General features: G+C 65.9%; 55 protein-coding genes and 1 tRNA gene (1 of these 56 cut by a window edge). 45 read left to right on the top strand and 11 right to left on the bottom strand.

Features of this window, described 5'->3' with window-relative positions:
- Window positions 1-104 precede the first annotated feature (104 nt).
- Window positions 105-845, bottom strand: coding sequence for a GntR family transcriptional regulator (locus AB0N66_RS30830; RefSeq protein WP_365441134.1), 741 nt, complete (start codon window positions 843-845; stop codon window positions 105-107).
- A gap of 182 nt (window positions 846-1,027) precedes the next feature.
- On the opposite strand from AB0N66_RS30830, the gene AB0N66_RS30825 reads away from it, so the two are divergent.
- The 8 genes from AB0N66_RS30825 (at window position 1,028) to AB0N66_RS30790 (ending at window position 7,016) form a co-directional block, all read left to right on the top strand.
- Complete coding sequence (locus tag AB0N66_RS30825; RefSeq protein ID WP_365441132.1) at window positions 1,028-1,375, top strand: hypothetical protein; 348 nt, start codon at window positions 1,028-1,030, stop codon at window positions 1,373-1,375.
- Window positions 1,375-2,691, top strand: coding sequence for an FtsK/SpoIIIE domain-containing protein (locus AB0N66_RS30820; RefSeq protein ID WP_365441130.1), 1,317 nt, complete (start codon window positions 1,375-1,377; stop codon window positions 2,689-2,691). Before AB0N66_RS30825 ends, AB0N66_RS30820 begins: the two co-directional genes overlap by 1 nt.
- Before the next feature lie 12 nt (window positions 2,692-2,703).
- Window positions 2,704-2,898, top strand: coding sequence for a hypothetical protein (locus tag AB0N66_RS30815; RefSeq protein WP_365441128.1), 195 nt, complete (start codon window positions 2,704-2,706; stop codon window positions 2,896-2,898).
- 131 nt (window positions 2,899-3,029) lie between these two features.
- Window positions 3,030-3,281, top strand: a complete 252-nt coding sequence (locus AB0N66_RS30810; protein WP_365441126.1) for a hypothetical protein — start codon at window positions 3,030-3,032, stop codon at window positions 3,279-3,281.
- Window positions 3,278-4,648 carry a replication initiator gene (locus AB0N66_RS30805; RefSeq protein ID WP_365441124.1) on the top strand — a complete coding sequence of 457 codons (1,371 nt, stop codon included), beginning with the start codon at window positions 3,278-3,280 and terminating at the stop codon, window positions 4,646-4,648. Before AB0N66_RS30810 ends, AB0N66_RS30805 begins: the two co-directional genes overlap by 4 nt.
- On the top strand, window positions 4,638-4,841 hold the full coding sequence (locus tag AB0N66_RS30800; protein WP_365441122.1) for a helix-turn-helix domain-containing protein: 204 nt from the start codon (window positions 4,638-4,640) through the stop codon (window positions 4,839-4,841). Before AB0N66_RS30805 ends, AB0N66_RS30800 begins: the two co-directional genes overlap by 11 nt.
- Entirely contained in the window at window positions 4,838-6,223 is a 1,386-nt protein-coding gene (locus tag AB0N66_RS30795; protein ID WP_365441120.1) for a site-specific integrase, read from the top strand. The genes AB0N66_RS30800 and AB0N66_RS30795 overlap by 4 nt, the downstream gene beginning before the upstream one ends.
- A gap of 97 nt (window positions 6,224-6,320) precedes the next feature.
- Entirely contained in the window at window positions 6,321-7,016 is a 696-nt protein-coding gene (locus tag AB0N66_RS30790; RefSeq protein WP_365441118.1) for a Shedu anti-phage system protein SduA domain-containing protein, read from the top strand.
- Between the two features lie 821 nt (window positions 7,017-7,837).
- Here the strand turns inward: AB0N66_RS30790 and AB0N66_RS30785 are convergent.
- Window positions 7,838-9,013 carry a hypothetical protein gene (locus AB0N66_RS30785; RefSeq protein ID WP_365441116.1) on the bottom strand — a complete coding sequence of 392 codons (1,176 nt, stop codon included), beginning with the start codon at window positions 9,011-9,013 and terminating at the stop codon, window positions 7,838-7,840.
- Window positions 9,014-9,345: 332 nt separating this feature from the next.
- Here AB0N66_RS30785 and AB0N66_RS30780 point away from each other — a divergent pair, with 332 nt between their 5' ends.
- Entirely contained in the window at window positions 9,346-9,798 is a 453-nt protein-coding gene (locus AB0N66_RS30780) for a GntR family transcriptional regulator (protein WP_365441114.1), read from the top strand.
- A complete protein-coding gene (locus AB0N66_RS30775; protein WP_365441112.1) occupies window positions 9,795-10,697 on the top strand; it encodes an aminoglycoside phosphotransferase family protein in 903 nt (300 codons plus the stop codon). Before AB0N66_RS30780 ends, AB0N66_RS30775 begins: the two co-directional genes overlap by 4 nt.
- On the opposite strand, the gene AB0N66_RS30770 is transcribed toward AB0N66_RS30775, so the two are convergent.
- Window positions 10,694-12,073 (bottom strand): hypothetical protein, encoded by a 1,380-nt coding sequence (locus AB0N66_RS30770; protein WP_365441110.1) that lies wholly within the window; start codon window positions 12,071-12,073, stop codon window positions 10,694-10,696. The genes AB0N66_RS30775 and AB0N66_RS30770 overlap by 4 nt on opposite strands.
- Window positions 12,074-12,417: 344 nt before the next feature.
- Here AB0N66_RS30770 and AB0N66_RS30765 point away from each other — a divergent pair, with 344 nt between their 5' ends.
- From AB0N66_RS30765 to AB0N66_RS30700, 14 genes are all read left to right on the top strand, one after another.
- Window positions 12,418-12,708 carry a hypothetical protein gene (locus tag AB0N66_RS30765; protein WP_365441108.1) on the top strand — a complete coding sequence of 97 codons (291 nt, stop codon included), beginning with the start codon at window positions 12,418-12,420 and terminating at the stop codon, window positions 12,706-12,708.
- A 5-nt stretch (window positions 12,709-12,713) separates the two neighbouring features.
- Entirely contained in the window at window positions 12,714-13,304 is a 591-nt protein-coding gene (locus tag AB0N66_RS30760; protein ID WP_365441162.1) for a hypothetical protein, read from the top strand.
- Window positions 13,301-14,269 carry a DUF2637 domain-containing protein gene (locus AB0N66_RS30755; RefSeq protein WP_365441106.1) on the top strand — a complete coding sequence of 323 codons (969 nt, stop codon included), beginning with the start codon at window positions 13,301-13,303 and terminating at the stop codon, window positions 14,267-14,269. Before AB0N66_RS30760 ends, AB0N66_RS30755 begins: the two co-directional genes overlap by 4 nt.
- Window positions 14,266-14,916: a GGDEF domain-containing protein gene (locus AB0N66_RS30750; RefSeq protein WP_365441104.1), complete on the top strand. Its 651-nt coding sequence runs from the start codon at window positions 14,266-14,268 to the stop codon at window positions 14,914-14,916. Before AB0N66_RS30755 ends, AB0N66_RS30750 begins: the two co-directional genes overlap by 4 nt.
- Entirely contained in the window at window positions 14,916-15,302 is a 387-nt protein-coding gene (locus tag AB0N66_RS30745) for an RRQRL motif-containing zinc-binding protein (RefSeq protein ID WP_365441102.1), read from the top strand. Before AB0N66_RS30750 ends, AB0N66_RS30745 begins: the two co-directional genes overlap by 1 nt.
- An 81-nt stretch (window positions 15,303-15,383) precedes the next feature.
- Window positions 15,384-17,600: a cell division protein FtsK gene (locus tag AB0N66_RS30740; RefSeq protein WP_365441100.1), complete on the top strand. Its 2,217-nt coding sequence runs from the start codon at window positions 15,384-15,386 to the stop codon at window positions 17,598-17,600.
- Window positions 17,601-17,740: 140 nt separating this feature from the next.
- Window positions 17,741-17,992: a hypothetical protein gene (locus AB0N66_RS30735; protein WP_365441098.1), complete on the top strand. Its 252-nt coding sequence runs from the start codon at window positions 17,741-17,743 to the stop codon at window positions 17,990-17,992.
- A gap of 34 nt (window positions 17,993-18,026) precedes the next feature.
- The gene (locus tag AB0N66_RS30730) at window positions 18,027-18,215 is read left to right on the top strand and encodes a hypothetical protein (protein ID WP_365441097.1); all 189 of its coding nucleotides are present in this window, start codon (window positions 18,027-18,029) and stop codon (window positions 18,213-18,215) included.
- A 13-nt stretch (window positions 18,216-18,228) separates the two neighbouring features.
- Window positions 18,229-18,837 carry a hypothetical protein gene (locus tag AB0N66_RS30725; RefSeq protein WP_365441095.1) on the top strand — a complete coding sequence of 203 codons (609 nt, stop codon included), beginning with the start codon at window positions 18,229-18,231 and terminating at the stop codon, window positions 18,835-18,837.
- Window positions 18,838-18,841: 4 nt separating this feature from the next.
- The gene (locus AB0N66_RS30720) at window positions 18,842-19,297 is read left to right on the top strand and encodes a hypothetical protein (protein ID WP_365441093.1); all 456 of its coding nucleotides are present in this window, start codon (window positions 18,842-18,844) and stop codon (window positions 19,295-19,297) included.
- Window positions 19,298-19,387: 90 nt separating this feature from the next.
- Entirely contained in the window at window positions 19,388-20,287 is a 900-nt protein-coding gene (locus AB0N66_RS30715) for a bifunctional DNA primase/polymerase (RefSeq protein WP_365441091.1), read from the top strand.
- Entirely contained in the window at window positions 20,284-21,441 is a 1,158-nt protein-coding gene (locus AB0N66_RS30710) for an AAA family ATPase (RefSeq protein WP_365441089.1), read from the top strand. Before AB0N66_RS30715 ends, AB0N66_RS30710 begins: the two co-directional genes overlap by 4 nt.
- A complete protein-coding gene (locus AB0N66_RS30705; protein ID WP_067029612.1) occupies window positions 21,438-21,632 on the top strand; it encodes a helix-turn-helix domain-containing protein in 195 nt (64 codons plus the stop codon). The genes AB0N66_RS30710 and AB0N66_RS30705 overlap by 4 nt, the downstream gene beginning before the upstream one ends.
- Window positions 21,629-23,092, top strand: a complete 1,464-nt coding sequence (locus AB0N66_RS30700) for a tyrosine-type recombinase/integrase (RefSeq protein WP_365441087.1) — start codon at window positions 21,629-21,631, stop codon at window positions 23,090-23,092. Before AB0N66_RS30705 ends, AB0N66_RS30700 begins: the two co-directional genes overlap by 4 nt.
- 69 nt (window positions 23,093-23,161) lie before the next feature.
- Here AB0N66_RS30700 and AB0N66_RS30695 read toward each other — a convergent pair whose 3' ends face one another.
- The 3 genes from AB0N66_RS30695 to AB0N66_RS30685 all read right to left on the bottom strand — a co-directional run bounded on the left by AB0N66_RS30695 (window position 23,162) and on the right by AB0N66_RS30685 (window position 25,410).
- The gene (locus AB0N66_RS30695) at window positions 23,162-23,497 is read right to left on the bottom strand and encodes a type II toxin-antitoxin system PemK/MazF family toxin (protein ID WP_365441085.1); all 336 of its coding nucleotides are present in this window, start codon (window positions 23,495-23,497) and stop codon (window positions 23,162-23,164) included.
- Window positions 23,491-23,946 (bottom strand): hypothetical protein, encoded by a 456-nt coding sequence (locus AB0N66_RS30690; protein WP_365441083.1) that lies wholly within the window; start codon window positions 23,944-23,946, stop codon window positions 23,491-23,493. The genes AB0N66_RS30695 and AB0N66_RS30690 overlap by 7 nt, the downstream gene beginning before the upstream one ends.
- 783 nt (window positions 23,947-24,729) lie before the next feature.
- The gene (locus AB0N66_RS30685; RefSeq protein WP_365441081.1) at window positions 24,730-25,410 is read right to left on the bottom strand and encodes a DUF6338 family protein; all 681 of its coding nucleotides are present in this window, start codon (window positions 25,408-25,410) and stop codon (window positions 24,730-24,732) included.
- Window positions 25,411-25,693: 283 nt separating this feature from the next.
- Between AB0N66_RS30685 and AB0N66_RS30680 the strand changes: the two genes are divergently transcribed.
- From AB0N66_RS30680 to AB0N66_RS30660, 5 genes are all read left to right on the top strand, one after another.
- Complete coding sequence (locus AB0N66_RS30680) at window positions 25,694-26,065, top strand: TIR domain-containing protein (RefSeq protein ID WP_365441079.1); 372 nt, start codon at window positions 25,694-25,696, stop codon at window positions 26,063-26,065.
- Window positions 26,066-26,071: 6 nt separating this feature from the next.
- A complete protein-coding gene (locus AB0N66_RS30675) occupies window positions 26,072-27,064 on the top strand; it encodes a caspase family protein (RefSeq protein WP_365441077.1) in 993 nt (330 codons plus the stop codon).
- A gap of 1 nt (window position 27,065) precedes the next feature.
- The gene (locus tag AB0N66_RS30670; RefSeq protein WP_365441075.1) at window positions 27,066-27,362 is read left to right on the top strand and encodes a hypothetical protein; all 297 of its coding nucleotides are present in this window, start codon (window positions 27,066-27,068) and stop codon (window positions 27,360-27,362) included.
- A gap of 113 nt (window positions 27,363-27,475) precedes the next feature.
- Window positions 27,476-27,922 carry a winged helix-turn-helix domain-containing protein gene (locus AB0N66_RS30665; RefSeq protein ID WP_365441073.1) on the top strand — a complete coding sequence of 149 codons (447 nt, stop codon included), beginning with the start codon at window positions 27,476-27,478 and terminating at the stop codon, window positions 27,920-27,922.
- 11 nt (window positions 27,923-27,933) lie between these two features.
- Window positions 27,934-28,494 (top strand): HD domain-containing protein, encoded by a 561-nt coding sequence (locus AB0N66_RS30660; RefSeq protein WP_365441071.1) that lies wholly within the window; start codon window positions 27,934-27,936, stop codon window positions 28,492-28,494.
- Here AB0N66_RS30660 and AB0N66_RS30655 read toward each other — a convergent pair.
- Together AB0N66_RS30655 and AB0N66_RS30650 are read right to left on the bottom strand one after the other, a co-directional pair.
- Window positions 28,491-28,964, bottom strand: coding sequence for an NUDIX domain-containing protein (locus AB0N66_RS30655; RefSeq protein WP_365441070.1), 474 nt, complete (start codon window positions 28,962-28,964; stop codon window positions 28,491-28,493). The genes AB0N66_RS30660 and AB0N66_RS30655 overlap by 4 nt on opposite strands.
- Window positions 28,964-29,731: a helix-turn-helix transcriptional regulator gene (locus AB0N66_RS30650; protein ID WP_365441068.1), complete on the bottom strand. Its 768-nt coding sequence runs from the start codon at window positions 29,729-29,731 to the stop codon at window positions 28,964-28,966. The genes AB0N66_RS30655 and AB0N66_RS30650 overlap by 1 nt, the downstream gene beginning before the upstream one ends.
- Before the next feature lie 626 nt (window positions 29,732-30,357).
- Here AB0N66_RS30650 and AB0N66_RS30645 point away from each other — a divergent pair.
- The 14 genes from AB0N66_RS30645 to AB0N66_RS30580 all read left to right on the top strand — a co-directional run bounded on the left by AB0N66_RS30645 (window position 30,358) and on the right by AB0N66_RS30580 (window position 41,025).
- A complete protein-coding gene (locus AB0N66_RS30645; RefSeq protein ID WP_365441066.1) occupies window positions 30,358-30,624 on the top strand; it encodes a DUF6284 family protein in 267 nt (88 codons plus the stop codon).
- Complete coding sequence (locus AB0N66_RS30640) at window positions 30,621-31,064, top strand: Pycsar system effector family protein (RefSeq protein ID WP_365441064.1); 444 nt, start codon at window positions 30,621-30,623, stop codon at window positions 31,062-31,064. The genes AB0N66_RS30645 and AB0N66_RS30640 overlap by 4 nt, the downstream gene beginning before the upstream one ends.
- Window positions 31,061-31,924: a protein spdB gene (locus AB0N66_RS30635; protein ID WP_365441062.1), complete on the top strand. Its 864-nt coding sequence runs from the start codon at window positions 31,061-31,063 to the stop codon at window positions 31,922-31,924. The genes AB0N66_RS30640 and AB0N66_RS30635 overlap by 4 nt, the downstream gene beginning before the upstream one ends.
- The gene (locus AB0N66_RS30630; RefSeq protein ID WP_365441060.1) at window positions 31,924-32,307 is read left to right on the top strand and encodes an RRQRL motif-containing zinc-binding protein; all 384 of its coding nucleotides are present in this window, start codon (window positions 31,924-31,926) and stop codon (window positions 32,305-32,307) included. The genes AB0N66_RS30635 and AB0N66_RS30630 overlap by 1 nt, the downstream gene beginning before the upstream one ends.
- 148 nt (window positions 32,308-32,455) lie before the next feature.
- The gene (locus AB0N66_RS30625; RefSeq protein ID WP_365441058.1) at window positions 32,456-34,687 is read left to right on the top strand and encodes a cell division protein FtsK; all 2,232 of its coding nucleotides are present in this window, start codon (window positions 32,456-32,458) and stop codon (window positions 34,685-34,687) included.
- Between the two features lie 140 nt (window positions 34,688-34,827).
- Window positions 34,828-35,079, top strand: a complete 252-nt coding sequence (locus tag AB0N66_RS30620; protein ID WP_365441056.1) for a hypothetical protein — start codon at window positions 34,828-34,830, stop codon at window positions 35,077-35,079.
- Between the two features lie 26 nt (window positions 35,080-35,105).
- The gene (locus AB0N66_RS30615; RefSeq protein ID WP_365441055.1) at window positions 35,106-35,357 is read left to right on the top strand and encodes a hypothetical protein; all 252 of its coding nucleotides are present in this window, start codon (window positions 35,106-35,108) and stop codon (window positions 35,355-35,357) included.
- 14 nt (window positions 35,358-35,371) lie between these two features.
- Window positions 35,372-35,566, top strand: a complete 195-nt coding sequence (locus AB0N66_RS30610; protein ID WP_365441053.1) for a hypothetical protein — start codon at window positions 35,372-35,374, stop codon at window positions 35,564-35,566.
- 17 nt (window positions 35,567-35,583) lie between these two features.
- Window positions 35,584-36,063 carry a hypothetical protein gene (locus AB0N66_RS30605; RefSeq protein ID WP_365441051.1) on the top strand — a complete coding sequence of 160 codons (480 nt, stop codon included), beginning with the start codon at window positions 35,584-35,586 and terminating at the stop codon, window positions 36,061-36,063.
- Window positions 36,064-36,082: 19 nt separating this feature from the next.
- Window positions 36,083-36,409 (top strand): hypothetical protein, encoded by a 327-nt coding sequence (locus AB0N66_RS30600; RefSeq protein WP_365441049.1) that lies wholly within the window; start codon window positions 36,083-36,085, stop codon window positions 36,407-36,409.
- Window positions 36,410-36,579: 170 nt separating this feature from the next.
- Entirely contained in the window at window positions 36,580-37,428 is an 849-nt protein-coding gene (locus tag AB0N66_RS30595) for a DNA primase (RefSeq protein WP_365441047.1), read from the top strand.
- A 2-nt stretch (window positions 37,429-37,430) separates the two neighbouring features.
- On the top strand, window positions 37,431-38,903 hold the full coding sequence (locus tag AB0N66_RS30590; protein ID WP_365441045.1) for an ATP-binding protein: 1,473 nt from the start codon (window positions 37,431-37,433) through the stop codon (window positions 38,901-38,903).
- A gap of 470 nt (window positions 38,904-39,373) precedes the next feature.
- Complete coding sequence (locus AB0N66_RS30585) at window positions 39,374-39,565, top strand: helix-turn-helix domain-containing protein (protein WP_019889482.1); 192 nt, start codon at window positions 39,374-39,376, stop codon at window positions 39,563-39,565.
- A complete protein-coding gene (locus AB0N66_RS30580) occupies window positions 39,562-41,025 on the top strand; it encodes a site-specific integrase (protein WP_365441043.1) in 1,464 nt (487 codons plus the stop codon). Before AB0N66_RS30585 ends, AB0N66_RS30580 begins: the two co-directional genes overlap by 4 nt.
- A gap of 119 nt (window positions 41,026-41,144) precedes the next feature.
- Here AB0N66_RS30580 and AB0N66_RS30575 read toward each other — a convergent pair whose 3' ends face one another.
- From AB0N66_RS30575 to AB0N66_RS30565, 3 genes are all read right to left on the bottom strand, one after another.
- Entirely contained in the window at window positions 41,145-41,756 is a 612-nt protein-coding gene (locus tag AB0N66_RS30575; protein ID WP_365441041.1) for a HEPN domain-containing protein, read from the bottom strand.
- Between the two features lie 9 nt (window positions 41,757-41,765).
- Window positions 41,766-42,956: a DUF262 domain-containing protein gene (locus AB0N66_RS30570; RefSeq protein WP_365441039.1), complete on the bottom strand. Its 1,191-nt coding sequence runs from the start codon at window positions 42,954-42,956 to the stop codon at window positions 41,766-41,768.
- Window positions 42,957-43,311: 355 nt separating this feature from the next.
- Window positions 43,312-43,383: transfer RNA gene (locus AB0N66_RS30565), tRNA-Arg, on the bottom strand.
- A 179-nt stretch (window positions 43,384-43,562) separates the two neighbouring features.
- Between AB0N66_RS30565 and AB0N66_RS30560 the strand changes: the two genes are divergently transcribed.
- Together AB0N66_RS30560 and nrtL are read left to right on the top strand one after the other, a co-directional pair.
- A complete protein-coding gene (locus AB0N66_RS30560) occupies window positions 43,563-44,093 on the top strand; it encodes a response regulator (RefSeq protein WP_365441160.1) in 531 nt (176 codons plus the stop codon).
- Between the two features lie 223 nt (window positions 44,094-44,316).
- A protein-coding gene (gene nrtL, locus AB0N66_RS30555) for an ArgS-related anticodon-binding protein NrtL (RefSeq protein ID WP_365441037.1) crosses the window boundary here: on the top strand, window positions 44,317-44,754 show its 5' end (the start). 582 nt of this gene lie beyond the right edge of the window; 438 of the gene's 1,020 nt are visible here — the first part of the coding sequence; its start codon is at window positions 44,317-44,319; its stop codon lies beyond the right edge, outside the window.

Raw genomic sequence — 44,754 nt, 5'->3', positions numbered from 1 at the left:
GGCGAACAAACCCTACGAAGTGTCCGATGTTGTCTAGGCCCACCGTCAAGCATCACCTGGGACCAGAACGTCAGCCATCACCTGGGACTAGACAGGGCTCTCTGTTACAACCTGAAGGACAGTTCCAGGTCGTCGCCGGGGAGGTGGAACTCCTCCAGAGCGAGCGGCTTCTCTTGCGTAGTCAACGTCACGCGGATGATGTGGAGCAGCGGGACGCCTTCGGGGAGTCGGAGAGCCTGGGCTTGATCCGGGAGCGGCATGCGCGTGCGGATGTACTCCGTGAAGTGGAGTTCGTGGCCCAGGTCGGCTAGTGCCGTGTAGAGCTCCGGGGCCGGCGGGGGCGCTTCCTCTTCGTACTTCGTGTCGACCAGTACGGAGAACGGCACGTAGGTGCGGTGGAGTTGGCGGAGGCGGCCGTTGTCGGCGGTCTGCAACGCGTCGTAGGTGAACATCGGCTCGCCCGGCGGGATGCGCAACAGGTCGGCGAGCGCGAGCGGGGCGTCCGTGCGCGTGGCTACAGGGGGTTCCGCGTTGGCCCATCGGATGGCGTCGGCGTCGGCGTAGCCACCGTCCGGAGTGCGGCGGACGCCGCGTGGGCGCGTGAGGCTGGGGCGACTGTGGGGTGAGCGGGCGAAGGTGCCTCGGCCCATGATGACCTCGACGAGGCCGGATGCCCGTAGCTCCGTGAGGCCCTGACGGACCGTGGGGCGCGTCACACCGAACTGTTTGGCCAACGACTCCTCGGAGGGGAGTGGCTGGCCGGCCGGATAGGTGCCATCCAGGATGCCTTGCCGCAGGTAGTCGGCAATCTGCCGATACTTCGGCTGCGTGTTCTGTGGCGGCATGCAGGCCCTCCGTGGCCGTGGTTCTGGGCAGCTTGCCCAACTTCTTGGACAGCGTCCCCCATCGCAAGGCGGTTGACAACCCGTACTACGGGTCGCACTCTGGACCCAATCACCCGTACTACGGGTGGTAAAGCAGTTCGGGGGATCGGCCTTCGGACGCAATGGATGAGGAGTCCAACCAAGTGGCAAGCCTTCCGATCGACACCGCGAAGTACACGGGGATCATCTGTGCCGTTCCTCCTGCTCCGCGGGTCGCCAACCGTGAGACCGGTCAGCTCCGCGTGGACCGTGACACGGGCAAGACCGTGTACCAGGTCGGCCTGTGCCTGATGGCGGGCACATCGGCCGACGTCGTGACCGTGAACGTGCCCGGCGAGCCGAGCGGCGTGCTGCTCGGCATGCCGGTGGCCGTAAGGGACTTGATCGCCACCCCGTGGGAGAACGAGGGGCGGCATGGAATCGCCTTCCGTGCGACGGAGATTCGGCCCCTGAACGCTCCGGCTTCGGCCGGGAAGGGGGCCACGCAGTGATGATCCTGGCCTCCGCCACCTCGACCGGGACGACTTGGCCGAGCTGGTTCCTGGTGGTGGCCGCAGTGCTGGTGTCGGGCCTGCTTCTCGCAGGCCCGGCGCTGCGCCGCCGCTACCCCGTCGCCTGGTGGCTCTTACTCGGGTTCCCGGTCGCATGCTGCCGCGTCATACGCACGTGGCGGCCGTTGATGGCAGGGTGCGGCCTGGCCGTGAGCCGTCGTCCGGCCCTGACGGTGGTGTCCGGGCTCGTTGGCAAGGGCGCTCCACCCCCTGAGCCGCGGGTGCCCCGGTTCGGGCTCATACGGCCGACTGCCGGCGGCTTCTGGCTGCTGGTGCGTCTTCTTCCGGGCCAGGTGCCGGAGGACTTCGTCAAGGCGGCGCCTGGCATGGCGGAAGCCTGGGAAGTGCACGCGGTCCGGGTCGCCTCCCTAAAGCCGGGAACCGTCCGCATCACGGCCTCGGTCACTGACCCACTGGCCTTCCCCCGCGTACCGAAGCAGCTTGGGCCTGGTCGCCTTCTCCGCGTTGCTGTCGGTGCGTTGGAGACAGGTGCCGCGTGGGTGATCGACCTGCGGCGTGTACCGCACTGGCTGATCGTCGGCGCCACCCGGTCCGGTAAGTCCACGCTGATCAATGCGCTCGTGGCAGGCCTGGCCCCGCAGCGCGTCGCGCTGGTCGGCGTCGACTGCAAAGGCGGCATGGAACTGTCGCTCTACGAGCCGAGGTTGTCGGCGCTCGCGACCAACCGTGAGCAGGCGGTCAGACTCCTGGCCGCGCTGGTTGATCTCACCCTCGACCGCATGACCGTCTGCCGGGCGGCGCGCGTACGGAACATCTGGGGTCTGCCGGAGCAGGCTCGGCCGGTCCCGGTGGTCGTCATCGTCGACGAGATCGCTGAGTTGTTCCTCGTCGCGAGTCGGAACGAGAAGGACGAAGCGCACGCGGCCGGTACGGCACTGATCCGGCTGGCCCAACTCGGCGCGGCACTCGGTGTGTTCCTCGTCGTCGCCGGCCAACGCGTCGGCTCCGACCTGGGGCCGGGCGTCACGGCGCTACGTGCCCAACTCGGCGGCCGGGTCTGCCACCGCGTCGCCGATCCCGGCACGGCAGAGATGGCTCTCGGCGACCTCAACCCGGACGCGCTCAAGGCAGCGCAAGCCATCACACCGGAACAGGCCGGTACCGCGGTGCTGGCCTCCGGTGACGGCTGGGAACGGGCGCGCTCCCACCTGGTCACCGAAGCGGAGGCGGAAGCCATCGCGGCCGAGTTCGCGCACCTGACCCCGCACCTTCCCGAACTCCTGGACGCGAAGTGAAAGGGGACTGCCGTGCTTGTGTCCATGTCGGCGGTACTGCTGCTCGGCCTGCTGATCTGGTTCTTGCTGCGCATCCGCTACCTGCGCCTGGCCGACCTGCTGCTCTGCGGAGCCTTCGGCTTCCTGCTCGCCCGGACGACTGCCGCGCCCGTCGTGGCGACGGTCCTCGAAGGGGTGGGCGCCTTCCTCGGACAACTCAGCTTCTGACCCATCCCGTACGGCCTGCGCTCGACAAGGCCATTACGACGGGCTCCCGACGGGGCGCGAAGTCGCCAAACCCGACCCCGTCAGGAACCCACTCCATCCGCCACGTGAGCAGTGAAAGGAGCACCCTCACTTTGTCCACCGCGCATCATTCGCGCAAATCCCCTCCGCCCGAATGTGAGTTGAGGACCAGCGAAGAGCCGACCTGCGTCGGGCGGGAACAAGTCGTTCTCGTCGGACTCGACGGCTTCGAACGCTGGCTCTGCCCGGCGCACGCCGCCGCCCTCTGGCTCACCGATCCGACACTTCGCTTCAGCGCGAAGACTCGGCCGCAAGGAATCTCCGCGGTCATGTCGCAGGCGTTCGGCGGCGGTGGTCGTCAATGACCTCGCCTCTTGCCACTCTGCCGAAGGCCGTCTCTGCGCTGATCGACCGGGCCACAGAGCCGGAGTTCGCGGCCTGGCGGCGCCAGATCGTCCGCCTCGGCGGCTGCACGAACCCGATTCACCTCGTCGGCACCGCGACGGTCGTCGACTCGTCGACCGGGGAGGCCCTGTTCTCGTACGGCTCGGACGTCTACGGCGGTCGCCTGCTCACCGCATGCGGCAACCGCAGGGCAACGGTCTGCCCGACCTGTGCCCGCGTGTACCAGGCGGACACGTACCAACTGATCCGTGCCGGACTCATCGGGGGCAAGAACGTGGGGGAGGAGGTCGGCGAGCACCCGCGGGTGTTCGCCACCCTCACTGCTCCCGGTTTCGGGCCTGTTCACACGCGCCGCGAGCGCGACGGTCGCGTACGTGCCTGCCGACCCCGTAAGTCGGGGAACGTCTGCCCGCACGGCTCGTCGGTCGGGTGCCACGCACGGCACTTGGACGACGACCTGCGGCTCGGTGAACCGCTCTGCCCTCGCTGCTACGACTACGCCGGCGCCGTGCTCTGGCAAGCACACTCAGGCCGACTCTGGCACCGCTTCGCTCTGGAGTTGCGCCGCGAGATCGGCCGCAGAGTCGGGCTCTCGCGAAGCGAGTTCACCGAGACCGTTCGGCTGTCGTACGCCAAAGTCGCTGAGTATCAGCGGCGCGGGCTGGTCCACTTCCACGCCGTCATCCGCCTCGACGGACCGGAAGGGCCGCACTCGACTCCGCCGGGTTGGGCGACGACTGCCCTGCTCTCGGATGCTGTACTCCGTGTAGTCGAGAGGGTTCGGCTCTCCGCTCCCGGCCGGGAGGTCATCGGGGCGCGTGCCCTGCGGTTCGGCGAGCAGGTCGACGTACGTCCAATCTCCGCCTTCGGAGCTGGGGAACGGCTGACCTCGGCGGCCGTGGCCGGTTACATCGCTAAGTACGCGACGAAGGGAGCCGAGTCCGCCGGCGCGGTGGACGGCCGGATTCACGGCGCGCGGGACCTGGTCATGTTGCCCGTGCGTGCCCACGTGCTCCGCATGATCGGTACGTGCTGGTGGCTGGGCGGCTTGCCCGACTTCGAACCGCTCGGCCTGCGGCGTTGGGCGCACATGCTCGGCTACGGCGGCCACTTCTCCACCAAGTCACGCCGCTACTCCACCACCCTGACCGCACTTCGGCAGGCCCGTGCGGAACACCGCGCGGAGGAGCAGCGGTCGGCTCTTGGCATCGGCGCGCGGTCAACTGTCGCTGTCGGCCAGTGGCGCTACGCCGGGCGCGGCTACTCGCCGGAGGCGGCGCTCCTGGCTGCCTCCGTGCGGGAGGGCGGTGGTCGTCATGGCACGTGAGAAGGCGGCCGAACTGCTCACCGTGCGGCAGGTGCTCGAAGAACTGGGCGGGATCTCGCGACGCACCTTCTACCGCTGGCGGGAACTGCGTATCGCCCCTGCCTGCATCCGCTTGCCCAACGGGGAGTTACGAGTCCGGCGTGACGTGCTCAACGATTGGTTGTCGGAGCGGGCGGAGGGGACCGCGTCGTGAAGTCCTACAAGGTCGTCATCTGGAAGCTCAGTATCAACCGCTCCGCGAAGAAACCGACGTATCTCGTCCGCTGGTCGGTGGACGGCCAACCCTTCCACGAGTCGCACAAGACGAAGGCGTTGGCCGACCGCTTCCGCGCGAAACTGCTGCGGGCAGCGGACAAGGGTGAGCCGTTCGACACTGTTACCGGTCTGCCGGACTCGCTGCGAGGCGGCAAGGCGGCTCTGTCGTTCCTGGAGCTGGCGCTCAAGTACATCGATGCCCGTTGGGCTGAGGCGTCGGCGAAGCAGCGCGACAGCATGACCGACTCGTTGGCGACGGTTCTGCCGGCGCTGGTCAAGCCGGGACGCGGGCGACCCACCGTCGCGGTGCTGCGGCGGGCGTTGCGCTCGTACGTGTTGTCTCCACCTCGGAGGGAACGCGAGCGACCCGAGGAGATCGCGTCGGCGGTGCGCTGGATTGAGAAGGCGTCACTGCCGGTGGCGGAGTTGCAGGAGATCGCTCGGGTTCATGAGCTGATCGACGCACTCAGTCGGAAGCTGGACGGCAAGCCTGCGGCGACGCAGACCTATCGACGGAGGCGTGCAGTCGTCTTCAACTCCCTTGAGTTTGCTGTGGAGTTGGAGCTACTTTCTTCCAATCCGCTCGGCCGGGTGCGGCGCAAGCGGGGGAAGCGGGCCGTCCAGGAGGTCGACCGGCGGGTCGCGGTCAACCCTCGGCAGGCGCGGGAGCTGCTGGCGGCGGTGACGTACGTGGGCGGCTATGAGAGGGCCACTGGCCGACGACTGCGGGCGTTTTTCGGGTGCCTGTACTACGCGGCCATGCGACCCGGTGAGGCGCTGGGTCTGCGACGCTCGGACTGCACGCTCCCTGCGAACGGCTGGGGCCGTATCGAACTGGCGGAGACCCGGCCGACGGCGGGCAAGGCGTGGACCGATTCCGGTGAGGCGCACGACAGGCGGGGCTTGAAGCAGCGGGCTGCGGGCGAGGTGCGCATCGTGCCCATCCCGCCGCCGTTGGTGCAGCTCCTCCGCGAACACCTTCGGGAGTTCGGCACGGCGAAGGACGGTCGGCTGTTTGCGAGCGAGCGGGGCAACGTCGTGGCGGCTTCGTCGTACTCGCGCGTGTGGAAGCAGACGCGGGCACTGGCTCTCCTGCCGGAACAGGTCTCGTCGGTCCTGGCCTTCCGGCCGTACGACCTTCGGCACGCGGGCGTCTCACAGCGGCTGAACTCTGGTGTACCCGCGCCGGAGGTGGCTGCTCGTGCCGGCCACTCCGTCGATGTCCTTCTGAAGATCTACGCGAAGTGCATCGACGGCCAAGAGCAGGAGATGAACGACCGGATCCTGAAGGGCCTGGGGGAGGACGACGCCGACGAGTGAACCGGCCCACGTGGCCGACGCAGGAAGCCCCGGAACGCCTGGAGCGATCTGGGGCTTCTGCCTGCCTCTCTGCCTTCGCTCGGTCAGACTCGCTGACGTGAACGACTATGTGGAGTACGCCAGATACGTCACCACCGAAATGACGCGCAACGGATACCCAAAGCTGTGCGTGGCACGTGGAGATGTGGACGAGGCGACCATCGCTGCCTTTGAGTCGGCGTTGGAGACTGCAACGGACGAGCGACCGCTTCAGCGCTTCTTTGAAGATCACCCCAGTGTCCTCGCAGGGGAACTAAGAGCGAATTGTCGATGGGTGCTGCCCCAAGCGGACCTTGGCGGACGCTACGTGCCGGATTTCCTGACTGCTCGCCTCGACAGCGGGGGAATGCAGTGGACGCTGGTTGAACTGGAGAGCCCGACTGCTCAGCTCTTCACGCGAGACGGTCTGCCGAGGAAGGAACTACGCAAAGGGTTGAGCCAGATCCAAGACTGGCGGAACTGGCTGACGGCGAACCGCGACCTTGCTCGGCGGGCGCGATCTGATCACGGGTTGGGGCTCATCGGTATGGATCACCTGGCCAGCGGGATTGTGATCATTGGCCGTCGTCAGCATCGATCGCCGACTGATCAAGAGCGATTGAAATCGCTGATCGTCCGTGAACGTGTCCTAATCCGCTCGTACGACTGGCTCTTGGAAGAGGCTCGATGGCGAGTCGCTCTGCGCGGAGAGCTGGCCCAGGACAATGCGGTCATGTGCGAGGAGTGTGTGATATCCGGGCGAACTTTTCAGTGAGGGCTCTCCCTCATCGGTTGCTGCTCTCGCTGTCTGAAAGGCCTCCGGGCCTGCACCGGAACGTCCGAAGATCATTACGTCACCATTACGTGATCACTGGCAAACGGCTGCTTTCGGCGGCATCCGACTGCACAAACGCCAAGACCCCGTCCTCAGCTAAAGCGCTGATGGCGGGGTCTTTGGGCACCTCATACAGGGTGCCCCCGGCAGGATTCGAACCTGCGCACACGGCTCCGGAGCACAATCAGAGTTCGGCTTGCGAATTGGCCCTGACCAGCAGGTTCCTTGATCATCGGAAGCGGGTGGTGCCCTCATGTATCGCAGATAGTGCGAAGCGGGAAGTCGCCTCCGGCTCCTGCGCCCATTGAGCGGTCGGCTTTGCCGACGGGCTGCAACACCCCGGGTGTTGCAGCCCGTCGGCAACCGGACAGCCCGGACACCGGCACTTTGAGCTGTCCGGGCCGTTTGTGCAGGTGAAGGACTCAACCGGACAGCCGGACAGCCCGGACGCCTCCCACTAAACCGTCACGTTGGCCCCCGACGTATCGTCGCTGCCGGCGCGATGGCTCCGGGCGGCGCTCTGGCTGACAGCTAAGGCGCTTAGAAGAGGCTCGCACGGTTCGCGATCACTTCTGTCCTGACCTGCACGAATGTGTCCACCTTGGTGCCTCAAGCTCGGACTTCGACACGTATTCGACAGGGACCCCAACTCCGGCAGAGCACCAGACGGGTCGCCCTGCCCCGACTCCTGCGCTCAATGAGAGGTCGGTTTCGCCGAGGGACCGCCCCCGCTGGTGCAGCCCAGACAAGCGGACGGGGATCTAGGTAGCCGCCGGTTCAGCTCCCCGCGTCGGAAACTTCTTCCCCCCGACCGAGATTCCTCTAAGTTCCGCCCTTTCTAGACGGTCCTCAATGGACTTAACATACCATTCATTCCCTGGATTATTTGCCCACGGGTGGCGACGCAGAAATTCCCTGCCGGATCCGACCATGAGCACATCTTCGAAACGGGTCAATTGCCCTTGACGTGATCCATGCAAAGTGCGACTGATCTGGTCATCGTTAAACCCGGCGAGGAATTCACTCAGCTCATTAAGATCTATAAATCCGAAGCTTTTGAGCAGCCTGACAGCATATGCGTACGACCAGTCAGACATTCGACCGTCCACACCGTACTCTTTGTCGAGATAGGCTTTCAAGGCTTCTGGGGTAATCTCTACGCCGGACAATCGGTCTTCGGCTACTGACTGAAGAGCTGCCGCGCGCAGTTTCTTGTCAGTTTTAGCAATTGCCTGAAACTCCCTATCGGCGATTTCCAAGGCACCTGCCAGCGCCATGAAGCGGCGCTTGGTTTCCGACGGGAGAGTATATACCGCCTTGTACTGGATATCATGCTCAATCTCCGCCCAGGCGTGCTGGAGGATTGTCCTGACTTGAATTTCAGCTGTTAGCCCCGAAAACTTTGCATACTCAGGAAGGTCGCACCTGTTCTGCCTGAGTCGAACCAATAGATGGAGACTCTGATACCCGAGGCGCTGATCCTTCTCGAATGCTTCGGATTTATCTATCCTCTCGATTACGTCGAATTCTCGGTGAATCACGGCATCTACGTCATCAATGGTATTAAGGAAGTACGTGATCACTCGCACGCCGGCGAGGTCGGTGATCTGGACGAATGGGCTAGAATATCGCGGCATATTAGGGTTATCGGGGGACTCTTTTTCCGCTTTTCGATAGAATCCCTCGATCGTTTTCGCTCGACCTTCGATCGAATGAGTTAGGATCCTTGAATTCTTGAGGCAAGTGCTCACAATCGATTGGACGACAGTTGCAAATTCCTCGTACGTAGGAAAGACCTGCTCATACTCATCTTTAGCTCGGGAGGCGTGCGCCTTAAAGTCGAAATTCTCGGTTTCGTTTGAGAGCGCGGATTCGCTGGCCTCAGGGGCAACGGCACCGTTGGCGGACGCAGCGTCATGCGCAGTCTCAGATCCCATGTGGAAATGCTACGCGGCCCCCGGGCCAGTACTCCCCGTCTCTAACTGGACGGCACTGACTTGTGACCTGAGCTGGCCTGACTCCTTGTTCGGAAGTCGCCTTCGGCTCCTACGCCCCCAGTGAGAGGTCGGCTTCGCCGAGGGCTGTGCCACACGAGCGGTACAGCCGTCTGCACCCGGACAGCCCGGACACCGGGACTTCGAGCTGTCCGGGCTGTTTGTGCAGATGAGAGCCTCAACCGGACAGTCGGACAGGTGGGACACTATGTGTCCACCTGCTGGGGAGTGGGACGCTGGTAGGAAGTCGCCAAGTAACTGGAAAGGAAGGTCACGTGCCGCAGGCCAGTCCGCGAGGTAGGTACTTGGAGGTCTCTGATTTTCTGCGCCAGAAGATCAAGGAAGGCAAGATTGCCGAGGATCTGCCATCTCAGACGGAGCTCATGAGCACCCATCACGTGAGCCGTAGCACCATCGAGCGGGCTCTTGGCGTGCTCAAGAGTGAGGGTCTGATCGAATCCGTACAAGGGGCCGGTTGGTTCGTGACGGGGACCGGCGACCGTCGTCCGCTGGTCGAGAGGGTGACCGACCTGTTGCGGGCCGACGGGGTGAAGGTTGGAGACCCCTTCCCCACCGAGAAGAAGCTGTGTGAACTGTTCGGCGCATCGCGGACCGCAGTCCGTTCCGCCATCGCGCAAATGGAAGGGCAGGGGCTCATCGGCAAGGGGGCGACGCGGGGGCGGGAAGTGCGTGCTCTGCCTATCGGCGAGGGGGACCAGACAGCATGACGACGAGCGAGCGCACGGTGTTCGATGCGGATGCGGCGGAGGGCATCTTGCGGAGGGCATGCGCCCTCGCCGATGTGGACCCGGACGGCATTGAGATGTTGAGGTTCGGGGACCACGCGGTGTTCCGTATCGACGGAGGCCGGATCGTCTCACGCGTGGGCCGTAGCCCCGATCGGCTGCCTTCCGTACGCAGGGAGGTAGCCGTCGCGGCGTGGCTCGCGGCCGAGGAGTACCCCGCGGCGCGACTCGTCACAGAGGCGGAACAGCCCGTCGTAGTCGAGGGCCACCCTGTGACCTTCTGGGAGGGACTCGCCGACGGCGAGAAATACGCCAGCACGCGCGAGATGGGCGAACTCCTACAGCGGCTCCACGGACTGGAGCCGCCGTCCTTCTCTCTGCCTACGCTTCGGCCCTTCGACAAGGTCGCCCGACGCTTGGAGCGCGCCGCGATCCCGGACCGGACACGCGCCTATCTCGGCTCTCTGGCACACGAGTTGGCAGCCGAGTACGACCGTCTGAGGTTCGCTCTTCCGGCCGGACCCCTGCACGGAGACTTCAACATCGGCAACGTCCTGCGTGACGATGCCGGGCGCCCAAAGGTCATCGACCTGGACGGCTTCGTTACTGGCCCGCGCGAGTGGGACCTTATGCAGACGGCGATGTACTACGACAGCTTCGGCTGGCACACAGAGGCCGAGTACGCCGACTTTGCCGAGGGTTACGGCTTCGACGTTCGGCAGTGGTCGGGGTACGCCGTACTCCGCAGTGTCCGCGAACTGCTCATGGTCACGTGGCTCTCGCAGAATGCCGGCACGAATCCGCGAGCGGCCGAGGAAGTCGAGAAGCGCGTAGAGAGCCTGCGCTCAGGAGGCTCGCGCCGCGATTGGGCGCCGTTCTAGGACTGCCCGTTGACCTGTTGCCAGAGGCGGAAACCGCGGGCCTGTTCCGCGAAATCCCGGAACTCCGCGGCCCGCTTCACCCCGTCCGTGATGCGACCTTGAAACTCCTGTACGTACTGGATGCAACGCGCGGACTTCAGCCCCTCGCCGAGCTGCAGTGCATTGAGCGCAATTTCGAAGCCGCGGCTGATCTCACCCTGCCCGAGATGAGCATCTGCCTGCACCATGGTCGCGAAGAAATCGCTTCGGGTATTCAGGCCGTCCCCGACGATGGAGCCCGCGCCCCGCTCCGTCGCCTGCGCGGAGCGTCCCAAGTCGCGGAAACAGTGGCCGATCTCGGCTGCAAGCTCCACTTCGTCGAAGTAGGCGATGTACGCAGGATCGCTGTCGGCTGTCCCCTGACTGAGCTTGCGTTCCGCCTCCACTAGGGCAAGGTCGCAGCCCCGATCATCGCCAAGCCGGGCAAGGGCTCGGGCCTCCATTGCGATGTGATGTGCGGCCAACCTTGGCCCCCTGCCTGCCGGTCCTGTGTACGCCGCACGCGCCAGGGTCGCGGCATCCCGGTACCGGCCGAGGAAGGTCGCCTGATGGCTCATCGCGGACAGGATGCTTCCGCCGAGTAGGCGGTCACCGGCCGCATGAGCCATACGGAGACCTTGAATGAAGTACCGCTGCGCGATGCCGTGTAGGCCGCTGTCGTACGACATGAATCCGGCGAGCAAGAGAGCTTCAGCTACGGCCGATTGGAGTTGCTTGCCCACGGTGTCGGAGTATTTCCCATCCAGCATCGGACGGACGTCCGTGTGAAGGTACTGAACCAGCGCCCGCCGCGCGTGGCCGCCGCCGAATTTTCCGTCAAGCATGCTGAACGCATCCGCGGTTGAGCGCACCATCTCGATGTCGACCGCGCCGATCGCCCGGTTACCCGACCGCGCTAGGTCTCCGTCCGGCGGGGCGACGATCCAGCGGAGGGACGCCGTGTTCCACGCGGCAGAGTCCGGCTGCGCTCGGACCAGAATCTCAGCCTCGGCAAGGTCGGCCCGCCAGAGGTCGGCCACGATCTTGGCCGTGGCTTCAGGCTTGTCCGCGAAGTCCAGGCCCAAGTCGGGCTGTACGGCGGACACTGCCGCGTCGCCCATCCCGATGTCGTCGATCGTGAGTCGGCGTCCCAGCTTGCGCCCAATCGCATCGGCGATGAACCGCGGCATGTCGCCGCGCGGGATGGAGCCCTTGAGCCAACGACTCACGTAGGTGTGATCGCAGGTGATGTCCTCACCTGAGCGTGCGGCAGCGACGATCACCGCGCGGGCAAGCGACTTGTGAGAGAAGCCGCCCTCATCCATGAGCGCGGCCAATCTGGCGTTCGCGTCTGCCATCGATCCCCCAGGAGCGGCCGAAGTCTCAGCTTGACTCACCGTCACTCTACGCAGGTCAGGCCTGGTGTGCAGTGGGTTCACACGTCGAAGTGCACGAGCACACCCCCAAGTGCACGCTCCTGAAGTCCCTTCCCCTTGGCAATAGTTGAGTCACCACCGCAGGACAGGTCAGCGGTTCCGAGTTCAAAGCCAGAGCACTTGACGACGCGGAATCGATCTGCCAACTTGAGTGGTAGGTAATACACACCATGCATTGAGGTGTGGTGATGCCACGGCGTCGGGACTCCCCAGCAAGGTCGCCCGCCGCCGCGGCTCTCCCTGTTCCTTCGACTCAGGAGAGCAACTTGCGCACGTACATCGGCCGCCAACAGGCCATTTCCCCCGAGGACTTCGCGGAGCTGGCTCTAGGTACCCCGGTTGAACTGTGGCTCGGGGTTGAGGGCGAGAGTGACGAAGAGCGCGCGGCCCGCGAGGACGCGGCGCGCGACATCCTCGCCGACAACCCCGAGATGCCCGACGACCTGATTCGCATTGCGGCCGGGGTCGTCGAGGCGCACCCGGAGCTGTTCAACGTCGTCCCGCTGGCGCGTTCCGCCGGCGGTCGCCGTCCGGCGCGGAAGGGGGCGGCGGCGTGACGACCATGACTCCCACCCCCGAACAGCTCTCGGACCATAAGGGCACGCCGCGCCGCGCCGTCGACATGCCGCTGAACTACGAGGCGGCGCGTCTGGGCATGGCCTTCCACGAGGCCGGTCACGCGGTGCTCTCCATGGCTTACGGCATGCACGTCGTGACCAGTGAGGTCATCGCCTGGCAGCCGACACCCGGCAAGTGGGCCGTGACCGGCAACACCACCTTCCAGGCACAGAACACCGACCCGTGGCAATTCGCCGCGCAGTGCGCGGCCGGAACGCTCGCCCAGGTGCAGTACCTGATGGTCCACGGCTTGTGGACGCCTGAGCGGGCCGCCGCGTGCGAGGCAGAGCATGACCGCGAGTTGGCCGTCGACCTGCTCACGCAGGCCGGATACCGGCTCGGACGCTGCACCGTTCCCGAGGGCGGCAAGTCCTGGGGGATGGTGCGCGGGATGGCCCGCCGCAAGATGACCCACCTGTGGCGCGAGATCCGCTCCGTCGCCTACGCCATGAACGAGCGCGACCGCCTCACCGGTGACGAGATCGCCGCCCTGACCGGTCTGGTCAACCCGCCGTTTGCAGGGGGTGCCGCATGAGCGCCGTGCAGAGCGTCGAGCGTCCGGCGGCACCGCCGCTCGCCGTCAAGGAGAAGCTTCTCCTGGGTCTTGCCGTGGTCCTGGGGGTCGGGGTCGGCGGGATGGGTCTGGTCGCGTCGTTCGACACGGTCTCGGCAGCGGGGGCCCGTTGGGGCTTCGCCACTCCGGAGATGCTGCCGATCGGCATTGACGCTGCCATTCCGGCTTTCACCCTGGTGAACCTGCTGTTGATCCGGATGGACATGCCGCTGAGCTGGGTGCGGTTCGTGCCCTGGGTTCTCACCGGTGTCACGTGCTGGCTCAACGTCGCGGCCGGGCAGTCGCTGTCCGCGAAGCTCGCGCACGGCACGATGCCGCTGCTGTGGGTGGTGCTGTCCGAGGTGGCCGCGCACGTCTACGCCTCCCGGATCGGCGCCGTGACCGGCCGTCGGATGGAGAAGATCCGGCGCTCCCGCTGGCTGCTCGCCCCGCTGTCGACGTTCGCCCTGTGGCGCCGGATGACGCTGTGGGAGGTCACCTCCTACTCGGAGGCGCTCGGCAGGGAGCGCGAGCGGCAGTTGGCCCGTGCGCAGCTGCGACAGCGGCACGGCCGGCGGTGGCGTTCCAAGACGCCGCGGACCGAGCGGGTGCTGTTGAAGCTGGGTGAGCTGGCCCCGACCGGCGACGATGTGCGGCCCGTGCCGCCGCAGGAACCCGAGCCGACGAAGCAGGAGGCGCCCAAGCCGCCGCGCAAGCGCCCGGTCAAGGCCAAGGCGTCTAAGGCGCCGCGGACTCCCGCTGAGCTGCTCGCTGAGGCGCGTAAGGCCACGGCGGAGTGGGCGGATGACGCGGTCAACGCGGAAGCGATCCGCACCACGCTGCATTGCTCGGCAGCGAACTCCCGTGTGTTGCGGGACCTGTTGTTGAGCGAGCGCGCGGACGGCCGGCGTCTGCACCCCGTCGAAGGCGAGGGGTCTGCGGCATGAGTTTCCTGGCCACGATCCTGCTGTCCGCACTGCCCCCGATGGCTGGTTGGGCGGTCCACGTGAGGTGGTTGGGTGCCCGCCTGGACACGGCACGGCGTGACCCGCTGACTGGTCTGGTGACCCGTGACGGGTTCACCCGCCGCGCCACCGCCCTGCTCAAAGACCCGCGAGCGGTTGTGCTGCTCGCCGACGTGGACCGCTTCAAGCACATCAACGACACCCACGGGCATGCGGCCGGGGACGCGCTGTTGAAGGCGACCGCGGACCGCCTCGCCCGCCACGTCGGACCGTCGGGGGTGGCCGGGCGGCTCGGGGGTGATGAGTTCGCCGCCGTCGTCATCGACGACCACGGCACCGTGGGCGACCTGCTCGCCGTGCTGCATGGGGTGCTCGCCCGGCCGGTCGACGGGCAGGACCCGGCTGTATGCACCTCGGTCTCGCTGGGCTGGGTGCGCGCCGCGGACTTCCCCGGCGATGACCTGTCCGGTCTGTTGCGGCGCGCGGATGAGGCGATGTACGCGGCGAAGCAGGGCCGTGCCGGGATGCGCCGGGCGGGCCTGGGACGGTTGTTCGCCACCGTTGCCGGACGGCGTTCGGGCCGGACCGGCGCCCGCGCGGACGCTCCGGTTGTGGGGGTGGCGGCCTGATGTCCACGGCCTTCACCAAGTGCTTCGACCCGAACGGCACTCAGTTCGGGATCCCCACCTTCCCGTGGCGCTTCGCACCGGACGGCTACGCCACCCGCCGCCAACTGCGGGACCGCGGGCTACGACCCGGCGGACAGCCCGTCGCCGCACAGGTGATGCGCCGCCACCGGGGCCGCAAGGCCGGTGTGCAGGTCGCCTACCTCTACCGCATCGACCTGGCCCTGCCGGTCCGGCCGATGACCTCGCGCAAGTGGGGTGCGCTCGCGCTGGCGATGCTCGCCCGCCGCACCTGCCCGCAGTGCCACCTGATCTACAGCTACTGCATCCCGACCTCGCTCGGGGTGTGCATCCTCTGCGCCTATCCCGAGGAACAGCGCGCCGCGTGACCTACCGGCAGGGGCCCGGCCAACGGCCGACCAAGACAGCGGCCGGACCCCCGCCACTCCTCCTGAAAGAAGGAACTGTCAGTGAAACACCCCGACGACGACAACGAACTCTTCAACCGGCTCGAAGCCGAGATGACCGACTCCCAGGGCGACGTGGTCGACCTGGGCAAGGCACGGACCGCCCGTGCCGAGTCGCCCGACCCGTCGGCCGACTCGAAGCCGACCGAGTCGCCCGACTCGGATCCGGCAGAGTCGGACGACTCCACCCCGCCTCTGGTCGACCGCCCGGCGCCGACTGTGTCGGGCCCCGGACTCATCGACCGCATCCGCGACTCCAAGCGACTGGACGTCATCCCGGCATGGATGAAGTCGCGCGCGGAGTTCAAGGAAGCGCTCGGCTGGCTTGCCGGGCACGCCTGGCACACCATCGCTTTCCATGCGGTGCGGGTGCCGTTGCTGTACGTGCCCAAGCTCATCTGGCGCTCCCCGCGCGGACTGGCCAACACCCTGTCCAGGGTGGGCCGTTGGTCGGTGGACGCGGAGGGCGAGCCGCTACGGCAGGCCGAAGCCCGCCGCGAGAACTCCGAGGTGTACCTGAAGCTCTCGCGGCAGCGGGACCGGCGCGTGCGGCTGCGGATGATCCTCACCGTCCTTGGCGGCATGTTCGCCCTGGGTGTTGGGCTGTTCCTGGTCTTCGGCGCGGAGCTGCGGACGCAGTTCATCGCCGCCGCGGTGGCTGTGCTCTTCCTCGGCTGGAAGGGTGCGCCGGCTGATGCGCCGCTCGCCACGCGGGCGGTCATCAAGACCGAGGTGCAGAAGCTGACCAGCGACATCGTGGTCAAGGCGATGGCGTCCATCGGCATCGGCCAGATCGCTTCCGCGGTCGCCAAGGGGCAGGACGGCATCAGGTTCGTCTCGCCGATCACCCGCGAGGGGCCGGGCTGGCGCGCGGACATCGACCTGCCGCTCGGGGTCACGGTCGCCGATGTGGCCGACCGGCGCGCCCGGCTCGCTTCCGGTCTGCGGCGCCCGCTCGGGTGTGTGTGGCCGGACGCCGACCCCAACGAGCACGAGGGGCGCCTGATCCTGTGGGTGGGTGACCGGGACCTGTCCAAGACCGGCATCGTCAAGTGGTCGCTCGCGAACGCCCGCCGTCACGACGTGTTCAAGCGGGTGCCGTTCGGCATCGACCCGCGCGGCCGTGCCCAGTCGGTACCGATGATCCAGCACAACGTGCTGGTCGGTTCGCTGCCCGGGCAGGGCAAGACCGCCTCGGTGCGGGTGCTGGCCTGCGGTGCGGCGCTGGATCCGTCGGTGGAACTGTGGCTGCACGAGAACAAGGGCACCGGCGACCTGGACTCCCTCGAATGCGTCTCCCACCGGTTCGTGTCCGGCATCGACGACGACTCCATCAAGTACGCGGCCGACTCCCTCAAACTGCTCCGCGAGGAGGTCATGCGGCGTGCGGCGGCGATGAAGAAGCTGCCGCGGGACCTGTGCCCGGACAAGCGCATCACCCGCTCCATCGCCGACAAGCGCTCGCTGAAACTGTGGCCGCTGCTCGCTGTCTTCGATGAGTGCCAGAACCTGTTCGCCCACTCCAAGTACGGCAAACAGGCAGGTGACGACGCGGAGTTCGTCATCAAGCTCGGTCGCGCCTTGGGCGTGATCCTGGTCCTGGCCACGCAGCGTCCCGACAAGGACTCGCTGCCGACCGGGATCAGCGGCAACGTCTCCATCCGCTTCGCGCTGCGCGTCGCGGGCCAGGTCGAGAACGACATGATCCTGGGCACCTCCGCGTACAAGAACGGCGTGCGGGCCACCTCGTTCCGCCCGGAGATCGATGCCGGTAACGGCTACCTCGCCGGCGCGACCGCGCTGCCGGTCGTGGTGCGCACCGCCTACCTGGACGACAACGCCACCGACGCCATCGCGCAGCGTGCACTCGCGCTGCGCAAGGCCGAAGGAATGCTGTCCGGGCACGCGCTCGGGGAGGACGCCGAAGCCGTCTCGGGGCCGTCGTACGACCTGCTCGCCGACGTCGCCGCGGTCGTGCCCGTCTCCGAGAACCGAGTGTGGAACGAGCGGATCGCCGCCCGCCTCGCGGAGCTGCGACCGGAGGTCTACGGCGGCTGGAAGGGCGAGAACGTCACCTCCGCGCTCAAGCCGCACGGCATCAAGACCACCGGCGTGGCCGGGACCACCGACGACGGCGAGCGCACCACCCGCCGCGGCATCGCCCGCGACGACCTCACCGCAGCGATTGCGGAGCGTGACGGAAACCGGGGCGCCGCCTAGCCCTGGAGGGTCGCTACCGGTAGCGGGCTCACCTGCTACCGGTAGCACCCCCGCTAGCACCCCAAACCACACTCCATCAGGGATCTAGCGGATAGCGCCCCACCTGCGGAAACCCTCAAAACCCCCTGGAAGGGGCCTTGATGACCCCCATAGCCCTTGCTATCGCCTGCCTACTCGCCGTCACGCTGTGTTACGCGGGCGTGTGTGCGGGGAGCCCGTTCGGCACCTGCCGCAAGTGCAACGGCTTCGGCTTCGCCACCACCACCGACCGCAAGGGACGCCCCAAGCGCGGCAAGACGTGCCGCCGCTGCAAGGGCCGCGGCAAGCGCGTCCGCGTCGGCCGCTGGCTCTTCAACCGCGCCCAACGGATCTACCGCGAAGGCACCCACTGACCCACACCCCAACTTTCGAAGGGAGGTACCGCCCATGGCCATCACCGTCTCGCTCGTGGCCCTGTTCGGACTCGTCCTGTTCTTCCTCCTGCGCTCCAAGTCCCTCGGCTACGGCGCCGCGTTCATCGCCGCCGGGTTCGGCTTCTTCCTCGCCTCCACCGGCGCCGCCGGACCCATCAACGAACTCGCCCGCGCCGTCATCGACGCCATCCCCGACCTCTGACAGGAGACCGGCCGTGAACGAACAGATCATCGCCCGGCACTGGCTCACCCTCATCGCGCCCAAGGCCGCACCCGCCATCGCCACCTCCACCGTGCTCATCCTGGCCCGGATCTGGAACGCCAACGGCGCCGAACACAGCCTCGGCAACGCCGTGTTGATGACCGCCCTCTCGCTCGCCGCGGCAGCGGCCGGCGTGTGCGCGAGCGTCGGCCGCGCCGGGGACCCCGTGATCGCGGGCACCGCGTTCGCCGCCTCCGGAGGACTCGCCCTCGCGGGCGTGGCCGGATACGCCGACGGCCTCTCGCTGCCGCTGCTGCTGTGGGTGCTGACGACCGCCATCGCGTACGGGCTCGCCGCGCGGTACTGGCGTACCGACCGCCGCGACCGCGTGACGTACGAGCGGCACGTGAGCGACCGGCGCGAGGAACGCGCCCACATCGAGCGCGTCGAAACCATCCGCGGCACCACCCAGATCGAAGTGGCCCGCACCGGCGCCGCCTACGCCGAACAGCTCGCGCAGGCACTCGTCACCCGCGCCGCGCTGCCCGGCTTCGACCCCAGGGTCCTGGAAACCGCAGGCCTGCCCGCACTGCCTTCCACCGAGACCAGCAAGGAGCACTGAGCCCATGTTCGAGATCCGCATCATCTGCGAGCCGGACGACAGCGACCGCGTCAGCCAAGCCCTGTCCGAGGCCTTCACCACCGGCCCGGTACGACGCCTCCCCACCCGCGACGGCAAGCAGGTGCGGCTGTACGTCACGGCCGATCACCGCAGCAACACCGGCCCATGGGCGACGCCGGAAGAGGCGTACACGCTCGCCCCGAGCATCGTCCGCGAGATCGGATGGACCGCCCAAACGGCCGCCGACAAGCCGTTCGGCACTCGGCTGCCGCGTGACTTCTGGCTCCGCAAAGCGGCCGTCCTGGACCGCATCGCACTCCAGGGCAAGGCCAACGGCGACGCGAGCGAGGTCGCGACCGAGGCGGCTGCACGCCTGATGGACATGGACGACGCGGCCGTCATCTGCGACCCGCGCCACTACGTCCGACAGCAGTACGCCCACTGGATCAAGAGCCAGTAGCAACGCCGCGGCGGCGGGACTCCCCAGCAAGGTCGCCCGCCGCCGCGGTTCTCCCTGCCCATCCGTAGACAGAACAGGAGCACCCCCAGCATGCCGCACACGGACGGCTCTGCCCAGCTCACCTCAGCGCTCGACGCAGCGTCACGAGGCTGGCACGTCTTCCCCCTGATCCCTGGTGACAAGCGCCCTGCCCTCTCCGACTGGGAGCCTCGCGCCACCACCGACCGGGACCGCATCACCGTCGCGTGGTGCGTCGGCGCCTTCAACCTCGGCATTGCCACCGGACCTTCCAACCTTGTCGTCATCGACCTGGACAGGCCCAAGCAGTCCGACGACACCCCGCCGGCGCACTGGGCCGAACACGGCGTCACCGACGGCGCCGACGTCCTCGCCCTGCTCTGCGAACGCCACGGCCAGCCCTTCCCCGCCGACACGTACACGGTCCGTACCTGGAGCGGCGGAACGCACCTCTACTTCACTGCCCCCGAGGGCGAGCCGCTGCGCAACACCGCCGGGGACAGCGCCCGCGGGCTCGGCTGGAAGGTAGACACCCGCGCCGCTGGCGGACTTGTTGTCGGTGCGGGCAGCACATTCAACGGACGCCCCTACGAGGTCACTCACAACGGCCCCGCGGCGCCCTTGCCGGGCTGGCTCGCGGAACTGCTGCGCCCCGTCCCGCTGCCCCCGCAAAAGCCGATCCAGGTTGCGCTCGCGGGACGGGGACGACGTACGGCCTTCCTACGGGCCGCGGTCGACGGGGAAGTGGAGCGGGTCGCCACCTCCGGCCAGGACCAGCACAACAACGCGCTCTACATCGCCTCGGTCGCCCTGGGGCAGCTTGTTGCCGGGGGCGAGCTGAGCGAGGCTGACGTGACCGGCTGGCTCCTGACCGGGGCGCTCCAAGTCGGGCAGGGCGAGCGCGAGGCACGGCGCACCATCGCCTCCGGGCTCAGGACCGGAGCGCGGCGCCCTCGGACGGTCGCCGCGTGAGCGCCAACCCGATTCCGCCCCTGCACCTGTACTCCGTGCCCAGCGACCCGCAACCCCCGGCAGCGGCGCCGCCGAAGCGAGAGCGCCCACGCACCGCATGGACGGCCGATCAACTCATGGCCGCGGACTTCCCCGAGCCGAAATGGGCCGTGCCCGGCCTGCTCGCCGAAGGCGTCAGCCTGCTCGCCGGACCGCCCAAGGTCGGCAAGTCCTGGCTCTCCCTGGGGCTCGGACTCGCGGTCGCGGCCGGCGGGCAGGCCTTCGACTCCGTGCCCGTCGAGGGCGGTCCGGTCCTTTACCTTGCGCTGGAGGACACCCCGCGCCGTCTCCAGACGCGCATGGGCAAGCTCCTGGGCGGACAGCGGGCGCCCGCCGGGCTCACCCTCGTGACCGAGTGCCCGCCCTTCCCCCAGGGCGGCACCGAGGCCATCGCCCAGTGGCTGGACCGCAACCCGGACGCCCGCATGGTCGTCATCGACGTGTTCGCCAAAATGCGCGGCCAAGCCCCGCAAGGGGTGTCGGCGTACGACGCGGATTACGTCTCTGTCAGCTACGCGAAGCGGCTCGCGGACTACTACGGCGTGGCCGTCGTGCTGGTCCACCATGTCCGTAAGGCGGGCTCGGACGACTTCCTGACGGAGGTCTCCGGGACCAACGGCATCGCGGGCGCCGCGGACGCCACGCTGGTACTGAAGCGGGCCCGCGGGCAGGCAGACGGCATCCTGCACGTCACCGGACGCGACGTGGACGAAGCCGAGTACGCCCTTCAGTTCCAATCCGCCTCCGGAGCCTGGCACTTGCTGGACGGCCCGGCGTCCGACCACACCGTGGGCGACACCCGAGCCGCGATCCTGCGGCACGTCCGCGCCAACCCCGGCGCGAAGCCCAAGGACGTGGCGGGCGAGCTGTCCCACATCGACATCGACACGATCCGTCGGACGTGCGCCCGCATGGCCGAGGCCGGACAGCTCACCAGGGACGGAATCGGCCGGTACTACCCGGACACCGAGACCCGGACACAGGGCGTACCGGAGGTGTCCGAGCTGTCCGACTGTCCGGTTACCCCACCTGACCAGCACGAACGACCCGGACAGCCGGAATTGGAGCTGTCCGGGCTGTCCGGGTCGACCGAAGCCGAAGGGACGGCGGTATGAGCGCCCGCGCGCTGGACGAGAAGTTGACCGTCGCGGAGGTCATTACTGATCTGAAGGTGGCTCCGTCGACGTTCTACCGATGGCGTCAACTCGGCAAGGGCCCGCGCTCGATCAAGCTGCCGAACGGCGACGTGCGCATCCGCAGGTCGGAATACGAGCGGTGGCTTGCGGAGCGGGAGGACGCCGCGTGAGCGCGACCGAAGACACCCCGGCTCTCCGCCCCCACGGGGAGGCCCGGTCGGGGTACTCCCTTGATGTCCGGCTGTGGAAGGTCACGAAGGTCGACCGCAAGGCGCGTCCGTATCAACTCCGTTGGGTTGTAGGCGGGAAGGTGAGCAGCGCGACGTTCGCCACGTCGGCACTCGCCGAAAGCCGACGCTCGGAGTTGCGGCAGGCCATGCGCCGGGGTGAAGCGTTCGAGATCGCAAGCGGACAGCCTGAGTCCGAAGTCCGTGCGACGGCTGAAGCGGCGGCAACGGCGGCTGAGGCCAAGCCGTCGTTGCGGTGGTTCGAGTTCTGCCGGAAGTACGTCGCCGGGCGGTGGCGCATGAGCGCTGCCAAGACCCGTGAGGGCATGGCGGATGGGCTTGCCGCCGTGGCGCTCGCCATGGTGAAGCGAGGCGAGAACACCCCTGAGGACAAGTACCTGCGCCTGGCGTTCCGATGGGCGATCGTTCCCGCGAACGTGGGACAGGACCCGCCGGCCGAACTGAAAGCCGCCTACGAGTGGCTCACAAAGGAGGATCGGCCGGTTGTCGACCTGGTCGACCTTGAGGTGTTCGAGGACGTGCTGTACCGCCTCAGCTATCGACTGGACGGCACGCCGGCGGCGGGGGAGACGCACAAGCGGCGGCGCCGCGTCCTGAACACGGCTCTCGAACACGCGGTGGCCGCGAAGGAACTCCCGGAGAACCCTCTCCAGGGGGCCCACAAGAAGCGTGTGGGTTCCGGAGCGGTGGTGGACCGACGTGTCCTCGTGAACGCCGTGCAGGGGCGCCAGTTGCTCACTGCGGTCTCCTACGTCGGTTCGTGGGACCGCAACCGGGGGCGGCGCCTGGCGGCCTTCTACGCGGTCCTGTACTACGCGGGGCTCAGGCCCGCTGAGGCGGTCGGCCTGAGGCTCTCCGACTGCCACCTGCCGGACGCGGGTTGGGGCACGCTGACGCTGCGGGAGACGCGTCCTGTCTCTGGCAAGCAGTGGACAGACTCCGGGGAGCGGCACGACCGCCGGGGGCTGAAGGCGCGTGAGGCGGACACGGACCGCCCGGTCCCCATCCCGCCGGTTCTGGTCGCCATCCTGCGGGCCCACCTGAAGGAGTTCGGGACCGCCAAGGAAGGGCGGGTGTTCGGCAACGAGCGCGGGGGAGTCGTCGGTTCGTCAACGTACTGGCGCGTGTGGGAGGAAGCGCGGGTGTTCGCTCTCCCGCCGGAGCGCGTCGATTCGCCGTTGGCCGGGCGCCCGTACGACCTGAGGCACGCGTGCATCACGCGGTGGCTCAACGCGGGGGTCCCGATCGCTGAAGTGGCCCGGCGCGTCGGCAACTCCCCGGAGGTGATCCACCGCCGGTATCACGGCTGCATCGACGGCCATGAGGAAGCCGCCAACGCGAAAATCACGAAAGCCCTGGAAGAGGAAGGCGACACGGCCTGAGGTTGTCTGAGCGCAGGAAGGGCGGCCCAGCTTGCTGGGCCGCCCTCGGCGTTTTGTTGCCAGGATGCGCTATGACAGACCCAAGATCACGCGAATGCAATCCTCAACTCGCTTCATCTCGCCCATATCTAGAAGACCGAGACGTTTCCGAAGTCTCGGTTTATCCACGGTGTGCAGATCAGTGCAGTTGATATAGGACTCGTCGTACTTGGTTACGCCGCACTCAGGGCCAATGGGGACATGAGTAGCGGTAGGGCCAGAGGTACCCGTGACCACGGCAACAGTCACGGCAGATAGTGGCTCTGCAACGCGGTTGACCGTGAGAATGACCACGGGGTGTGGGCCAATACCAGGTAGAGCGCATACCCAGACCTCACCGCGTAGGGCGGACCCGGAACTCACCATTCGATTTCGTCTGCCGCTTCCAGTTCATCTGTGGTGGCGGGCAATACGCCCGCTGGAGTCGGAGCCGACTCCCCTTGGTAGAAGGCTCGAATCTCCTCAGAGGCTGCCACCTCTGCCGCCTCGCGTGAGAGGAGGCGGAGTCCCTCTCGAAGCGCGTCAGAGACCGATGTCAGATTGAGCGACTGCATTACCAATCGCAGGTCTGCCATCTCATCAGGCCTTAGCCGGACTTGAGCCACCTCGGTGGAACTGGTGTAGCTGCCAGCAGGCAAGCGTGGTGATCGGTACTGCCCAGACTTAGCAGGGTTCTTCTTGGTGATCGCAGCAGGCTTCATGGTCTTGTGGATCGCGGCAGACTTGGCGGTCTTGCTGCGCGTGACGCTGGTCTCGCCGCGCTTCGTGCCGGCAGCGGCTGCCTTGCCCTTCTTGTCTCGGGTTTCAGGAGTCATCGTTCCTCCTTCCTCGGCTCTGTCGTACAGGTGTCATACATGAAGTGTCATGGGTGCAGCCCGGCCGGTCAAGGCGGCGGCTGCGGAGGGGCTCTGGAGGCGTGTCGCGTGTATCGCAGATAGTGCGCGAACAGTGAGAGACAACGAGAAAGAGCGGGAGTCAGTGAGACTGACTCCCGCTCTCTCATGTCGGCATCCGCACAGGTCAGAGCATGATTCTTGCTGGCTGACTGGCGAGTGCCCCCGGCAGGATTCGAACCTGCGCACACGGCTCCGGAGGGCACTCTGTCTAGGGGCAGGTCTACTGGCCTGACCTGCGGCTACTCGGTTCAGGCTGACCAGGACCGGCATTCCCACTCGCCACTCACTCGGAAGGGCGGCTTCGCGATGCCAAGGAGTGCGCCCGCTGCCTTTGGTTGAAGCGGGTCACGTCCACCGTGGCAGCCGGTGCTTCAAGGGTCCGCACGCCTGGCAATCTGCCGGCGACGGCTTCCTCGGCAAATGTCTCTCTGGCGGACAAGTCAACTCTGCGGCAACTGGCGTGGCGAACGCGTTCGAGCGCAGTTGGAGCTGGACCGGTGCGAGTAGCCGCGTAGCCGGCTCTCAACCCGTGCTCTGTAAACTGCTTGGGAAGGTCCTGGAGATCGTCGGATTCTGCAGAACGTGGATGACCGCTAGGGAGTCTGCTCATGGTCAAGAGAATTAAGGTGTCCCAAGAGGACGACCATAGAAAGCCGGAGGCCAAGCCCTCAGATTCAGAGGGAAGCCGCGGTCACAAACCTACTAAGCAGCCGGGGCGGACGCCGGCGCCGCCGCCGCCCCCTCCTGCTCAGCAGGGTCAGGGGGGTAGCTGACAAACATTGTGACGATCCGGCGCGCTGAGACGCAGGCTGCCCCCCAGGGGACGTTGTGTGTCTCGGTTGCGCCGGGAGCCCTATACTTTAGCGGCTCGACGAGCACCAAATCTCTGTCTGGCGAATCGTCAGAACTGACGTTAAACGATGCCTGTTGTCCTTCGATGTATGACCCGTCCTCCAGGATGCACCCCACGGTTGGGTTCTCGCCCGGGAACCATTTCTCGAACATGATCCACCACGCTGACATCACGGATGAGTGTGGTCTCTTGCCAGTGATGGACGCTGCGATCGCTGCGAGAACGCACGCAAAGATCAGTACGCCTCCTGCCCACCAGGCTAGTTCGGCATAGTGGGTCCGCGCATACGTGGCACCCTCCCGGACCAGCCGTCCGATATCCGGTGTGAGGTCCGGCCTGAGCCCTCGCAGTATCGCGAAGACCGCCAGTGCAGCCAGTTCGGTGAGAACGCTGCAGAACACCACTGCGCCAGTCTCCCGAAAGGGTGTTGGGCGGTGCTCACTGCCCTTGCGGTCGCGGACGGTGGCAAACGTAAGGCCCGGCAGCAGCAGGACAACAAGTAGAGCTAGACCTGTGATGGTTGTGGGCACGACGGGTCCCTCAAGTACGTGGCGAGGATGGACAGGAAGCACACCGTACAGGGCCTGCCGAGGCGCTCCGGAGCCTTCCACCGCCTGCTCGTTGTCTGCCATTCACCCTCTGCTGGCGCCGCCTGGAGGGTCGTTGGCCTCGCCCGGTGTCAATCCGATCAAACTGGACTCCTGCATCGAGGCGCCCTAGTAACGTGGGCGATCAAGTAAGGGTCATCGGCGACTCACTTGCGGGGGGCGGTCCGTCCTTGCGGTGCAGCCCGCCCAAGCTTGAGGAGACGCAGTGGCAGACAAAAAGGTGGTCTTCGTGGCGTTCGCCATTGAGGACGAGACGCAGAGGGACTTCCTCAAGGGGCAGTCCCTGCACCCTCGTGCACCCTTCGAGTTCATCGACATGTCAGTCAAGGAGCCCTATGACAGCAACTGGAAAGACCGAGTACGCACTCGGATTCGGCGCTCTCATGGGGTCATCGTTTTGGTGAGTAAGAATTCCCTGACGTCCACTGGGCAAAAGTGGGAAATCCAGTGTGCCAAAGATGAGGGTAAGCCCATCCGAGGTATCTGGGCCTACAGCGGCGACCGTACGGTGATCGCTGGTGTTAATACTGTCACGTGGACCGACGCGAACATTAATAACTTCATCGACTCCTTGTAGGATGCCGTGCGCAAAGCCCTCATTGTCGGAATCGACTACTACGAAAATCTCCAATGCCTAACAGGGTGTGTGAATGATGCGTTCGCTGTCAAAGCGGCCATCGAGCGGAATTCGGATGGCACGCTCAATTTCGCATCCCCTCAGGTCATAACGGGAACGAGTGCAGCGCAGAATGTCGCCAAAAGGGGTCTCAAGGAAGCGGTAAGGGAACTCTTCGTAGACGGCTCGGAAATCGCCCTGTTCTATTTCGCGGGGCACGGGTACATTGAAGACACTGGTGGCTTTCTCTGCGCGAGTGATTCCGAAACAGGAGACGATGGGCTCGCTCTGTCAGAAGTTATGACACTGGCAAACAGCTCTCCGGCCAGGAATAAGGTAATAATCCTCGATAGTTGCCATAGTGGCGTGGTTGGCGATCGCGCGATGTCGGCGGGTCTTGCTGAAATCTCAGACGGTGTCACCATCCTTACTGCCTCGACCGCCGGTCAGTACTCCTTTGAGACGCCCGGCGGAGGCGCTGGTGTGTTTACAAGCCTCTTTGTTGACGCGCTTAATGGGGCAGCAGCGAATCTAGTCGGCGATATCACGCCCGGAAGTGTCTACGCGCACATTGATCAATCACTGGGCCCGTGGGCTCAGCGACCGGTCTTCAAGACCAATGTCAAGACGTTTGTATCCCTACGGAAAGCTGAGCCTCCGATCTCGCTAGCGGATCTCCAAGCGCTCAACGAGTATTTCCCCGCACCGGATCATAACCTTGAACTGGATCCATCCTTCGAACCTGAGCGGTCAGCGGAGCAGAAGGAAGATTCATCGATTCCATCTCCCGATCCCGTCAATATGGCGACATTTGCCACGCTGCAGAAGTATGTGAAGGTCAACCTCGTCAGGCCAGTAGACGCGCCCCACATGTGGCATGCTGCCATGCAAAGTAAGACGTGTGAACTAACAGTGCTAGGGCAGCATTATTGGGCGCTCGTAGATAAAGGGTTGATTTAAAATGTCTGAACTTCCAAAAAGTTCACCCAATATCGGGGTAGCTGAGGAAGCGGTAGAGGATCTCGCGAATGTCGAACACGAACGCTGGTCGCACTGGCAGCGCTATATGCACTCGAAATGCATCCGTAATGAAGATGGCTCTTTGACTATTCCCGCAGAACTCGCGCAGCGGTGGGAACTGCAAATGAACACGCCATACGCCGAGCTGTCGGATGTTGAGAAGCAGAGCGATCGCGAGCAGGTCCACCGCTATTTGCCTGTCATAGTTGGAATTCTTCAACCTCCGCCTGGTGAGTGAAGGGTGAAGGCGCTCATTCGGAGAGGCTTCTGAACCCGACGTACGATGCCGCACTGCTGGGTGGCCGTGGGATCCTTGACGACGTGCAGTAGAGAGACGAGAGAGGAGCCGAAGTGTCGGAGGCCAGTCCACGCGGAACCTACCTGGTCATCTCGGAGGCACTGCGGAAGGCGATCGAAGAGGGCGAGATCAGCGACACTCTGCCGTCTGAGGCTGATCTCATGCGCACGCACGAGGTCGCTCGCAACACTATCCGTCGTGCTCTCAAGGTCCTCGAAGCTGAGGGCGCCCTTGAGTCCGCGCCCGGGATCGGCTGGCGCGTCGCCCGGGGTGGCGACCGCCGGTCCCTTCCGGAGCGGATGACTGACGTGATTGCTGAAGACTCGCTGGCCATCGGCGATACGTATCCGTCTGAAGCGAAGCTCTGTGAGCGCTTCGGCGTATCTCGTACGGCGGTGCGTCGCGCGATTGCCCAGATGGAGGGAACCGGCTTGCTCGCCACTGTTCATGGCAAGGGGCGCACTGTACGCGCTCTCCCGGCTCCTACCGCGCGGCCGTAGTCTTGGCCGTCATGGGACTGACTGAGTGGGCTTACTCGCTCTCCGAAGCGATGCTGTCCGAACCGTTGCCGCGCCGGTGGGCGCACTCTCTCGGGGTCGCCAAGCGTGCTCGCTCCTTGAGCCCGATCCTGGGTGACGATGCGGAGCTGCTGGAAGCCGCGGCCGTGCTGCATGACGTCGGGTACTCGCCGGCCATCGCCACCACGGGCTTTCACCCGCTGGACGGCGCGAGATTCCTCCGCGGCCAGGAAGGGGCGGACGAGCGTGTCGTTCGTCTCGTGGCTCACCACTCTTGCGCGCTGCTGGAAGCCGAGGAACGCGGACTGAGGCGGGAGCTAGAGGGGGAGTTCGAGCTAGAGCGGCCGGACCTGGTCGACGCCCTGCTGTACTGCGACATGACGACGACGCCCGACGGGACGCAGACCACCCCGCCCGAGCGGCTGAATGAGATCGTGAAGCGGTACGGTCCGGACACGATCGTCGGGCGGTTCATTCAGCGCGCGTCCCCCGAGATCTACGCAGCGTCGAAGCGCGTTGAGATCCGGTTGGCGCCCGTCTCTGCTGGCGATTAGCCGATGTAGGGTTCTCGCCGCGATTTATCCAAACCGTGCCGAATACGCAGCATCATCGACGGGTGGATATCTAGTGTGTCAAGGTCCGCTGGGTTTACCCAGCGGACCTCTTTCGATTCGCTGCTTGTGCGCAGCGAGCCGCCCACGGGGTGGGCCCGAAAGCAGATGGAGAACTGTTGCCGGACTTCCCCATCGTCGTATGCCAACACATGCGCGGGGTCCGTGTAGAGCCCGACGATGTTGTCCACCTCAACCTGAATTCCTGTCTCTTCCAAGACCTCCCGGACGGCTGTGTCACCGATGCGTTCACCAATGTCGTGACCGCCTCCAGGAAGGGCCCACAGATCATTGTCGGTCTTGTGGATGAGGAGAATCTTTCCTGAGTCGTCCTGGACAACTGCGGTGACTGAGGGCACCACTGAGTTGGCTTGCGGAGCGTTCGGGTCGCGGAAGTAGTCGATGCGGCTCATCAGTGCGTGCCTTCCCATTCGGCCGGCGAGGAGATCGGTCGGGCGGACTCCCAGACCCTCTCAACGCTCTCAGCGTAGGAGTCGAAGAGTTCTCCGCCAGGGACGCGTCGCAGATGCAGTACAGGGGCCATATAGGCGCCGACGCCGTAGAGGTGACCATTCGCCAGCATCTCGTCATCGGCTCGATAGATCGAGTTGTAGAGGGTGGTGCCATGTAGGCGAAATTCCACCCCCGGGAGGCGGAAGAGCGGGCCGTAGTTTATGAGTGCGTTCCGGATCTTTCCTCCCATCGTCGCACCGATGCCCTCATCTTCCCCGCGCACTGCTACAGCGGATGATGTCGGCTCTCCCAGCATGAAGCGAATCGGGACCCCGTTGGCGGACTTCTCTTTCACGATGCGGTGGAACGTCGCGTCTTCTGTGAGCCAGAATCCGGAGTACACCAGTACATCGAATTGACGCGTCGATTTGGAGTAGAGGTTCGTCCAGAGCGTTTGCATCACTACGGATCGGTGTGGATAGAGCCTGACTAATTCCGCATTTCCAGAAGCCGTGACCTCAGCCGAAGTGCGTTCGTCGGGCCATAGGTAGGACACCTCGCACTTCAGCAGCGAGGCGGTGGCGTACTGGAAGCGACGGTACGGCTTGCGCTCGGGGTCGTTGATCCATCGCTCAACCGTCTTGGGGGCGACCCCGAGTCGCTCGGCAACCTCATCGAGCGTCAGTCCCAAGTCCACTATTGCGCCGCGCAGTCGCTCGTTCGCCATGCCAACCTCCGTCTAGCCGGGACGACTTGGTACGACTTCACGCTATCCAAGAACGACCCAGGTCGTACAGGTGCGAAGTCGAGCGTCGTCGGTGCCGGCGGCAGGCTGTAGATACATCGCAGCGAGGGACTCGCCGAACTTCAAGAAATCGAAGGGCTTGACGGGGCGAACCTCTCTCTGCATGATGAGGAACACGTATTACATGTACCTCTTAGGGCGGGGACGCTGCAATCCCGCTAAAGGCCAGGTGGAACAGGGTTTCGGCCCGTACTGGCGAGGTGGCCCGGCGACCGCGAGCAACGGCCGGAGAGTGGGGACTAGGTCCCCCTTGCAGTGCACCACCACATCCGTTCACGCAGAGAGGAGACGCCGATGCACCGACGACATCGTCCGGCGCCGTCCCGCCTGACCAGCACGACGGCAACGCCTTCCGCGTCCCACTGACTACCGCGGCTTGAGAGCCGCGGCCGGTTGCCTCCCCCGCCCGTCCGGTCCCGCTGTGTGCGGTGCCGTACGGGCGGGGTGGCAGGGAGCCGGACATTCGACTTCAACGGCGCGCGGCCCCGGTGTTCGAGCACCGGGGCCGCTTTTCAGGGCCGTTCCACCTGTGAGAGGAACCACGACCCATGAAGTACATCGTTGCTGATCAGACGGTTGTTACCGCCGACGTTTTCGACCGCGAACCGACGGCCGCGGAGTTGGACGCGATTGCGTTCGAGATGCCTGTGATCCGGGCGGAAGTCGAGTTGCTGGACGCGCAGATCATCGCGTTGGACCGGACGCCGAACGAGGTGGACGCGCGGCGTATCCGGCGGGCCCGTCGCAAGGTGCTGGCGGTCCGCCTCGCGGCGGCCAACCTGACCACGATGCACATTCCGGGGGTGTCTGCATGAGCACCCCTCAGACCCTTGCCGCCGCTCACGCGGAGGTGAAGGCGGAGATCGCGCGGACCGACACGAAGACCGGTCTGCTGCTGGCGTTCGTCGGTGCGGTGCTCGCCGGTTCGTGGACGGTCGCCAAGGACCTCCCCCTTCCCCTGCACGCCTACATCGCTGGCGGACTCGGTATGGGCCTGCTGGTCACCGCGGCTGCTCTGTTGCTGCGGTCGGTCCGCCCCAACCTGAGCGGTCGGCACGGCTTTCCGCTGTGGGCCACCCTCACCGCCGACCAGATCACGGCCACGTTGTCGGAGGATCTGAGCGCGGACATCGCGAATCTGTCCCGCATCGCGGTGGCCAAGTTCACCGGCCTGCGCCGCGCGGTCGACCTCACCATGACCGGCGGCGCGCTGCTCATCCTCGCCGCGCTGCTCAGCCTCGGGGGTGTGGCATGAACGCCAAGACCGTACTGCCCGCCGTCGCGATGACGGCCGTGTCCATGGTCCTCACGCTGGCTGTGGTCGTGATGTGGCTCGGGGGCGCGATGCCGTGGCCCGTCGCTCTCGTCGTCGGTCTGGGGATCGACGGCGGTTGGCTGGCCACTCTCGCCTACGAACGGCGCCTTGCCGCGCAGGGTGATCACAGCAACGCCGTGACCGCCGTCGGCTGGAGTTTCGGTCTGATCGCGACCGGTGTTCTGATCGCTCATGCCCTCACCGGCGAGGACAACCCGGGTGCGTGGTTGGCCGTGGCGTGGTTGCCGATCGCGGCCAAAGCCTTGTGGCTGGTCCACGGGCTGTGGGAGCGGACCGCGCTCACGCCCAACGCGTTGGGGGCGATCCGGGGAATCCAACAAGAGGCTCGTGACGAAGCGGCCGTAGCCCGCGCTCGGCTGAGGGCTGAGGCCACGACCGAGGAGACCCGGCTGACGGCCGTGACAGAGGCCGGTGCCCGCGTCGCACGCGTCCAGGCCAAGACCGCCCAAAGCCTCTCGCGTGCGTGGTCGACGCTGGAATCAGCGCGTGAGGGCGAGGAGACCGGCAGGGCGCTCACCAGCGTGACGAGCCGCGTCACACCCGACGTCACACCCCGCTGGGACCTGCCCGTATGGGGCCCCATCGAGCCCGTCGCAGCGCTCCGGCTGGAAGCGGCTCCGGCGCTCACTGACGAGGCGTTGGAAGCGCTGGTGGATGAGATCCGGCACAGCGAGGTGCCCGCCCTGTCCTACCGCGAGATGGCCACCCGCTTCCGCGCGGCCGGCCACTCCGCATCCGAGGTCCGCCTCAGGGCGGCGTGGAAGCGGCTGGTCGCCTGATGTCCGGGGTCTACGGCAAGTGCTACGACCCCACCGGCGCCCACCACGGCATCCCCACCTACCCGTGGCGCCTGGCCCCGGACGGCTACGCGACGCGCCGGCAGTTACGGGCGCGGGGCCTGCGTCCGGGCGGTCAGCCGATACAAGCGCAGGTCATGCGGGTCAACCGGCGGGCCGGCGGCGTACGCGTCGCCTACCTCTACCGCGAGGACCTGGCCAAGCCGGTCCGGCCGATGACGTCGCGCAAGTGGGGCGCGCTCGCGCTGGCGATGCTCGCCCGCCGCACCTGCCCGCGCTGCCGGATCGATGTCGGCTACTGCATCCCCACCTCGTACGGCATCTGCGGTCTGTGCATCGCCCTCGAAGAACAGCGCGCCGCCTGACCAGACAGATAGCCCCGGCACCCATGCCGAGAGGGCGCCGGATCAAATCCGGCCCGGGGCACGCACCGCACCACACGACACGGGTCCGGCCGTCCGCCTCCACAGCAAACCGGCCGGACCCATCGACTCCCGAAGGAGTACGTACATCGTGACTGAGAACCACGTGTTCCCGCCCTCGGACGTACCGGAGGGCACCGGCGAGCGGACGGCCGACGTACTGCCGTTCCCGCTCAAGAAGACCACCCCGCCGGCCGCTCCCGAGACGTCTGCCGAGGGCGACGTCAAGCCGGGAGAGTGGGAGGCCGAACTCCCCGACACCGACGACCCGGAAGCCGAGGGCCTGACCGAGGGTGCCCCGGTCGACCCGCCGCGCGAGGTCTACCCGCCCTCGGTAGCGGAGTGGATGGAGGCCAGGGACAAGACCCGGCTTGCGGTACTGCCGGAATGGGTGAAGCTCCCTGACCAGCGCACGGCCGTCCGCAAGTGGGCCGTGCGGCACTACTCGGCTGTGATCGGCTACCACGCCGTTCGCCTGCCCTGCATCTACACCCCCAAGATCCTGTGGTACTCGCCGCGCGGCGCGTGGCGCTGGTCGACCGCGATCGGCCGGTGGGTGTTCGACGCCGAGGGCATGGGCCTGCGCCTCGCATCTGTGGCCAACGAGGACGCGGCCGAATACCTCAAACTCTCCCGGCAGCGCAACGACCGCGTCCGCCTGCGGGGCATCGTCGCGAGCCTCGCCGGGTTCGTCGGCCTCGCCGCCACGCTGACCCTGTACGTCATGGCGCCGTCCTGGCTGATGCTGCTAGCTGTGGCCACGTTGACGACCACGCTCGGGGCGGTTGGGGCGCCGGCGGACCGGCCGCTGATCGACCTGGCCAAGGTGACGTTCCGCAAGCGCAAGCTGTCCTCGGACATCGTGATCCGCGCGCACGAGGCAGCGGGACTGACCAGCAAGGATCAGTCCATCGCGTTCCCGCGGCCGATCGGCCGTGACGGCGACGGGTGGCGCGTGATCGTGGATCTGCCGTTCGGCAGGACGTTCGAGGACGCCCTCAAGGCTCACGGCCGGCTCGCGTCCGGCATGGACATCGCGCCGACTCAGCTCTTCCTCGACAAGGACGAGACGAGCGGCCGGCGGGTGTCGTACTGGATTGCCGACCGTGACCCGCTCGCCGTGCCGTCCGGCAAGTCCCCGCTGCTGGGGGCGACTCGGGTGGACTTCTGGAAGCCGTTCCCGTGGGGCGTGGATGAGCGAGGCAATGCGGTCATGGCCACCATGCTGTGGCTGTCGCTGCTGGTCGGCGCCGTCCCGAGGCAGGGCAAGACGTTCTCCGCGCGGACCATCGCGCTTGCTGCCGCGCTGGACCCGTACGTGCGCCTGTACGTGTTCGACGGGAAGGCGTCGCCGGACTGGCGCAAGTTCGCGCTGGTCGCGCACCGGATCGGGTTCGGCATCGTGCCGAAGAACGGGATCGACCCGGTGGGGCATCTGCTCACCTCGCTGCGGGAGTTGAAGGCGGATGTCGAGGACCGCTACCACCGGCTCTCGGAACTGCCGCTGCACATCTGCCCCGAGGGCAAGCTCACCCCGGAGATCAGCCGGGACAAGAAGCTGAACATGCCCCTCACGCTGTTCGTGGTGGATGAGGTGCAGGAGTACTTGCAGCACCCCGAGCACGGCAAGGAGATCCTTTCCCTGCTGGTCTACCTCGCCCGGGTCGCCCCGGCGGTCGGCGTGTCCGTGATGACGTCGACGCAGAAGCCGGACGACAAGGCGTGCCCCTCGGAGCTGCGTGACCAGCACCAAGCGCGGTTCGCGCTGCGGGTCGGCGCCTACCAGGTGTCGGACACGATCCTGGGTGCGGGCTCGTACAGCGAGGGCCTGGACGCGTCCAAGCTGCTCAAGTCCCACAAGGGAGTTGGCCTGCTCAAGGGCATGTCCGACGATGCCGGGATCGTTCGTACGTACCTGGCCGACGGCCGCGACGCAGAGCGCGTCCTCACCCGCGCTGCCGCGCTGCGGGAGGCCGAGGGCACGCTGTCCGGCGACGCGGCCGGCGAGGCTCCGGCGCCGGAGGTGTCCGCGACGGTCCTGGACGACGTCGCGCAGGTGCTCGGCAAGGGTGAGGTCAAGGTGTGGTCGGAGACGATCGTCGACCGGCTCGCGGACCTGCGCCCGGACGCCTACGGGCCGTGGGCCGAGCTGGAGGCCAAGCCGAAGGCGGAAGCGCTCACCGCGGCGCTCAAGCCGTTCGGTGTGGCCACCGAACAGATCAGTCGCCGCATCGAGGGCAAGACGGTCAACAAGCGCGGTATCAAGCGCGAGGACCTCGCCTCAGCGATTACTCAGCGCAACGAAAAGCGGGATGCCGGATAGCTCTCCGGGGTCGCTTGCGCAAGCGTCGCCCGTCGCTTGCGCAAGCGACCCTGCTAGCGACCGAAACGGCACCTGATCAGGTCGCTAGCGAGTAGCGGCCCACCTGCGGAAACCCTCAAAACCCGCCTGAGAGGCCCCTGATGAGCCTTCCCCTCCTCGCTATCGCCTGCCTACTCGCCGTCACGCTCGGTTACGGAGGTAGGTGCTGGCTGAGCCCGTTCGGTGACTGCCGCAAGTGCCGCGGCATGGGCCACGACTTCAAGACCGACCGCAAGGGACGTCTCAAGCGCGGCCGTGACTGCCGCCGTTGCAAGGCGACCGGCAAGCGCATACGCGTCGGCCGCTGGATCTACAACCGTGCCGCGCGCACCTACCGCGCCGGCACCCGCTGACTGTCCAGCCGAAGGAGCGACCCGCCATGCGCAAGGCCCTGGCAACTGCCCTCGTGTCCGTCGGTGCCGTTCTGGCTCTAACCGCGTGCAGCCCGGACTACGCCCCCGGACCGACCGGCACCGTCACCGACCGCAGCGCCGCGTACTTCAAGTCCGGCGGCTGGCGCTACCGGCTCACCGTCACCACCGACGGCCGCCCCCACACCTTCCGCGTCACCCGGGACGACTACAAGAGCTGCTTCCACGGCTCCGCCTACCCCACCTGCACCCACCGCTGATTCCCGGAGGACCCATGGTCATCACCATCCCGCTCGTGCTGCTCCTCGCCGCCGCCCTCGCCGCGCTGCTGCGCTTCAAGGCCGTCGGCGCCGGAGCGGCCGTCGTCGCCGCGCTCTTCGGCTTCTACCTCGCCGCCACCGACGCGAGCGACACCGTCGACCAGCTCGTCACCGCCGTCACCGACGCCCTCGCCGACACCGGCCACTGAGACAGGGAGACCCGGACATGAACGAACCCACCACGCCCTACGACTGGCACCGCCCGGCCGTACGTGAGGCGGCGGCCGTGGAAGTCCACCACCCGGCGCCCCTCGCCCCGGTGCAGCACGCCGCGCCGCTCATGCCCGTGCAGCCGGGGCACGTCCCGTCCGTGGCGAGCGTCGTCCTGCCGGACGGGCGGGTCGTCACCGGCTACGCGATCAGCCCCGCACAGCCCGAACCCCTCGCGGCCAAGCCCGCCGTCTCGCGCACGGCGGTCAACGTCGCGTTGGGCGGCGTCGGGTTCCTCGCCGTGTGCGGCGGCCTGCTGCTCCTCACATCGTTCATCGCGGCCCTCACTGCCTTCATCACCCAACTGATCACCCTCGCCGCCGTCATCTTCGGCGGATGGATCGCCGTACAGGTCTTCAGCACCGGCGGTCACCGCGGCGGGACCACGGTCAACATCCGCAAGGCCGTCATCAAGCGCAACCACTTCCACGGCTGAACAGCCGGACAGGAGAACCATGTTCAAGGTCCGTACCCCTTGGCTGACGGCGGAGCAGGCGTATGCCGACGCCCCCAGCATCCTCAGCGAGATCGGATGGACGGCCCGCACCCTCGCCGCCCTGGAGTGCTTCACCGCGCTGGATCGGAACTTCTACCTGCGCAAGGCGGCACTGCTCGACCGCATCGCGCTGCTGGACGAGCCCGACGCCCCCGGCGACGTCACCGACACCGCCGTTGCGGCGGCCGTGTACCTGATGAACCTCGACCAGCCGGACGTCACCTGCGACCCGCGCGACTACGTCCGCCGGCAGTACGCCCTCAGCTTCACCACCAACGACCAGTAGCTACGCCAAGGGCGGCCCCCCTCTCGCCAAAGAAACGGGGCCGCCCTTGCCCACCTGCCCATCACTGACCTGTGGAGGTCTTCCAGCATGACGCAACCCACCGACATCCGGCGAGAGCGCGGCTCACGCCCGCGTGTGCTGGACGTGTTCTCGTGCGCCGGGGTGGCGGCATGACCGCGCTGCCTGATCACCTGCGGACTGCGCTGAGCCTTGCGGCGGCAGGTGTCCCGCCGCTGCCCCTCCGGGCGGGCAAGGGCCCCTTCGGCAACTGCCGTACCTGCGCCAAGAACAAGTGCGGCGGCCGGCCGAACATGAAGACCCCCGGGCCCTGCGCCTGCCCGAACCCGTGCCACGCGTGGGCCGCCGCCACCACCGACCCACACACCCTCAACTCCCCCCAGTGGGCGACCGCGTGGCGTACGGCCGCGGCGGTCGCCTACCACCCCGGTGGGGCAGGGGTGACCGTGGTCGACCTCGACAACGCGGCAGCCATCGCGTGGGCCCGCGCCACTCTGCCCGCGACGCGGACCGTGGCGACGACGCGGGGAGAGCACTGGATCTACCAGGGCGTCATGCAGTCCGTGAACGCGGTCAAGCCCGGCGTGGACATCAAGTCGCTTATGTCGTACGCCCGTTGGCTCGGATCTGGCACGGGCGCCACGGCGGCTCTCCCGGCCGTTGTCCGCGCGCTGGCAGTAAAGGAGCCATCGACCGCACGCAGGGCGCCACAGGCCCTCACAGTGCCCAATAGGGGGCAAAGCGGGGCGTGCCCGCACCGCACGCCCGCCTATCTGGATCGCGGCGTTGCCATGGCCGTACAGCGCATCACCGAAGCGTCCAGTGGGGTGCACGCGACCGTCTACCGGACGTTCCTCGCGGTGCTGTCCACGCACGGGCGGTGCGGCTGCCTCACCGACATCCACGTCACCCGGCTGTTCACCGCCGCGCAGACCAAGGGCGAAACTGTCCGGCACTGCACCGACGCGTGGACCAACGCCCGCACCGCATTGGGGCTGTGAGCATGAGCGAGGACGAGAAGGACCCGGCTCGCAAGGTCATCACCGACTACGCGCAAGCGCACTTCCGGTACTTCCGCACCGGCGACGGAACCGTGTACGCGCAGAAGAACGCCCACCCCGTGGCCCGTCCGATCCGCTCCCAGGGCACCACGGGAAGCCACCGGCAGGAACTCATGGTCGGTCTCTTCCGCGACGGGGCCGGCGTGTTCAACGGGACCGCACTGAAGGAGGCATTGGACTTGATCGAAGCACTCGCGCTGACCGAGGACGTACAGCCCGTCCGCATCCGCGTCGCCCCCGGATTCGACGGAGCGACGTGGCTCGACCTCGGCCGCGATGACGGACAGTCCGTCCGCATCCACCCCACCGGATGGGACATCACCGTCCCCGACCCGCGTGAGGTGTGCTGGCGACGTACCCAGCTCACCGGGGAACTCCCTCTGCCCGTTAAAGACACCGACGGCAAGGGCATCGACCTGCTGATGAGGCTGTGCAACTTCGCCACCGCGGAAACCGAATGCCTGGCCATCGCGTGGCTGATCGGCTGCCTGGGGCCGTCCGTTCCGGTCCCCGCGCCGTTCCTCACCGGCCCGCAGGGTGCGGGGAAGTCCACGGGTGGGCGGATGCTCGTGAGGATCATTGAGGGCATGACCGGCGACCTGCGCCGGGCGCCGAAGGATGAGGAGAACCTGATCGCGGCTGTGGCGGCGGGGTGGGTGACCGCGCTGGACAACCTGTCCCACATGACGCCTGACCTGTCCGACGCGATGTGCTGCATCGTCACCGGCGCCGAGAGCGTGAAGCGGGCTCTGTTCACCGACGGGGACGTGTTCCGCGTCGGCTACCGCCGCCCCCTGCTCCTCACCGGCATCGACGTGGGACTCATCCGGCCCGACCTCGCCGATCGGTTGCTTCCCCTGCGTCTCGAACGGCCCCGGGTGCGGCGCACCGAGGATGAGCTGTGGACGGACTACGAGCAGGTACTGCCCGTCATCCTCGGCTCGCTGCTCGACCTCACGGTCAAGGTCCGCGCCGTGGACGCGGAGACTCCCACGGACCTGCGGATGGCGGACTTCGCCCACCTGTGCGCGCAGCTCGACGCAGCCGCCGGCCTGGGAGCGCTCAGCGCCTACCGGGCCTGCCTCGACGACCTGAACGACGACGTGATCGAGGGCGACCTGTTGGCGCAGACGGTCATCGAGCACGCGGCGGGCATGGAAGCGGGCACGGAAGAGCGGATGACGTCCACGCAGTGGCTGCACTGCCTCAGCCGCCTCTACGCCGGCGAAGAACTGCGGTCCCTGCCCAAGGGGTGGCCGACCACAGGCAAGGTCCTCTCCGACCGGCTCAAGCGTCTTCAGCCCACCCTCGCCGCCCGGGGCGTGATCATCGACTCCGGCCGTACCAAAGAGGGCCGCTACATCGAGATCACCCGGCTCGCTCCGCCCTCGCACGAGCAGGAACGGGCGTTCTGACCGGCGCCGCCTACCGCGCGCACAAGCAAGAGGAGCACCCCCGGCCCGGCGTGCTCCTCTTGCTGTTCGCCGCCGCGCGGCGCCCCAAGGACGTGCCGCGAAGCGGCTCCTTCTTCGCTCTCTGAGATGCACCGCATCACCACAGAGACCCCCTTCTTTTTCCTAAGTAGGGGGACGCTGCGTCACCTGCGTCACCCGGGCGCATAAAACGGCGGGTGACCTGCGCAGACACGGGTGACGCAGATGGCATATCTCTGCGTCATCCTGCGTCACCTGCGTCACCGATGACGGACAGCCTGCGTCACCGATGACGCACACCCAATCCGCTGCGTCACCACAAACCCGCAGGTCAGACGCGCGCATGACGCAGATGACGCGGGTGACGCAGAAATCCCCGCCTCGGACACATACATGCACCCCTCAGACGCTCTTCCCGCCACCTGCCTTGCTCTCTCGCACAAGGAGGAGTCGTGGCCAAGCCCCGCGACGAGAAATTGACCATCCCCGAAGTCATCGAAGAGATAGGCGTACCACGCTCCACGTTCTACCGCTGGCGGCAGCTCAGGAAAGGCCCCAAGGCCATCAAACTCCCGAACGGCTCGGTGCGCATCCGTCGCTCCGAACTGGACCGCTGGATGGAGACCTTGGAGGAATCCGCGTGAACCACCGCAAGGCCAGCGAGACCCCGGGCGCCCGCAACAGCGGGCGTCCGTCCGGGCTTGAGACACCGGCTCCCACCCTTTCCACCGACGTACGGGTGTGGAAGGTCAATAGGGTGAAGAGCAAGAAGGCGCCGTATCAGCTCCGTTGGACGGTCGCGGGCAAGGTGAAAGCGTCCAGCTTCACCACGGTCGCGCTCGCTGAAAGTCGCCGCTCGGAATTGTGGCAAGCCATGCGCAAGGGCGAGGCATTCGATGTGGACACTGGATTGCCAGAGTCCGAACTCCGGGCCGCAGCGGCGAAAGAGAACACCAAACCTGACCCGTCATGGTGGGACTTTAGCCGGGAGTACATGGCGGCTCGGTGGCGTACCACAGCAGCGAAGACGCGTGAAGGCATCGCCGATAGCCTGGCCACGGTGGCGATCGCCATGATGGGCGACGGAGCGAAGGCACCGACACCCGAGGAAGTGCGGCTGGCCGTGCGCTGGGCTGTCGTACCGGCCCACAAGGGTGAAGAGCCCCCGCCCGATCTAGTGGCCGTCTGTACGTGGCTCTCCAATCGTTCGCTTCCGCTGTCTGCGTTGACGGACCCGAGAATGCTCCGGGACGTCCAGTATCGGCTTTCCGTTAAGTTGGATGGCACCCCAGCGGCAGGGGAGACGTACAAGCGGCGCCGCCGCGGCTTCAATACCGCAATGGAGCACGCGATCGAATCGGGATACCTGGACGAGAATCCACTCGCCAACGTGAAGCGGATCGGATCCACGGGTGGTGACGTGGTGGATCCTCGGGTCCTGGTTAATGCCGTTCAGGGGAATTCACTTCTCACGGCCGTCTCGTATGTGGGATCCGTGCACCGCAATCGCGGCCGTCGACTGGTCACGTTCTTCGGCTGTCAGCTCTACGCCGCAATGAGGCCGGCGGAAGCGGTCGGGTTGCGAGAGAAGGACTGCTATCTGCCCGAGACGGGATGGGGGACCCTCACCCTTCGGGAAACCCGCCCGGTGTCCGGCAAGAAATGGACCGATTCGGGGCAGCGCCACGACAAGCGGGGGCTCAAGTCGCGTGAGGTCAAGGCTGACCGACCTGTACCCATACCGCCGCTGCTGGTTGCGATGCTCCGTGAGCACGTCAAGGAGTTCGGTACGGCCAAGGACGGCAGGCTCTTCGCTAACGAGCGCGGTGGCGTGCTGGGGACGTCTAGCTACTGGAGGGTGTGGCAGGAAGCAAGACTCATTGCACTCCCACCAGACAAGGCGGATTCTCCGCTCGCGCACCGGCCCTACGACCTGCGGCATACCTGCATCACGAACTGGTTGAACGCAGGAGTACCCGTGGCAGAGGTCGCCCGCCGTGCCGGCAACTCACCTGAGGTCATCCACCGCCGGTACGAGGGATGTATTGATGGGCATGAGGAGGTGAACAATAAGAAGATCGAGAGGGCGATGGGGTGGGAGTAAGGAAAGGGCCTGATTGTTCGCTTACCAGTTACTCGCGATCAGAGATTGAGGGGGACAAGGAGCCGGACGCGAGACTAAGTCCGGCTCCTTGGTGCATGGTGCGCCATCTGGTGCAAGGATCATGGCTTCGGGCTGAGGTAGTCCACCAGGCTTTGCACCTGACTCACTACATCTTCGACCCAAGCAATGGCTTGCGATGGGTAGACGGTCTCGCTTACTGCTTGCGATGAAGACGTGTGAGCCATCTTTCCTCTTTTTCCGCCGAGTGTATTGAGGGCCTTAAAGAGGTCATCGCACTTGTCGGAGAGTTGGTCACCGTGCAGGCCCAGCGGCTTTGCCAGAGAGGTAATGTTGGCCTCTTTGAGGCCGTTGTTGATTTTCACAACTTTGGAGATGTAAAGGTTCTTTGCCGTTGTGCAGATCTGCTTTGTGTCGAACTTCTTCCCAGCTCTCTGACCGATAAGGTCTCCGGAGAAATGGAGGGCGAGTTCTACAAAACATCGAGGCGTCGCTAGATCTCCTATTTCATTTTCTCGATTCTCTATGTAGGTCAAGAAAAGATCTTCGATGAACTCCTCGATGTGAGCGTGGGAGAGGATTACAAAAGATGTGATCAACAGTTGCTGACGCCTGCTGAGGTCATCTGGTGGTGAAACTGCTAGCACTTCGTTGTCGAGGAGGGAGGCTTTCAGTTCCTCGATATCACTTCTGAGACAGGTCACTAGGTCCATGGTGACCTCTCAGTTTGTGAGACAGGCTGGGCGCTCAATGGTGATTCCCAGCACCTTGCCCAATTCCTGATTCCAAATATCGAAGCGATTCTTAGTCGCCTCGATGCTTTTGGTTGTGCTGGTGATGGCGGCGACGAACTTGTCGTTCTCGATGCTGATTCTTTTGAATGCTGCCAGAACTTCGGGAGCCCGGCCCAGTGCGATGTTCCGCACTCTCTCGTCGGAAAGTGCATAGATCTGCACATCAAAGACTGCCCTATTTAGACTCCGTTCCCATTTTACGCCGGACCATTTATGGCAAGCGCCGTCGTCAGAAAAAATCTCTCGCGCGGCGTCAATTGCCCGTTCCATTTCTGAGAGCTTGCCGACAATCTCGTGAGAAGCGGACTTCCAAGTTTTGTTATAATGAATGCAAGTTTTGTCTAGGAAATCCTTTAGATTCCCTTTGTACGGGGTTTTTGAGCTTTGAAAACCTAGGTAGCGAACCATAATTTCAGCGTCGTACATTCGTCGATCTGGCCCCTTGTTGCCCAAGAGGTGCTGAAGTCCCGGACTTGTTCCAGATTGTTCATCTACGAAGTTGACAAAATCACCAGGTACTAGAGCTTGCCGGAGTTCTTGGGCTGACAAAGGGACGCTGCCGGTGTTGAGGCGCAAGAAGAGTGTGTAAAGGAAGTCTTCGGACTCCCACCCCTTGATTGAGACGGTCCTAATCGTATGATTCTCGAACGCGTCAAACAGGTCTGCCCTCTGTTGTTCGAGTTTCTTAATGTCGAAACCCCGCACGCTTTCCAGGATTGATGTACCTGTGATCTTGAATGGCTCGAATTCGGAATCTGCCTCAGCCCCTGCTCCGGCGTAGAACTGCCGAAGTGCGAGCAGTCGCTGTTTGCCGTCGATCACGAAGTAATGGCCCGGGCGCTCATGCTTTTCTGCGAGGACGATCTGTGGGATTGGATATGACAAAATCGCTGACTCCACAAAGCGGCTCTTTGTGGGGTTCGTCCAAGCGGCGCGTCGCTGAAACTTTGGATTAAGGTCAATCCGCCCTTTCCTCATTTGAGTGATGATGGTCTCAATCGTCCAGTCTGTGGCAGAAATGCTGGCGCGAGTGGCAGTGAGACGGTCAATGACGTCCTCTTCGCTTTCGCCTGACGCGTCATCGACGGGGATCATTTCCTCTGGGCTCTGATTAGTCATGATTCCTCCTAAGGTGGCTAGTGACGCTTTTTGCGCTTCGGTAGATCTTGTGCAGTCTATGTCTGAGAGTTCTACCAGTCGCAAGGGTGGAGTGTGGTGGGGTGCGGACGTTAAAAGTCCAACGACTCTAAGTAGAGAGTGGTTCTCTCTCGACACGTGCGATGGAGGTCATCCGGTCACGCGCCTGGTGCCAGCCACCTTCAGAGTGTGCGAGAACTGGGCAGGGGCTCACTCGCTACTCACTCGGAACCTGTGCCACACAACGACAAAGAGCCGGACCCAGTGGGACTGGATCCGGCTCTCAATAATTGGCACTTCGCAGGTCAGCAGCGCAACTGTGCAGCTCTCTGCGAGGTGCCCCCGGCAGGATTCGAACCTGCGCACACGGCTCCGGAGGCCGTTGCTCTATCCCCTGAGCTACGGGGGCGTGTCGGGCGCTTGGTGTGCGGCGACGGGTAGAACCCTACCAGCTCTTTTGGGGGTGACTGGCATGGGTTTTGGCGGGGGAGGGGTGGGGTGTTGTCGGGGGAGCGGTGGGTTCCGGGTGGGGTGGAGGTAGGTCGTCCGGAGGGGGTGGAAGTGGGGAAAACCCGGACGCGGCGGTGGGTGCGGACCTACCCTCAAGTTGTGCCAGGCGCGTCGGGCCGGGTGCTTGTTGTGGACGACAACAAGGTCATCCGGCAGCTGATCAGGGTCAACCTTGAGCTGGAGGGTCTCGAGGTCGTGACCGCGGCCGATGGTGCCGAATGCCTGGACATCGTGCATCAGGTGCGGCCCGATGTGGTGACACTCGATGTGGTCATGCCCCGGCTGGACGGGCTGCGCACCGCGGCTCGTCTTCGGGCCGACCCGCGGACCCGGAATCTTCCCCTCGCCATCGTCAGCGCCTGCACTCAGTACGAGGTCGAGAACGGGCTTGATGTCGGCGTCGACGCATTCCTTGCCAAGCCTTTCGAGCCTGCCGAACTCGTGAAGCTCGTACGGCAGTTGATGGAGCGTCGGGGGAGTGGCGGCGGCAATGGTGGCGGTGCGGGTGGTGATGGTGGCGACACCGGGGCCCCGTTCCAGGGTGTCTTTGGCGCCGAAGAGGCCGAGCGAGCTGAGCGTGCCGAGCGCGCCGGACGTGCCGGTCACTGACCCCTCATTCGCTCCCGCACAAGTCCGTGACCGTAAGTCCCTAATCGCCAGTCACTGACGCATCAGTCACTCATGCGCCGTCGACGGGTCATTTCCGGGCCGCTGAGACGGCGGGCCGCCGGGACGAGACATCGAGCCCGAGGCCCCGCCCACCTCGTCCACATCCCGGACCAGCCCCAAACCGACTCGGCTACCCACCCCCCTCCTCCCCTAGGCTTGTCCCGTGACCCCCGTCGAGCTCTCCCGTACCGTGCTGTGCGCGGTACGTCGTGCTGTGGATGAGGGGGAGCTGAATGTGGTGGTGCCGGCGCGGGCCGTGGTGACGGTGCCTGGGGCCGGGGGGTGCGGGGATTACGCCACGAACATCGCGTTGCAGCTGGCCCGTCCTGCCGGGCGGGCGCCGCGGCAGGTCGCCGAGATCCTCCGGCCGCACCTCAGCGGCGCGCCCGGCGTCGCGGACGTCGCGATCACCGGGCCCGGATTTCTGAACATCAGCCTTGACCAGGCCGCTGCCGCCCGCACGCTCGTGTCCGAGATCCTCCGACAAGGCAACCAGCACCAGCACCAGCACCAGGACTCGACCCGGTTCCCGTACGGGTACAGCGACGCCCTCGCCGGGCAGGTCATCGAGCTGCGCGTGCCGTACGACATCCGTGCCGAG

The organism is Streptomyces sp. NPDC093544 (assembly GCF_040683495.1).
Lineage (GTDB): Bacteria > Actinomycetota > Actinomycetes > Streptomycetales > Streptomycetaceae > Streptomyces.
Note: the sequence above shows the minus strand (reverse complement) of the source record. Positions and strands in the feature narration are given on the sequence as shown.

Excerpts from the sequence above, each read along its gene's own strand:
- AB0N66_RS30805 (WP_365441124.1), top strand. The coding sequence starts at position 3,278 with ATGACCTCGCCTCTTGCCACTCTGCCGAAGGCCGTCTCTGCGCTGATC.
- AB0N66_RS30695 (WP_365441085.1), bottom strand. The coding sequence starts at position 23,497 with ATGGTGAGTTCCGGGTCCGCCCTACGCGGTGAGGTCTGGGTATGCGCT.
- AB0N66_RS30735 (WP_365441098.1), top strand. The coding sequence starts at position 17,741 with ATGACCCCCATAGCCCTTGCTATCGCCTGCCTACTCGCCGTCACGCTG.
- AB0N66_RS30775 (WP_365441112.1), top strand. The coding sequence starts at position 9,795 with ATGACGACGAGCGAGCGCACGGTGTTCGATGCGGATGCGGCGGAGGGC.
- AB0N66_RS30655 (WP_365441070.1), bottom strand. The coding sequence starts at position 28,964 with ATGAGCCGCATCGACTACTTCCGCGACCCGAACGCTCCGCAAGCCAAC.
- AB0N66_RS30635 (WP_365441062.1), top strand. The coding sequence starts at position 31,061 with ATGAACGCCAAGACCGTACTGCCCGCCGTCGCGATGACGGCCGTGTCC.
- AB0N66_RS30745 (WP_365441102.1), top strand. The coding sequence starts at position 14,916 with ATGTCCACGGCCTTCACCAAGTGCTTCGACCCGAACGGCACTCAGTTC.
- AB0N66_RS30575 (WP_365441041.1), bottom strand. The coding sequence starts at position 41,756 with ATGGACCTAGTGACCTGTCTCAGAAGTGATATCGAGGAACTGAAAGCC.
- AB0N66_RS30605 (WP_365441051.1), top strand. The coding sequence starts at position 35,584 with ATGAACGAACCCACCACGCCCTACGACTGGCACCGCCCGGCCGTACGT.
- AB0N66_RS30785 (WP_365441116.1), bottom strand. The coding sequence starts at position 9,013 with ATGGGATCTGAGACTGCGCATGACGCTGCGTCCGCCAACGGTGCCGTT.
- AB0N66_RS30750 (WP_365441104.1), top strand. The coding sequence starts at position 14,266 with ATGAGTTTCCTGGCCACGATCCTGCTGTCCGCACTGCCCCCGATGGCT.
- AB0N66_RS30600 (WP_365441049.1), top strand. The coding sequence starts at position 36,083 with ATGTTCAAGGTCCGTACCCCTTGGCTGACGGCGGAGCAGGCGTATGCC.
- AB0N66_RS30570 (WP_365441039.1), bottom strand. The coding sequence starts at position 42,956 with ATGACTAATCAGAGCCCAGAGGAAATGATCCCCGTCGATGACGCGTCA.
- AB0N66_RS30820 (WP_365441130.1), top strand. The coding sequence starts at position 1,375 with ATGATCCTGGCCTCCGCCACCTCGACCGGGACGACTTGGCCGAGCTGG.
- AB0N66_RS30650 (WP_365441068.1), bottom strand. The coding sequence starts at position 29,731 with ATGGCGAACGAGCGACTGCGCGGCGCAATAGTGGACTTGGGACTGACG.
- AB0N66_RS30715 (WP_365441091.1), top strand. The coding sequence starts at position 19,388 with ATGCCGCACACGGACGGCTCTGCCCAGCTCACCTCAGCGCTCGACGCA.
- AB0N66_RS30620 (WP_365441056.1), top strand. The coding sequence starts at position 34,828 with ATGAGCCTTCCCCTCCTCGCTATCGCCTGCCTACTCGCCGTCACGCTC.
- AB0N66_RS30630 (WP_365441060.1), top strand. The coding sequence starts at position 31,924 with ATGTCCGGGGTCTACGGCAAGTGCTACGACCCCACCGGCGCCCACCAC.
- AB0N66_RS30755 (WP_365441106.1), top strand. The coding sequence starts at position 13,301 with ATGAGCGCCGTGCAGAGCGTCGAGCGTCCGGCGGCACCGCCGCTCGCC.
- AB0N66_RS30645 (WP_365441066.1), top strand. The coding sequence starts at position 30,358 with ATGAAGTACATCGTTGCTGATCAGACGGTTGTTACCGCCGACGTTTTC.
- AB0N66_RS30800 (WP_365441122.1), top strand. The coding sequence starts at position 4,638 with ATGGCACGTGAGAAGGCGGCCGAACTGCTCACCGTGCGGCAGGTGCTC.
- AB0N66_RS30595 (WP_365441047.1), top strand. The coding sequence starts at position 36,580 with ATGACCGCGCTGCCTGATCACCTGCGGACTGCGCTGAGCCTTGCGGCG.
- AB0N66_RS30720 (WP_365441093.1), top strand. The coding sequence starts at position 18,842 with ATGTTCGAGATCCGCATCATCTGCGAGCCGGACGACAGCGACCGCGTC.
- AB0N66_RS30660 (WP_365441071.1), top strand. The coding sequence starts at position 27,934 with ATGGGACTGACTGAGTGGGCTTACTCGCTCTCCGAAGCGATGCTGTCC.
- AB0N66_RS30640 (WP_365441064.1), top strand. The coding sequence starts at position 30,621 with ATGAGCACCCCTCAGACCCTTGCCGCCGCTCACGCGGAGGTGAAGGCG.
- AB0N66_RS30670 (WP_365441075.1), top strand. The coding sequence starts at position 27,066 with ATGTCTGAACTTCCAAAAAGTTCACCCAATATCGGGGTAGCTGAGGAA.
- AB0N66_RS30590 (WP_365441045.1), top strand. The coding sequence starts at position 37,431 with ATGAGCGAGGACGAGAAGGACCCGGCTCGCAAGGTCATCACCGACTAC.
- AB0N66_RS30760 (WP_365441162.1), top strand. The coding sequence starts at position 12,714 with ATGACTCCCACCCCCGAACAGCTCTCGGACCATAAGGGCACGCCGCGC.
- AB0N66_RS30770 (WP_365441110.1), bottom strand. The coding sequence starts at position 12,073 with ATGGCAGACGCGAACGCCAGATTGGCCGCGCTCATGGATGAGGGCGGC.
- AB0N66_RS30705 (WP_067029612.1), top strand. The coding sequence starts at position 21,438 with ATGAGCGCCCGCGCGCTGGACGAGAAGTTGACCGTCGCGGAGGTCATT.
- AB0N66_RS30610 (WP_365441053.1), top strand. The coding sequence starts at position 35,372 with ATGGTCATCACCATCCCGCTCGTGCTGCTCCTCGCCGCCGCCCTCGCC.
- AB0N66_RS30830 (WP_365441134.1), bottom strand. The coding sequence starts at position 845 with ATGCCGCCACAGAACACGCAGCCGAAGTATCGGCAGATTGCCGACTAC.
- AB0N66_RS30615 (WP_365441055.1), top strand. The coding sequence starts at position 35,106 with ATGCGCAAGGCCCTGGCAACTGCCCTCGTGTCCGTCGGTGCCGTTCTG.
- AB0N66_RS30690 (WP_365441083.1), bottom strand. The coding sequence starts at position 23,946 with ATGACTCCTGAAACCCGAGACAAGAAGGGCAAGGCAGCCGCTGCCGGC.
- AB0N66_RS30730 (WP_365441097.1), top strand. The coding sequence starts at position 18,027 with ATGGCCATCACCGTCTCGCTCGTGGCCCTGTTCGGACTCGTCCTGTTC.